Annotated in this window: 54 protein-coding genes and 1 tRNA gene (1 of these 55 only partly in view); 22 read left to right on the top strand and 33 right to left on the bottom strand. The window is 66.0% G+C overall.

The window, feature by feature from the left end; all coding sequences use genetic code 11:
• Nucleotides 1-858: the 3' portion of a hypothetical protein gene (locus NCW75_07010; GenBank protein ID UYV14033.1), read on the top strand. Its footprint begins 666 nt before the window's first position; the window shows 858 of its 1,524 coding nt (coding positions 667-1,524); its start codon lies beyond the left edge, outside the window; the stop codon is at nt 856-858.
• A gap of 40 nt (nt 859-898) precedes the next feature.
• On the opposite strand, the gene NCW75_07005 is transcribed toward NCW75_07010, so the two are convergent.
• Both NCW75_07005 and NCW75_07000 read right to left on the bottom strand, forming a co-directional pair.
• Nucleotides 899-1,159: a hypothetical protein gene (locus tag NCW75_07005; protein ID UYV14032.1), complete on the bottom strand. Its 261-nt coding sequence runs from the start codon at nt 1,157-1,159 to the stop codon at nt 899-901.
• Between the two features lie 66 nt (nt 1,160-1,225).
• Nucleotides 1,226-2,017, bottom strand: coding sequence for an SDR family oxidoreductase (locus NCW75_07000; GenBank protein ID UYV14031.1), 792 nt, complete (start codon nt 2,015-2,017; stop codon nt 1,226-1,228).
• A 90-nt stretch (nt 2,018-2,107) separates the two neighbouring features.
• Between NCW75_07000 and nadC the strand changes: the two genes are divergently transcribed.
• Genes nadC through NCW75_06985 form a run of 3 tightly spaced genes read left to right on the top strand, consistent with a single transcriptional unit; the run spans nt 2,108 to nt 6,051 of the window.
• Nucleotides 2,108-3,037, top strand: coding sequence for a carboxylating nicotinate-nucleotide diphosphorylase (gene nadC / locus NCW75_06995; GenBank protein ID UYV14030.1), 930 nt, complete (start codon nt 2,108-2,110; stop codon nt 3,035-3,037).
• Nucleotides 3,038-3,093: 56 nt separating this feature from the next.
• On the top strand, nt 3,094-3,804 hold the full coding sequence (locus NCW75_06990) for a biotin--[acetyl-CoA-carboxylase] ligase (GenBank protein UYV14029.1): 711 nt from the start codon (nt 3,094-3,096) through the stop codon (nt 3,802-3,804).
• Between the two features lie 9 nt (nt 3,805-3,813).
• Nucleotides 3,814-6,051: a cation-translocating P-type ATPase gene (locus tag NCW75_06985; GenBank protein ID UYV14028.1), complete on the top strand. Its 2,238-nt coding sequence runs from the start codon at nt 3,814-3,816 to the stop codon at nt 6,049-6,051.
• Here NCW75_06985 and rpoN read toward each other — a convergent pair.
• The 11 genes from rpoN to mqnB form a co-directional block, all read right to left on the bottom strand.
• Nucleotides 6,048-7,601, bottom strand: a complete 1,554-nt coding sequence (gene rpoN / locus NCW75_06980) for an RNA polymerase factor sigma-54 (GenBank protein UYV14027.1) — start codon at nt 7,599-7,601, stop codon at nt 6,048-6,050. The genes NCW75_06985 and rpoN overlap by 4 nt on opposite strands.
• A 40-nt stretch (nt 7,602-7,641) precedes the next feature.
• Nucleotides 7,642-8,526 (bottom strand): arsenite methyltransferase, encoded by an 885-nt coding sequence (gene arsM / locus NCW75_06975; GenBank protein UYV14026.1) that lies wholly within the window; start codon nt 8,524-8,526, stop codon nt 7,642-7,644.
• On the bottom strand, nt 8,523-9,608 hold the full coding sequence (gene arsB, locus NCW75_06970) for an ACR3 family arsenite efflux transporter (GenBank protein ID UYV14025.1): 1,086 nt from the start codon (nt 9,606-9,608) through the stop codon (nt 8,523-8,525). The genes arsM and arsB overlap by 4 nt, the downstream gene beginning before the upstream one ends.
• The gene (locus tag NCW75_06965; protein ID UYV14024.1) at nt 9,605-10,057 is read right to left on the bottom strand and encodes an arsenate reductase ArsC; all 453 of its coding nucleotides are present in this window, start codon (nt 10,055-10,057) and stop codon (nt 9,605-9,607) included. The genes arsB and NCW75_06965 overlap by 4 nt, the downstream gene beginning before the upstream one ends.
• A gap of 1 nt (nt 10,058) precedes the next feature.
• Nucleotides 10,059-10,448 (bottom strand): helix-turn-helix domain-containing protein, encoded by a 390-nt coding sequence (locus NCW75_06960; GenBank protein ID UYV14023.1) that lies wholly within the window; start codon nt 10,446-10,448, stop codon nt 10,059-10,061.
• Nucleotides 10,449-10,496: 48 nt separating this feature from the next.
• Nucleotides 10,497-12,506 (bottom strand): GspE/PulE family protein, encoded by a 2,010-nt coding sequence (locus NCW75_06955; GenBank protein UYV14022.1) that lies wholly within the window; start codon nt 12,504-12,506, stop codon nt 10,497-10,499.
• 27 nt (nt 12,507-12,533) lie between these two features.
• Nucleotides 12,534-13,139 (bottom strand): hypothetical protein, encoded by a 606-nt coding sequence (locus tag NCW75_06950; protein ID UYV14021.1) that lies wholly within the window; start codon nt 13,137-13,139, stop codon nt 12,534-12,536.
• Nucleotides 13,139-13,675 carry a type 4a pilus biogenesis protein PilO gene (gene pilO, locus NCW75_06945; GenBank protein ID UYV14020.1) on the bottom strand — a complete coding sequence of 179 codons (537 nt, stop codon included), beginning with the start codon at nt 13,673-13,675 and terminating at the stop codon, nt 13,139-13,141. The genes NCW75_06950 and pilO overlap by 1 nt, the downstream gene beginning before the upstream one ends.
• A gap of 1 nt (nt 13,676) precedes the next feature.
• Nucleotides 13,677-14,558, bottom strand: a complete 882-nt coding sequence (locus tag NCW75_06940) for a PilN domain-containing protein (GenBank protein UYV14019.1) — start codon at nt 14,556-14,558, stop codon at nt 13,677-13,679.
• Between the two features lie 27 nt (nt 14,559-14,585).
• Nucleotides 14,586-15,875, bottom strand: a complete 1,290-nt coding sequence (locus NCW75_06935) for a hypothetical protein (protein UYV14018.1) — start codon at nt 15,873-15,875, stop codon at nt 14,586-14,588.
• Between the two features lie 171 nt (nt 15,876-16,046).
• Nucleotides 16,047-16,766, bottom strand: a complete 720-nt coding sequence (gene mqnB, locus NCW75_06930) for a futalosine hydrolase (protein UYV14017.1) — start codon at nt 16,764-16,766, stop codon at nt 16,047-16,049.
• 200 nt (nt 16,767-16,966) lie between these two features.
• Here mqnB and NCW75_06925 point away from each other — a divergent pair, with 200 nt between their 5' ends.
• Nucleotides 16,967-18,706 carry an HlyD family efflux transporter periplasmic adaptor subunit gene (locus NCW75_06925; protein ID UYV14016.1) on the top strand — a complete coding sequence of 580 codons (1,740 nt, stop codon included), beginning with the start codon at nt 16,967-16,969 and terminating at the stop codon, nt 18,704-18,706.
• 9 nt (nt 18,707-18,715) lie between these two features.
• Here the strand turns inward: NCW75_06925 and NCW75_06920 are convergent, their stop codons facing one another.
• From NCW75_06920 to NCW75_06895, 6 genes are all read right to left on the bottom strand, one after another.
• On the bottom strand, nt 18,716-20,017 hold the full coding sequence (locus NCW75_06920; protein UYV14015.1) for an HD domain-containing protein: 1,302 nt from the start codon (nt 20,015-20,017) through the stop codon (nt 18,716-18,718).
• Between the two features lie 114 nt (nt 20,018-20,131).
• A complete protein-coding gene (locus tag NCW75_06915) occupies nt 20,132-21,112 on the bottom strand; it encodes a calcium/sodium antiporter (protein UYV14014.1) in 981 nt (326 codons plus the stop codon).
• A gap of 113 nt (nt 21,113-21,225) precedes the next feature.
• Nucleotides 21,226-22,305, bottom strand: coding sequence for a hypothetical protein (locus tag NCW75_06910; GenBank protein UYV14013.1), 1,080 nt, complete (start codon nt 22,303-22,305; stop codon nt 21,226-21,228).
• A gap of 6 nt (nt 22,306-22,311) precedes the next feature.
• The gene (locus tag NCW75_06905) at nt 22,312-23,391 is read right to left on the bottom strand and encodes an LOG family protein (GenBank protein ID UYV14012.1); all 1,080 of its coding nucleotides are present in this window, start codon (nt 23,389-23,391) and stop codon (nt 22,312-22,314) included.
• A gap of 43 nt (nt 23,392-23,434) precedes the next feature.
• Nucleotides 23,435-27,868 carry a hypothetical protein gene (locus NCW75_06900; protein UYV14011.1) on the bottom strand — a complete coding sequence of 1,478 codons (4,434 nt, stop codon included), beginning with the start codon at nt 27,866-27,868 and terminating at the stop codon, nt 23,435-23,437.
• A gap of 40 nt (nt 27,869-27,908) precedes the next feature.
• The gene (locus NCW75_06895) at nt 27,909-28,370 is read right to left on the bottom strand and encodes an acyl-CoA thioesterase (protein ID UYV14010.1); all 462 of its coding nucleotides are present in this window, start codon (nt 28,368-28,370) and stop codon (nt 27,909-27,911) included.
• A gap of 94 nt (nt 28,371-28,464) precedes the next feature.
• Between NCW75_06895 and NCW75_06890 the strand changes: the two genes are divergently transcribed.
• From NCW75_06890 to NCW75_06870, 5 genes are all read left to right on the top strand, one after another.
• Nucleotides 28,465-29,034: a GNAT family N-acetyltransferase gene (locus tag NCW75_06890; GenBank protein UYV14009.1), complete on the top strand. Its 570-nt coding sequence runs from the start codon at nt 28,465-28,467 to the stop codon at nt 29,032-29,034.
• Nucleotides 29,034-29,768 carry a hypothetical protein gene (locus tag NCW75_06885; protein UYV14008.1) on the top strand — a complete coding sequence of 245 codons (735 nt, stop codon included), beginning with the start codon at nt 29,034-29,036 and terminating at the stop codon, nt 29,766-29,768. The genes NCW75_06890 and NCW75_06885 overlap by 1 nt, the downstream gene beginning before the upstream one ends.
• Entirely contained in the window at nt 29,765-30,454 is a 690-nt protein-coding gene (gene queC / locus NCW75_06880; protein UYV14007.1) for a 7-cyano-7-deazaguanine synthase QueC, read from the top strand. The genes NCW75_06885 and queC overlap by 4 nt, the downstream gene beginning before the upstream one ends.
• Nucleotides 30,451-31,161, top strand: a complete 711-nt coding sequence (locus tag NCW75_06875; GenBank protein ID UYV14006.1) for a 7-carboxy-7-deazaguanine synthase QueE — start codon at nt 30,451-30,453, stop codon at nt 31,159-31,161. Before queC ends, NCW75_06875 begins: the two co-directional genes overlap by 4 nt.
• Nucleotides 31,162-31,275: 114 nt before the next feature.
• Complete coding sequence (locus NCW75_06870; GenBank protein ID UYV14005.1) at nt 31,276-32,820, top strand: trypsin-like peptidase domain-containing protein; 1,545 nt, start codon at nt 31,276-31,278, stop codon at nt 32,818-32,820.
• A gap of 1 nt (nt 32,821) precedes the next feature.
• Here NCW75_06870 and NCW75_06865 read toward each other — a convergent pair whose 3' ends face one another.
• Genes NCW75_06865 through NCW75_06855 form a run of 3 tightly spaced genes read right to left on the bottom strand, consistent with a single transcriptional unit; the run spans nt 32,822 to nt 38,260 of the window.
• A complete protein-coding gene (locus NCW75_06865) occupies nt 32,822-33,604 on the bottom strand; it encodes an alpha/beta hydrolase (protein ID UYV14004.1) in 783 nt (260 codons plus the stop codon).
• 16 nt (nt 33,605-33,620) lie between these two features.
• Nucleotides 33,621-36,938 carry an efflux RND transporter permease subunit gene (locus tag NCW75_06860; GenBank protein UYV14003.1) on the bottom strand — a complete coding sequence of 1,106 codons (3,318 nt, stop codon included), beginning with the start codon at nt 36,936-36,938 and terminating at the stop codon, nt 33,621-33,623.
• Nucleotides 36,935-38,260 carry an efflux RND transporter periplasmic adaptor subunit gene (locus tag NCW75_06855; protein ID UYV14002.1) on the bottom strand — a complete coding sequence of 442 codons (1,326 nt, stop codon included), beginning with the start codon at nt 38,258-38,260 and terminating at the stop codon, nt 36,935-36,937. The genes NCW75_06860 and NCW75_06855 overlap by 4 nt, the downstream gene beginning before the upstream one ends.
• 136 nt (nt 38,261-38,396) lie before the next feature.
• Here NCW75_06855 and NCW75_06850 point away from each other — a divergent pair.
• The 6 genes from NCW75_06850 to NCW75_06825 all read left to right on the top strand — a co-directional run bounded on the left by NCW75_06850 (nt 38,397) and on the right by NCW75_06825 (nt 40,870).
• Nucleotides 38,397-38,469: transfer RNA gene (locus NCW75_06850), tRNA-Ile, on the top strand.
• A 157-nt stretch (nt 38,470-38,626) separates the two neighbouring features.
• On the top strand, nt 38,627-39,517 hold the full coding sequence (locus NCW75_06845; protein UYV14001.1) for a DUF502 domain-containing protein: 891 nt from the start codon (nt 38,627-38,629) through the stop codon (nt 39,515-39,517).
• Nucleotides 39,518-39,575: 58 nt separating this feature from the next.
• Complete coding sequence (raiA, locus tag NCW75_06840; protein UYV14000.1) at nt 39,576-39,893, top strand: ribosome-associated translation inhibitor RaiA; 318 nt, start codon at nt 39,576-39,578, stop codon at nt 39,891-39,893.
• Nucleotides 39,894-39,895: 2 nt separating this feature from the next.
• A complete protein-coding gene (locus tag NCW75_06835) occupies nt 39,896-40,378 on the top strand; it encodes a PTS sugar transporter subunit IIA (GenBank protein UYV13999.1) in 483 nt (160 codons plus the stop codon).
• A gap of 29 nt (nt 40,379-40,407) precedes the next feature.
• Entirely contained in the window at nt 40,408-40,683 is a 276-nt protein-coding gene (locus NCW75_06830; GenBank protein UYV13998.1) for an HPr family phosphocarrier protein, read from the top strand.
• Nucleotides 40,673-40,870, top strand: coding sequence for a hypothetical protein (locus tag NCW75_06825; protein UYV13997.1), 198 nt, complete (start codon nt 40,673-40,675; stop codon nt 40,868-40,870). Before NCW75_06830 ends, NCW75_06825 begins: the two co-directional genes overlap by 11 nt.
• Here the strand turns inward: NCW75_06825 and murA are convergent.
• Nucleotides 40,867-42,222 (bottom strand): UDP-N-acetylglucosamine 1-carboxyvinyltransferase, encoded by a 1,356-nt coding sequence (gene murA, locus NCW75_06820; protein UYV13996.1) that lies wholly within the window; start codon nt 42,220-42,222, stop codon nt 40,867-40,869. The two genes, NCW75_06825 and murA, sit on opposite strands and share 4 nt — an antisense overlap.
• 297 nt (nt 42,223-42,519) lie before the next feature.
• Between murA and NCW75_06815 the strand changes: the two genes are divergently transcribed.
• Nucleotides 42,520-43,473: a fibro-slime domain-containing protein gene (locus NCW75_06815; protein UYV13995.1), complete on the top strand. Its 954-nt coding sequence runs from the start codon at nt 42,520-42,522 to the stop codon at nt 43,471-43,473.
• Nucleotides 43,474-43,513: 40 nt separating this feature from the next.
• On the opposite strand, the gene NCW75_06810 is transcribed toward NCW75_06815, so the two are convergent.
• Nucleotides 43,514-43,930, bottom strand: a complete 417-nt coding sequence (locus tag NCW75_06810; GenBank protein ID UYV13994.1) for a hypothetical protein — start codon at nt 43,928-43,930, stop codon at nt 43,514-43,516.
• A gap of 616 nt (nt 43,931-44,546) precedes the next feature.
• On the opposite strand from NCW75_06810, the gene ychF reads away from it, so the two are divergent.
• The gene (gene ychF, locus NCW75_06805) at nt 44,547-45,656 is read left to right on the top strand and encodes a redox-regulated ATPase YchF (protein ID UYV13993.1); all 1,110 of its coding nucleotides are present in this window, start codon (nt 44,547-44,549) and stop codon (nt 45,654-45,656) included.
• A 15-nt stretch (nt 45,657-45,671) separates the two neighbouring features.
• Here the strand turns inward: ychF and NCW75_06800 are convergent, their stop codons facing one another.
• The 3 genes from NCW75_06800 to queF are packed head-to-tail and all read right to left on the bottom strand — an operon-like array spanning nt 45,672 to nt 47,829.
• Complete coding sequence (locus tag NCW75_06800) at nt 45,672-46,385, bottom strand: LON peptidase substrate-binding domain-containing protein (GenBank protein ID UYV13992.1); 714 nt, start codon at nt 46,383-46,385, stop codon at nt 45,672-45,674.
• Nucleotides 46,386-46,414: 29 nt separating this feature from the next.
• On the bottom strand, nt 46,415-47,401 hold the full coding sequence (locus tag NCW75_06795) for an HD domain-containing protein (protein ID UYV13991.1): 987 nt from the start codon (nt 47,399-47,401) through the stop codon (nt 46,415-46,417).
• A 50-nt stretch (nt 47,402-47,451) separates the two neighbouring features.
• Nucleotides 47,452-47,829: a preQ(1) synthase gene (gene queF / locus NCW75_06790; GenBank protein UYV13990.1), complete on the bottom strand. Its 378-nt coding sequence runs from the start codon at nt 47,827-47,829 to the stop codon at nt 47,452-47,454.
• Nucleotides 47,830-47,963: 134 nt separating this feature from the next.
• Here queF and NCW75_06785 point away from each other — a divergent pair, with 134 nt between their 5' ends.
• Complete coding sequence (locus NCW75_06785; protein UYV13989.1) at nt 47,964-48,326, top strand: PilZ domain-containing protein; 363 nt, start codon at nt 47,964-47,966, stop codon at nt 48,324-48,326.
• Between the two features lie 16 nt (nt 48,327-48,342).
• On the opposite strand, the gene asnB is transcribed toward NCW75_06785, so the two are convergent.
• The 3 genes from asnB to NCW75_06770 form a co-directional block, all read right to left on the bottom strand.
• A complete protein-coding gene (gene asnB, locus NCW75_06780; GenBank protein UYV14183.1) occupies nt 48,343-50,130 on the bottom strand; it encodes an asparagine synthase (glutamine-hydrolyzing) in 1,788 nt (595 codons plus the stop codon).
• Between the two features lie 79 nt (nt 50,131-50,209).
• Nucleotides 50,210-50,533, bottom strand: a complete 324-nt coding sequence (locus tag NCW75_06775) for a hypothetical protein (GenBank protein ID UYV13988.1) — start codon at nt 50,531-50,533, stop codon at nt 50,210-50,212.
• A 155-nt stretch (nt 50,534-50,688) separates the two neighbouring features.
• A complete protein-coding gene (locus NCW75_06770) occupies nt 50,689-51,060 on the bottom strand; it encodes a hypothetical protein (protein ID UYV13987.1) in 372 nt (123 codons plus the stop codon).
• A 65-nt stretch (nt 51,061-51,125) separates the two neighbouring features.
• Between NCW75_06770 and NCW75_06765 the strand changes: the two genes are divergently transcribed.
• The 3 genes from NCW75_06765 (at nt 51,126) to ahcY (ending at nt 54,465) form a co-directional block, all read left to right on the top strand.
• Nucleotides 51,126-51,863 (top strand): hypothetical protein, encoded by a 738-nt coding sequence (locus NCW75_06765; GenBank protein UYV13986.1) that lies wholly within the window; start codon nt 51,126-51,128, stop codon nt 51,861-51,863.
• Between the two features lie 68 nt (nt 51,864-51,931).
• A complete protein-coding gene (locus NCW75_06760; GenBank protein UYV13985.1) occupies nt 51,932-52,885 on the top strand; it encodes a metalloregulator ArsR/SmtB family transcription factor in 954 nt (317 codons plus the stop codon).
• A gap of 89 nt (nt 52,886-52,974) precedes the next feature.
• Nucleotides 52,975-54,465, top strand: coding sequence for an adenosylhomocysteinase (ahcY, locus tag NCW75_06755; protein ID UYV13984.1), 1,491 nt, complete (start codon nt 52,975-52,977; stop codon nt 54,463-54,465).
• 76 nt (nt 54,466-54,541) lie between these two features.
• Here ahcY and tpiA read toward each other — a convergent pair whose 3' ends face one another.
• From tpiA to NCW75_06740, 3 genes are all read right to left on the bottom strand, one after another.
• Entirely contained in the window at nt 54,542-55,303 is a 762-nt protein-coding gene (gene tpiA, locus NCW75_06750; protein ID UYV13983.1) for a triose-phosphate isomerase, read from the bottom strand.
• Nucleotides 55,296-55,685, bottom strand: coding sequence for a DUF4112 domain-containing protein (locus NCW75_06745; protein UYV13982.1), 390 nt, complete (start codon nt 55,683-55,685; stop codon nt 55,296-55,298). The genes tpiA and NCW75_06745 overlap by 8 nt, the downstream gene beginning before the upstream one ends.
• A 528-nt stretch (nt 55,686-56,213) precedes the next feature.
• Complete coding sequence (locus tag NCW75_06740; GenBank protein ID UYV13981.1) at nt 56,214-56,738, bottom strand: hypothetical protein; 525 nt, start codon at nt 56,736-56,738, stop codon at nt 56,214-56,216.
• Nucleotides 56,739-56,803 lie beyond the last annotated feature (65 nt).

Here is a 56,803-nt window from a genome sequence, read left to right as displayed (position 1 = left end):
GCCCCCGATGCCCCGCTGACGATCCGCACCGCCGAGGCTCCCGAGTCGCCGGCGGCGTGGCACGACTGGTCGCTGGCGCTGCCACTCAGTTACTCGTCGTTGTTCCCGCTGCGGATCGATGCGGCCCAAATCACGCTCGAGTCGTTCGACTGGTCGGACGAGGGCGCTGTGGCGGTGTTGCGTTCCTTGTTGGAGACCGCCGCGCTGCTGAGCCGCTACCCGAGCCGCCTGGGGCTCGGCGACCGCCTGCGTGGCCGGCCCGCGCTGGGGCTCATGCTGGGTTCGCCAGTGGTGGCCGACCCGGCCTTGGACCGCGCGTTCTCGCACATGGTGGCCGTACTCAGCGATCGCCAGCAAGGCCGAGTCGCCGAGGTCGAGCGATCGGCGATGCGTGTGCTGGGCGTGTATCTCTCGTGGACGGGCTGCGGCATGATGCCCGAGGATCGCGTGGCCGCCGCGCGCACCATCGGCAGGCTTGGCCCGGGCGAGGGTGAGACCTACCTGCGGGCCTGCGTTGCCGCATTCTCCGGCGGGCACGAGGTTCTTGGATATGACCTCATGCTCACCGGCCACGAACGGCTGGCGCTGGAACGTCCCGAACCGCTGGTCGATCCTATGGAGTACCTGATCTCGGACATTTCCTTCAACCGTGGCGGGGCCGAGACGATGGGCAAGCTCGCGGCGGGGCTGGCGTACGCGACGGCCCTGATCGACTCCCCGCGCGTGGCGTACGTGCTCGACGACGTGCGTGATGAGGTGATGAGCGCGAACTGGCTCGAGGTGGACCCTGACACGCGCGAGCAGGTGCTGGCGATGATCGAGGCACTCTCGACCGTGCGTGTGAAGGCGGCGGCGTAGCAAGACGAGGCCCTGGCGTGAGCCTGGGACCCAGCCCGATCTATCCCTCAACGTCCAGTTGCGGTGGCGCTTCGTGCTCTTGTTGCTGAGCGCCGGGCTCGTCTTCGGAGCGATCGGTGGCGCCTTGCTTCTGCGGTACCGCGTTCACGCTGAGCACAACGCGATCGCCGGTCTGCTTGCCGTTCTTGGTGCGGCGGTTCTGGTCGCTCTCTTTCGCGGCCGTGGCGACCTTACTGGCCCGCTCGGTGGCGGCGGCCGTTGAAGCTATCGCGGCGGCGGCGCTGGTGGGTACAACGCTCATAATCAATTCATCGGACAAATCTGTGTGAGGGCTCGAAAATAATCCTCACGCGACCCGAACAACTGGTCAAACCCCGACAATATTGGCGCCACAATCGACGTAGATGTTCTCGCCGGTCACGCCCGCGCTCAGGTCGCTGGCCAGATAAACGGCCGTGTTACCCACGTCGCCGCCCTCCACGTTCCGCTTCAGGGGCGAGCGTTCGAGGTTCTGCTCGCTGATCTTGTCGGCCCCACCCACGGCGCTGGAGGCCAGCGTGCGGAGGTAGCCGCCCGAGATGGTGTTCACCCGGATGTTCTGGGCCCCGAGGTCGCCGGCGAGGTAGCGGGCCGTGGCTTCGAGCGTGGCCTTGGCCACGCCCATGATGTTGTAGCCCGGGACGACCTTCTCAGCGCCGTAATAGCTCATCGCCATGACCGAACCACCCTCTTTGGCAAGCACATCGCGGCAGCGGCGGCTCAGCCCCAGCAGGGTGTAGGCCGAGATATCGATCGCGCTCAGGAACGCATCGCGTGGCGTCTCGACGAACTTGCCGTGGGCGAGGTATTCGCGGTCGGCGTAGGCGATGGAGTGGACGAGCACGTGCATCGCCTTGTGGCGAGACTCGAAGGCCGAGATCGCCGAATCGATGTCGGAGTCGCTCGCGGCGTCCATAGGGATGATGAGCGGTTCGGTCCCGCCCTCCCCGGGCAGCGCTTTCACCGCCCGCTGGGTACGCCGCTCGTTCTTCTCACCCGGCAGGCAGGTATACGCGCAGGTCGCGCCGTGGTCGATCAGGGCCTTGGCGATGTGCCAGGCGTACGACCGCTCGTTCGCGATCCCGACGATCAGAGCGACCTTCCCATCCAACACACCCATGCTGCCTCCCGGGCTTAGCCGGCCAATGGTCATCCAGAAGAAGACCCAGTGTACGGCCTCGGGTCGGCCAGCGGTGACATACGATGGGGCGTGGAAGAGAACACGACGACAACTTCGGCCGAGGACTGGTACAAAGAACTGGTCTCCTCGGGCATCACCCGGCGTCTGCTGGAGATCTGCCGGGATGAGGACCTGGGACCCGACCATCAGGACCCCACGGCCATGCTGATGGTCGATGCTGCCGAGCGGTCCGAGGCCTGGGTGGTGGCCCGCGAGCCGGGGATCATCTGTGGCCTGCAGGCGATCGGCGACGTGCTGGACGTGCTGGCCCCGACGACGCTCTTCCGTGATCTGGCCCAGGACGGCGAGAACATCGACCAGGGCAAGCGGCTCGGGGCGCTGCTCGGGCCGCGGCGGGAGATCCTGGCAGCCGAACGCACGCTGCTCAACCTGCTCGGCCGTCTGAGTGGCGTGGCGACCCAGACCTCGCGGTACGTCAACGCGGTGGGTGAGTCGCTCACCCAAGTGGTCGATACGCGCAAGACCACGCCCGGCTTGCGACAACTCGAGAAGTACGCCGTACGCTGCGGCGGTGGCCAGAACCACCGCATGGGGCTGCATGATGCCGTACTGATCAAGGACAATCACCTTGTGGGCATGACGCCAAGCGAAGCGGCCGAAAGGGTCGCCAGTGTGGCCGTCGATGCGAGGGATCGCTTCGAGTTGGCGTTCGTCGAGGTCGAGGTCGACACGCTCGATCAACTCGAAGCCATGCTCGCGCTCGACGAGGGAGCCATCGACATCATCCTGCTGGACAACATGGGCGTAGAGCAACTGGCCCAGGCCGTGGAGATGCGCAACGCCAAGGGCAGGCTGCCGCTGCTCGAGGCCTCCGGTGGCATCGAACTCGCTGGCATGGGCGACGTGGCGCGCACCGGAGTCGACAGGATCTCCGTGGGTGCGTTGACGCACCACGCGGTGTGGTTGGACATTGGCTTGGATGCGGGTGTACCAACGTGACTGCCGAGGATTGGTCAACTCTTCGGGCTCCCATTGGTCGCTTCGACAGTGTGATCGTGCTCGACCAGACGCCATCGACGCAGGGCGATGCGAGGCTGCTGTGCAACGGGCGAGCCGGGCTCGCCGTGGTTGGCAAGCGTCAGGTCGCGGGCCGGGGGAGGCAGGGCCGCTCGTGGGACGACGGGGGCGGGGCCTCGCTCTCGATGAGCATGGTTGTTCACGCGAGCCTGCCCGCGGCCGGCTTGTCGCTGGCGGTGGGGCTCGGTGTCATCGAGGCCTGCGAGTCCTTAGGCGATCCAGATCTCGGGCTGAAGTGGCCCAACGACGTGGTGGCGCGAGCCAGCGGCGTGCGCGGGCGGAAGCTCGCGGGCGTGCTCATCGAGGCGGATCGGTCGGTTGCGATCGTTGGAGTCGGTCTGAACGTATCGACCCCAGACGACCAGTGGCCGGCGGAGTTTGATCAATCGGCCGTAAGCCTGGCACAACTGGGCGTGGAGGTCGATCGACCAGCAGCCGCGGCGGCGGTGCTCGATGGCGTCTCACGATGGTTGGACGCACCTCCGACGGCCATCGGCGAGCGTTGGCTTGAGGTTGGCACGCTGCGAGGCGAGCGGTGCCGATTCCGTGTCGAGGGGCAACCGGTCGTGGGTGTCGTCGTGGACATGGATAAGCAGTGGCGCCTGGTGCTGGAAACCGATCATGGCTCGCGGGTTCGCATCGACGCGGCTCATGCCCACCTCGAAGAATCGCGGCCGGTGGGGAGTTAGCCTATTCCTATGGCCGATGGTGCTGTCGCAGATGAAACCCAGAACACGATCGTTCGGCTGAAAGTCGACGGCATGACATGTGCCGGCTGCGTATCAAGCGTTGAGAAGGCCCTGAACAAGACGAACGGCGTGCGCAGCGCGATGGTGAGTCTGGCGGGCGGGTCGGCGCTGGTCAAGGGCGAGTCGCTCGACGCCGAGGCATTGGCGTCGAGCGTGCGTGGCGCGGGGTTCGAGGCTTCGCCGGCCGCTTCAGGGGATGCCGCGGCCGACCTGGCCAAGCGCCTCGGCGAGGACGACTCGAAGCAGGCCGACGCGTGGCGATGGCGGGTGGTGCTTGGCGTGGTTCTCTGGCTGCCGATGGAGCTTTCGCACTGGTTCGGGCATTCGCTCGGGCTGCACATGCAGAGCGGAGCGGGCCTGGCCGTCGCGTTGGCGGTGGGCACGGTGGCCCAGGTGTTTATCGGGTCGGCGTTCTATCGCTCGGCGATCTCCGCTGCCCGGCGCAAGACCACAAATATGGACACGCTGGTGTCTCTGGGCAGCGCATCGGCGTACACGCTCTCGCTCGTGCATGCGGTCGTTACGTTCTCGGGCGGGGGTGAACGGCCGACCTACTTCATCGAGGCAACAGGCCTGCTCACGCTGATCTCGCTTGGCCATTGGCTCGAACGCCGGGCAAGGCGGGGAACGACCAAGGCCCTTCGCGAGCTGGCGGCGATGCAGCCCACCGAGGCGGTGGTGCTGGCCGACGAGAACGACAGCTCCGGCTCGACCGTCCCCGCGCGTGACGTCTTGCCGGGTGACCTTGTGCTCGTGCGTGCCGGGGAACGTTGTCCGGTAGACGGTGAACTGATCGGGCCGGCGTCGCTCGACGAGTCGGCGGTCACGGGCGAATCGGTGCCGGCCGACAAGCAGGCGGGCGAGTCGGTCATGGCCGGCTCGGTGGCGGTGGGCACGCCGGCCATCGTCCGCGCCACGACGGATGGAGCGAGCGGTACGCTGGGTCGCATGGTGGCGCTCGTGGCCGATGCGTTGGCGAGCAAAGCCGATGTGCAGAGGTTGGCCGACAAGGTCTCCTCGATCTTCGTGCCGCTCTCGATCTCCATCGCGCTGGTGAGCTTCGTTGCGTGGCTGCTGGTGCCCGGCGGTGGCATCTCGAAAGCGGTCGTGACGGCGGCAACGGTGCTGGTGATCTCGTGCCCTTGCGCGCTCGGGCTCGCGACCCCGCTGGCGGTCATGGTCGGGACCGGGGCGGCCGGGCGGCGGGGCATCCTCGTCCGATCGGCCAGCGCACTCGAGCGGGCGGCGGTTGCGAAGGTGGCGCTGCTCGACAAGACCGGCACGATTACCAGCGGCGAGCCAGTCGTGCGGGACGAGACCGAGGACGAGTTACTCGCGACCGCCGCGACGCTGGCGTGCCGATCCGGGCACCCGTTGTCGAAGGCGATCGTGCGTGCGACCGAAGCCCGTGGGATCGACTACGAGTCGGCTCAGAACGCCGAGGAACAAGCCGGCATGGGCATGGTGGGTCTGGTTGATGGCCACGGTGCCATGCTGGTCTCGGTCGATGCCGCCCGGCGAGAAGGCCACCCGCTCGACGACGTGTCGCTCGACGACGGCCCGGCGTCGGTCGTGCTGCTCGATGGTGAACTCGTCGGTGTTGTCCGTTTCCGCGAAGAACTGCGCTCTGGCGCGGGCGACTTCGTACGCGAGCTTGGCGAACTGGGCATCGAGCCGCGTGTGCTGACCGGAGATCGCGAGGGCCCCGCCCATCGCCTGGCCGATCGCATCAAGCTCGATCGCAAGCACGTCCACGCCGGCCTTTCACCACAGGACAAGGTCGACCGCGTCCGCGAGGCCGCCGAGCGTGACACGGTGATGATGGTCGGCGACGGCATCAACGACGCACCCGCCATGGCCGCGGCGTCGGCGGCGGGCGGAATCGGTGTCGCTATCGACGCGGGGAGCAACATCGCGCTCGAGGCCGCCGACGCGATCATCCCCGGTGATCGCCCTCTTGCTGTAGTCGACCTCGTTCGAATCGGTCGCGCGACGCACCGGGGCATCCGTCAGAACCTGTTCCTGGCGTTCGTGTACAACGCTGCGGCCATCCCCGCTGCAGCGTTCGGCCTGCTGGGCGAGCACGGCCCGGTCGTCGCGGCGGGTGCCATGGCGGTGAGCGACTTCCTGGTGATCGGCAACGCGATCCGCATCCGGCTGGTCATCGACAAGCAGACGCGACGCTAGAACGTCTTGCGGATCCGCGCCGCGGGGATCTCGAGCTGGTCGCGGTACTTCGCGACGGTGCGGCGGGCGATCTCGATGCCGCGCTTCTTGAGTTCCCGCACGATGGCCTCGTCGCTCAGCGGCTTGGCCTTGTTCTCGTTGTCGACCACGTCCTGCATGGCGGCCTTGATGGCGGCCCAGCTCACGTCGTCGCCCGCGTCGTTCTGGGTGCCGCCGGTGAAGAAGCGACGCAGCGGAACGACACCCCGCGGGGTTTGCAGGTACTTGTCGGACACCGCGCGCGAGACCGTGGCGACGTGGATGCCAAGTTGCTCAGCTACCTGTGTCATCGGCAGGGGCTTGAGGCTCTCGGGCCCATAGTCGAAGAAATCCCGTTGGGCGTCGAGCACGGCGTGGATGACCCGCAGCAACGTGTCACGCCGCTGGCCGATAGCGTCGACTAGCCACTGGGCGTTGCTCAGGTTCTTGCGGACAAAGTCGCGGCCCTGCTTGTCGAGCTCGCGCGTGCGCACCATCTCCGAGTACTCTCGGTTGATGCGCAGGTTCATCAAGTTTCGGTCGTTGAGGTACGCGACGTATCTGTCGTTGTCCTCTTCGTACTCCACGATGGCGTCGGGGATGATCGGCTCGCTGCGATCGGGGGCCAGCCGCTTCCCAGGCGCGAGGCTCAGGCGGCGGAGCAGTTGCACGCCGGTCTTGATCTCCTCCATCGTCAGCGTGGTTGCCTCGGCGATCTTGGGCAGCCGGTTGTTCATCAGGTCGTCGAGGTGATCGGCTACGAGCCAGCGGGCGGATTCGATCGCGTCGTCGGTGGCCTCGTCCTCGTTAAAGTCCGGGTCGATCTGGACGGCATCGAGCTGGAGCAGCAGGCACTCACGGGCATCTCGTGCACCTACGCCCGTCGGTTCGAGCGCGAGCTGGGCCTCTTCGAGCACCCAGGGGAGCTGCTCGAGCAGCTTGTCGCGTCCGCCGACCGACTCGGCCAGGGGCTCGGGGGCCTGGCGGGCGATGTCCTCGAGCGGGGTGCGGAGGTAGCCGTCCTCGTCGATGAACGAGATGAGGTAGCCGCCCACCGATCGCAGCTCGGCGTCCATCTCGGTCAGGGCCCACTGGTCGCGGAGCTGCTCGCTGACCGAAGCCTGTCGGGCGGGGGCGGCGGCCATGGCGTCCATCTTGCCGTCGCGCTCGCCAGAGTTGATACGGCTGGGTGCGCCGGGCTCCAGGTTCGCCCGGCTGGGGCCGTCGAAGGAGTTGTCGGCGGCGTCGGGCTGGTCGGTCTGGTAGCTGTCCAGGCGTGCGAAGTCGTCCTGGGCGTTGCCCTGGTCGGTGATGGTCAGCTCGCGGTCTGGGCGGTCGGTCTCGTCCTTCTTGGCCGTCTTGTCGGCGACGTGCTCGACGATCTCAAGGGCCATGTTGCCCTCGAGCTCTTCCTCGATGCGTTGCTCGAGGTCGGCCAGGGGCATCTGCAGGATCTCCATCGACTGGATGACCCTGGGCGACAGCTTCATCTGCTGCCCGAGACGCATGTGCTGGCTGGTGTCGAACCTCACGGGGCGAGTCTAGCGCGATCGGCACTCGTCTGAGAACGCCTCACAGCTTGCGAGCGGCGATGTCGAGGCTGGTCACGTACTCGCTCATCTTCGAGCCCTTGGGAAGGGCGGCGATGATCTTCTGGTAGAGCGGATCCTGCCAGGTGGTCATGGCCTCGACGTACTCGGGCTTGCTGGCGAGTTGGATGTCGGCGAGGCCCGCCGCCTCCATGTCTGCACGGATTGTGTCGACGAGCTTCGCCCCGGCCACGCAACCGACAAGGGCCTCAACGTCGGCTACAACCGACTCGGGCAGTGGCTTGAGGAGCGCCAGATCGCTGATCGCCACACGACCCCCGGGCTTGAGCACGCGGGCGACCTCACGCCACACCTGGGCCTGATCGGGTGAGAGGTTGATCACGCAGTTGCTCAGCACCACGTCGATGCTGGCGTCGGCCAGCGGGAGGTGCTCGATCTCGCCCAGCCGGAACTCGACGTTGTCAAGGCCGCTCTGGCTCTTGTAGCTCTCGATGTTCTTGCGGGCCTTGCTCAGCATGTCGGGGGTCATGTCGACCCCGATGACGCGGCCGGTGGCACCGACGCGCGGGCCCGCCAGGAAGCAGTCCATGCCGCCGCCGCTGCCCAGGTCGAGCACGACCTCGCCCTGCTGGAGCGCAGCGATGGCGGTCGGGTTGCCGCACGAGAGGCCCATGTTCGCGCCCTCGGGTAAGGCGGAGAGGTCGTCGTTGGCGTAGCCCACAGCGGAGGCGACCTGATCGGCGGTGAGCGTGGTGGGGCCGCAGCAACCACCGCCACCGCCGCCTGCGCCGCAGCACGATCCGCCGGCGGTCGGGGTGCTCTGGACGCTGGACCATTGGCCATCGCGCGCGATCTTGGCGTAGCCCTCGCGGACCGTATCACGGACAGTGTCGGGGTTGGTTGTCATGACGGTTCTCCTTCCGGCGAAGCCGGTGGGTGTGTTGTATTGGCATACAAACGGCGGCCCAGCCAGAGCGAAACGCTCACCAGGCCAATCAGGACGGGCACCTCGACCAGCGGGCCCACGACCGTGGCGAACGCCACGCCCGAGCCCAGGCCGAAAACGGCGATGGCGACGGCGATGGCCAGCTCGAAGTTGTTGCCGCTGGCGGTGAAGGCCAGCGTGGCGGCTCTCGGGTAGTCGGCGCCCACCTTCTGGGCCATGAAGAAGCTGATCAGGAACATCACGACGAAGTAGATCGTCAGCGGGATGGCGATGCGGAGGATGTCCAGCGGCAACTCGACGATGCGCTGGCCCTGGAGCGAGAACATCAGCACGATGGTCGCCAGCAGCGCGATGAGCGTGAGCGGCGCGATCCTGGGGATGAACGCGCCGTTGTACCAATCGTCACCCTTGATTGGCCGCAGCACGAACCGCGTGAGCATGCCGGCGAAGAATGGGATGCCCAGATAGATCAGCACGCTCTGGAAGACCTCGGCGATGGACACGTTGACGACGGCACCCTCCAGCCCGAGCAACGGCGGCAGATAGGTGATGAACACCCAGGCGTACACGCCGAAGAAGAGCACCTGGAAGATGCTGTTGAACGCGACGAGCCCGGCGGCGTAGTCGCTGCTGCCTTTGGCCAGGTCGTTCCAGACCAGCACCATCGCGATGCACCGAGCAAGCCCCACGAGGATGAGCCCGGTCATGTATTCCGGTTGATCGCGCAGGAAGATGACCGCCAGCACAAACATGAGCACGGGGCCGACGATCCAGTTCTGCACCAGCGAGAGCACGAGGATCTTCCAATCCTTAAAGACCTCGGGCAGCTTCTCGTAGCGCACCTTGGCCAGCGGCGGGTACATCATGAGTATCAGGCCGATGGCGATGGGGATGTTGGTCGTGCCCACGCTCAGGCCATCAAGGGCCTCGGGCACGCCAGCGGCGAACTTGCCGATAAGCACGCCGGTGGCCATTGCCAGGAAGATCCAGAGCGTGAGGAAGCGGTCGAGAACGCTCAGACGCTTGGGACGATCAGGGGTCATCGGCGATCTCGCTGCGGAAACAAGCTCGGCATGGTCTCGACGAACGCGCGGATCTCGTCTCGCACTCGGCGGTAGTGGGGCAGTGCCTCCTCGTCGCTGTGGGCATCGGCGGCTAGGCGTGGCGGATCCTCGAACCCGCGATGCACCACGCGGGTATGGCCGGTGAACAGCGGGCAGTGCTCATGGGCGTGATCGCACACGGTGACCACGAGGTCTAGCGTGTCGGGCTCGCACTGCGCGATCGACTTGCTCGAATGGCCGGAGATGTCGACACCGGCTTCGGCCATCGCACGCACCGCGAGGGGGTTTAAGCCCTGAGGATCGGTGCCCGCGCTGCACGCCTCGATCTGATCGCCGAGCAGGTGCCTGGCCCAGCCCTCGGCCATCTGGCTGCGGCAGGAGTTGCCCGTGCATAGGAACATCACTCGGGGCGGGACGAAGCGGGCCACGCTACTCGCCCTCGCAGCAACCGTTGTCGCAGCAGGTCGAGGGTGAGCAGTCGTCGATCGCGTCGGCGAGGTCTCGGAATGTGGCGGCAAGTTCGGCGCACCTGGGCGTGTACGTCACGGTCCGGCCTTCCTTCTTCGAATCCAGCACGCCAGCGCGGGCCAGCAGCGACAGGTGGCGGGCGACGACCGAGAAGTCCACGTCGCAGCACTCGGCCACCTCGCTCACCGAGCAGCCCCGGCGGCACTTGAGGATGCAGCGCAAGAGCAGAACCCGTGTGGGATCACCCAGGGCCTTGAAGAGTTCGGGGTCGAGCAGCCCGTCGACCGGGCCCTTCCGGCGGGCGGCCTGGCGGGGGGAGGCGGGCTGCTTAGATTTGGATAGTGACGCCATAATGCAAATATATTGCATCCTGGCAACAGGTCAAGCTCATCGAGAAAATTAGTGGTTGCCGTCGGTGACGCGGAGCACTTCTTGGACGGTCGACAGCCCGTCTTTGACCTTGTTCATGCCGTCCATCCGCAGCGAGACCATGCCGCGCTCCATGCACATGCGGCGAAACTCGCTGACGTTGGGGTTGCCCGCGACGACGTCCCGCAGCCGGTCGTCGACCGCCAGAAGCTCGTAAATACCGACACGACCCGAGTAGCCGGTGCCGCGGCAGCGGTCGCAGCCCTTTGCAGTCCAGATTTTGTCGGTGCTCATGCCCTGCATCTCGAGGTACTCGGCCATCTCCTCGCTGGGCCGTTCCTCGGCCTTGCAATGTTTGCAGAGGCGGCGGAGCAGCCGCTGGGCGAGCACGCCATTGACGGCGGCACCCACCAGGAACGGCTCCAGACCGATGTTGACCAATCGAGTAATGCTCGAAGGCGCGTCGTTGGTGTGCAACGTGCTGAGCACCAAGTGGCCAGTCAACGCGGCTTGCACCGCCGTCATGGCGGTTTCCATGTCGCGGATCTCACCGAGCATGATCACGTCGGGGTCCTGACGCAGCAGGGCCTTGAGGGCCTTACCGAAGGACATGCCGATCTTCTCGTGCGTCTGTGTCTGGGTGACGCCGTCGAGGTGGTACTCCACCGGGTCTTCCACGGTGGAGATGTTCATCTTGTTCTTGTCGAGCGTCCGCAGCGAGGCGTACAGCGTGGTCGTCTTACCCGAACCGGTCGGGCCGGTCACCAGCGTGATGCCGTGCGGAGCCGTCACGAGGCTCCGCCACACCTGGAGCGTGTCGTCGGAGAAGCCCAGGTCCTCGAGCTGCACGTTGATGCTCTTGGTGTCGAGGATACGCATGACGGTCTTCTCGCCATACGTGTTGGGCAGGGTCGACATACGCAAGTCGAGCTTGCGGCCGGCCACCGAGCAGCGGATGCGTCCGTCCTGGGGGATGCGTCGCTCGGAGATGTCGAGGTTGGCCATGATCTTCAGGCGGCTGGTGATGGCCGCCGACATCGAACCGGGCGGGTTCATGGCCTCGAAGAGCACGCCGTCGATGCGGAACCGCACCTTGAGCTTCTTGTCGGCCGGCTCGATGTGGATGTCGCTGGCCCCGTCCTTAATGGCCTGCTGGATGATGTAGTTGACGTAGCGGATGACCGGGCTCTCGCCGGCCTTCTGCTCCAGGTCGACTTCCTGCGAATCCTTCTTCTCGACTTGGACGTCGTCCTCGTCGACCTGATCGAGGATCTCGTTGAGGTCGACGTCCTCGGGCTCCTCCTCGTGCTCGCCCATGCCGGCAACTTCGAGGGCCCCGCGAATGTCGAACCCCGTGACCACCACGATCTTGACGCCGACCACTCCAAGTGTCTCGCGCAATTCATCGAAGAGGAACACGTCGTCGGGCCGCACGACACCCACGACCGCGCGCTGTCCTTCGGTGCGCAGGGGTAGAACGAGGTGATCGCGGCAGTAGTCCCCAGTCAACCGTTGGAGCATCGCCCCATCGAATCCGCCGTCGAGGCCAGAGTCCAGATCGATGCGCTCGAAGGGGAGGTTCGCGTTCTCGGCCACGCACCGCTGCACGGCTTCCTCGTCGGCACCGCGCTCGATGAGCACCTCGATCAGCCGCCGCCCGGGCGTCTGCTTCACGATGGCCTGCGCCTGCGACATGTCCTCGCCCGAAACGGCGTGGGCCACGACCAGGCGCTGGGCGAGTTCCGTGGTGTCGTACTCGTCGCCCGCCGCGGCCTCATCGGGGGCGTAGACGTCGCTGATGGCCTTGCCCACCCGGGCGTCGGGTGCGTCCTTCGGCCGTTGCTTGACGGCCGGGTCGCTCTCGACCGCCCCGCGTCCCGCGTCGCCCTGGTTGGCGGGCATCGAGGGCAGCGGGCTGAACGCCTGCTCGGATTCGTCGATCCGGTGGCGAGCGCCCTTGCCCTTGCCCTTGTCCTGGCCTTCGGGCTTGCCCGAATCGGTCAGTTCGCTGAGGATGTCGTCGATGTTGTACTTGCTCATCTGTCGAGCATCCCCCGAAAAGAGTGCTTAGCGCTGGCTTTCCATCTCGAGCGTGCGCATCAGCGTCTTCGCGCGGAATGTCACCGCACGGCCCGAGATCGAGACGACCTCGAGCACGCCGTCAATCTTGTCACCGATGCGGTACACCTTGCCATTGATCTTGGCAAGCGGGTTCGTCTCGCTGTTGAGCACCATCTCGATCTTCATCGAGCCCAGCATCTGCTCGGCCTTTACCAGCACCTGGTCTCGGGCCTGAACGGGCCCGGCGGAGATGATGGGCGCGTCTTCCTGGGGAGCGCGGTCGAGGCGGAACGGGTTCTCGTGGATCTCTTCCAACGGGATCTGGGGCGGAGGGCCGGCGAGCGACAGACTCTTGAGAATGCGATCCTCGCCCTCGTAGTGGCGGGCCTGGGTCTGCTCGATCGTGTACCGCATCTCGACGGGCTTGAGCAATTTGCCGGGCGCAATGCCGCGGACGTGCATCCAGTAGATCACGCCGCCAGTGACCAGCAGCACGCCGGCGACGATGCCGATCTGGATCGGCAGCCGCTTGCTGCCGTCGGTCCCATAGCTCTCGACGATCTTGACCTCTTCGCCGGCACTCTCGGGTAGTTGTGTGGGATCGGTGCTCATCAGGCCTCCTCATCCTGGAAGTAGATACTCAGGGTGAACTCGGCCACCATGTGCCCATCGACCTTGTCCGACCGCCTCACGGTCATCTCGGGCAGGCGGGTGATGCGATCGAGCCGTTCGAGTTCCAACAGGAACTTGTAGAATCCACGGAAGTCGCCCACCATCTCGATCTTGAGCGGCTGCTCCATGTAGAGCGACGCCTTCACGGGCTTCTCGGCGATGATCGAGGGCTGCTGCAGCCCCGCCTTGCCGGCTAATTCCGAGATCTGACGAACGACGTTGCCCAGTTCCTTGTTGGTGGGCAGGCGGCTCTCGATGGTCTCGATGCGCTCGGCGATCTGGGTTGTCGCGGCTTCCAGCGTGCCGCGTCGGGCGCTCTCTTGCTGGAGCTTCTCGAGCTTCTCGCGCCGCAGCGCGATCTCCTCGCGGGCACGCTCGATCTGGGTGTTTTGCGGCCTGAACACGAACCAGTAGCTGGCCAGCGGGACGGCAAAGAGCACCAGGAGAAGGACGAGTTCACGAACACCAAACTTCATGTTACAGACCCTCCCCATCGTCGGGTTCGATCACGATCGCTTCTTCGCCCTCTGGCTCGCCTTCGGGCAGGTCGGAGGGTTCTTCGGTAGGAAGTGTGGTGCCGTTGGCCAGCGCGTCGGCCGACGACGGCGGCTCGATGCCTCGCGCATCGGCCCGCGGGTCGATCTCGGCGCTGATCTGGAACTTGCGCAGCTCCAGGTCTTTCATCTTCTGCCGCTCGGTGTAGTGCATCTCCACACGCCGCAGCAGCGGGGACATCTTGAGCGCTTCCAAATAGTCGGCCACCTCTTCGTTGGTCGACGTGACGCCGGTGAGCGTGAGCGTGTACTCGTAGCGTGGCGGCAGGATCGAGGCCTTCTCGTCCGTTTCGGCGCTGGCGCCGGTCCTGGTGCCGCCGAGCGAACCGGCCTGGCGGCCTCGCACGCTGGTGCGCTGCTGCTGGGCGGTCTGGCCCTTGATCGGGGCAGCCTCAGCCACCCGGCGGCCCTTGAGTTCCACCGTCAGCAGGGTCATCTCGTCGGGCATCCGCGTGACCAGCTCGGCCATCAGGATGCTGCGCGGGACCGGCTCGATGAGCGCGGTCACGATCTCGGCCTTCTGGAGCATCTGCTCCTTCTGCTCTTCCAGCTTGATGAGCAGCTCGATCTCGGGCTCGGCGGCCGTGTACTGCACGGCGATGGCCTCACGCTCGTCATGCACCGACTTCCAGTTGCGGTTGGTGACGAAGAAGGCCGCCACCACCGTGCCCATCACGGCGCAGAAGAGCGTCAGGCCAATAATGTTGGCCCGCCCCTCGGCCTTGCGCTGGACATAGTCCTCGGGGAGGAAGCCTCCGCCAAGGGCGCCGCCCTGCTGGTTGTTGTCGCCTGAGGGTCCGAGCATGACGATCCTCCGTAGATCCGCGTCTGATCAAAGATCGGTTGGGCGAAGGCACAAGCCAAGCGCCACGGCCCATCCGGGTTGGCTTCCGCTGAGGTCCGTGCCGATGCAGGGCTCATTTCCGGTCCGGGTAACACGAGCGAGCGGGTCGGCCATCTGCGCCGGCAGTTTCAGCCGCTTGGCGATATGCGTGCATAACGCGATCTGCCGGGATTCCCCGCCTAAGAACACCACCCGCTCGATCTTGCGCTGCGGGCATAATCCGTTGTAATACCGGACGCACATCTGGACCTCGTCGGTGAGGATCTCCAGCGGCTCGGTCAGGTCGGTGCCCGTGCGCGACATCGTTTCGTCCAGCGTTTCCATGCCCGCGGCGCTCTCGTCCAGGGCGGCCATCACGGCGCTGTCGCCGTTGGTCTCGCTGCTGGGCGTGGCGCGGGAGCGCTTCAGGGCGGCCTCAAGCATCGCCAGGCCCGAACCACCAACCGCCTGGTCGACGCTCTCGTCCTTGGACGCCGCGGGGGCCGCAACGGCCTCGGGCACAAGCGTCTGGAGGTTCAGGCGGATCGAGCGGGCACGCTCGAGGTCGATGTTCTGCTCGCGGGCGATGGCCTCGTCCAGGTGCTTGCCGCCGATCTCGACGAACTTGGCAAAGGCCAGCCGCTCGCCGTCGCCGACCAGAACGCGGGAGCCACCGGCACCCAATTCCAGGTAGAGCGTGGGCTTGTCCTCGTGGCCCTCCAAGTGGCGGGTGCACGCGTGCATGGCCGTGATGATCGCCTGGAAGTCGCTGTGCATCGCGACCGGCTCGAGCTTGGCAGCCTTGAGGGCACGCATCAGCCGCTGGATCACGTCGCGGCCCGCACCCATGCAGATGACCTCGCCGCGGCTGCCGGTGCCGGTACTCTCGACGGGAACCCACCGGTACACCAACGCGTTGGGGTCGCAGCCCAGGGCGGACTGGATCTTGGCCCTCACCAGCGTGTCGAGCCCCACGCCATCGGCCTTGACGATCTTGAGGTGCTTGCAGAACGACATGGCGCTGGGCATGGAGCACACCGCCCGCTTCCCCTTGAATCCACCGGCCTTGACTAACTTGGGCAGCGCCTCGATCTGGTAGGCCATGCGGGCCTGGGCGTCACGACGAAGCCGCGAAGGCATCTCGAGCGCTGCGGCGGCCACGAGGTGAGGATTCGCCCCGGTCGTGATCTGGAGCACCTTCAGCTCGGCGGTCCCGAACTCGAAGGCGATGGGCGACACCGACCCGCTCATGAGGCGGGTCGAGCCGATCGCGGAGAGTGTTTTCAGCGAGATGCCCACAACGGCCCCCTGACCCGCACTTTGGCCCACGCGCAGCATCGCCACGCAAATCCACGGTCAGCCCATGGAATCGGTCCTTGCAGGGGGCAAATCCAGCCTCGCTTGTCAGTTCGGTAGCCTGTTCAGATCCGCCCCGCCCGCACAATCGTGCGCTCGGACCCATTCGGTGAGTTATCGGGCAAGGGCGGCGGCACCGACATCCCTGGCCAACTCGCCGAGCACATCCAGAGCCTCGCCGATCGACCAGACCTGGCATTCACGGTTTCCGGTCGTGTTGCTGATAACCCGGAGCTCGATGAATGGCACGCCGAGCTTTGCGGCCACTTGGCCAACCGCAGCCCCTTCCATCGCCTCGGCGACCGCGAGCGTGCGTTCGGCCACAGTGCTGGCCAGGGCGTCGGTCCCAGAACATGTCGACACGGTCGCCACGGGGGCCGTCGTCGACACGAGCGGACCCAGGCAATCCAACAGCCCGGGGGACGCCGGCACGCCCCGATCGTCGAAGGGGCCAAGCGGAAAACCCATCTGCGAACACCCTACAAACGACCCGTCGGGCAGAGCGAGCCCCTCGTCGGCATAGATCGATCGTGTGGCCGCGACAGTACTCCCGATGGCCAGCGGCTTGCCATTAGGAAGTGCCCCGGCGATGCCGAGATTCACCACAGCTCCATACGTCCGAGAATGTAACGCAATACCGACCCCAGCGGCCGCGTTGGCCTTACCGACACCTGTTGTTAGTACGGCAAGGCCATCATCTGTCTCGCGTGGCTCCCACTCGGCAGCCGCATCGGCATCGAGCCCAATGCCGGCAAGCACCGCCCGTGCTTCTGCGGGGGCGGCGACAACGAGGAGCCAGGGGGCATCACGAGATGGTTTAGGAGGCGTGATCATGGTCTGTGAATCGATCCGGGAGGCCCCAGATATTTGCGGGTTTTCGGTGACAGGCTGGAACCTATCGGGGCTCTGAGTGGTTCAACGCTAGTGTGCAAGAATACCGACTGCCGATGGATCGGCCAATCTGGTGCGATTCGGCATCCGATTCGGAATTTTCGAGAACATCTCAGGGGTACGAGCCCTCGGGAAGGTGGCCCATGGGACAGGTACGAGCAAGGCGAGGCGGCATCTTGGTGAAGGCTGCGGGGGCAGTCGTGGTGCTGGCCGTGGTTGGTGGCGGGCTTTGGTACGGCTCGACACAATTAGCTGACATGGACACGGTCCGCTCGAGCGACTTGGTCGAGGCTTCAGTTCGTGACTTTGACATCCAGACGATCGCCACGGGGGAGCTCGAGGCCCGCCAGCAGGTCGAGATTCGCAACAAGCTCGACAGCCGGGCGACGCTGACGACCATCGCCAAGGAGGGCACACGCGTCAAGAAGGGCGACGTGCTTTTCACGCTCAACAGCGAGTCGATCGAGGAACAGATCACCGAAGAAGAGAGCCGCGTCGAGACGGCCCGTGCCGATCTGGAAGCCGCTGAGAACGCTTATCTCATCCGGGTCAGCGACAACGAATCGAATCTGCGTGCGGCCAACCTGGAGAAGGAACTCGCTGAGCTCGCGCTCCAGCAGTGGCGTGATGGCGACGACCTCAAGGAGACCGAGCGGCTCCAGGCCGACTTGGATAGCGCCAAGCGAAATTCCACCCGGCTCAGTGAGAAGCACGAGCAGAGCAAGACATTGTTCGAGAAGGACTTCAAGAGCAAGAACGATTTTGATCAAGAAGTGATCCAACTACTCGAAGCCGAATCTCGCGTAAAGCAGGCCCAGCTCGCGTTCGACACCTACCGAGATTACCAACGCCCTCGCGACGAGAAGCAGCGCACGAGTGACGTTGCCGAAGCCGAGGCCAAGGTCGAGCGCGTGCGAAAGCAGAATGCCATCGAGTTGGCCAGCCGGGAGGCGAACCGTAAGAACGCGCGCCGCCAGCTCGAGCTACGCGAGGAGCGTTTAGCCAAGCTTCGTGAGCAACTCAGCTTCTGTGTGATCCACGCACCAAACGACGGGCTGGTTGTGTACAACTCGAACACACGCCAGGGCCGCTGGAACAACGACCCCCCCGAGCCCGGCACCGAGATTTCGCCGAACCAGGTCGTGCTCGTGCTACCCGATACGACCGAGATGGTCGCGTCCGTACGGGTTCATGAGTCCCTGGCAGGGCGGTTACGTCCGGGCCAGCCCGCCATGGTGCAGATCGAAGCGCTCGGCTCTCGCGTCTTGCCGGGCACGGTTGATTCCATCGGTGTGCTCGCCGAGAGTGGGAGCTGGCGCGATCCGAACCTGCGCGAATACACGGTGCGCATCTTGCTCCAGCCCGGCGAATCGGCGAAGGATCTGAAGCCCTCGATGCGAGCAGAAGCCACCATCGTGCTGGATCAGGTCGACGATGCGTTGACGATCCCAGTGCAGTCGGTGTTCAGCGAAGGCCGCCTCCGGTACGTCTACTTGCCCAATGGTGCCCGCTACGAACGAGTGCCCATCCGCCTGGGGCGTCGCAGCGAGACCGAGGCCGAAGTCCTTGCAGGGATTTCCGCGGGAGACCGTGTCCTGGTTCGGGATCCCGACCAGGGCGAGGTGCTCAGCCAGGAATGGGATGAGTCCAGGCTGGAAACGGTCGGCTTCACACTCGACGAGAACGGCCAACCCGCGCCAGCCCAACGCGAGGGCCGTCCGGGACGCTCCGCGCAGGCGAAGCCTGCCGAGGCCGAGACGAAGGAAGCCACGACCGTCGAAGCAAGTACGGAAGACGCTGGCGAGGCTGTCGAGAAGACCGAGCAGGTCGCGACGACGGCGGAAGCCGAGCAGCCCGCAGAGCAGGTCCAGCCGGCTGGCTAATTCCGCTTCTTAGGAGGCATCAAGGGTTTCGGCCCGGTTGATCCGCTCGCGGTCGGCCCTGCGCAGGTCGAACTCGCTGGTGCTGGGCAGCAGGAAGTTCTCGTCCGAAACATCGAACCCCTCGGCGTGCGAGATGTACAGGTCTGGCGTGCAGGACAGATCGATCAGGCCCTTGGGTTCCTCGCCGGCGTCGAGCAGGTCCGAGTCATCGGGGCTGGCGTCGACCGCGGCTTCCAGCCCTTCGATGGGTAGCACCCGCGGCCGACAGGGATCATCCGGGCGCCAGTTGCAAACGACGGCCCTTGAGTCGTTGCTCAGGGTGACGATCGAGCCGGGCGCGTAAGCCGGCACCGACGCAACCAATGCCCGGATGACCATCGGGTCGTACCGTTTTGAGGTCTCGCCCAGTGCCATCTCGCGAAGGGCAGATACCGTCGCGCGGCGGGCCTGCGGGACCGAATCGGCGCCTGGCGCATCGCCGCTGTCACGCAAGCGATCGAATTCGTCGGCCACGGCAACAATGCGCGCGAACACGTGGATCTCCTGGCCTACCAGCGGGATGGCACCGCCGCCCAACAGCTTACGCCGCGGGAATCCCGAGCCGTCATGGGCCTGGTGGTGGTGGAGTACGACCGCGGCGGCGGACGGGTCGACGCCCTCGCGCACCATATCGAAACCGAGCTTCACGTGCCGTTGCCAGTGTGGGTCGGTCTCGTCGTGCTCGCGGTTCCACTTTCGCAGGGTCTGCGTGGGCAGCCGCAGCATGCCCACGTCGTGCAGCATCGCGCCCACGCCCAGGGATGTCACATCCTTGGCGTGCGCGGGGTGGAGCCTCGAGCGTTCGGCGATGAGATAGTCGCCCAGCTTCAGGCCCATCAGCAAGCTCAAGAAGCACACCGAGTTGGCGTGCCGGCCGTGTGGCGTGTCGGCGGTGGAGAGTTCTTCGACGTAGTACGCGGCGGTCGGCGCGCGCAGCAATTGCTCGATGAGCCCAACAATGGCGCGCTTGTAGGCAGCATATTCGAGCTTTGCCTTGGCATTGCCGGCCACGGTATCAAGGGCGCTGAGCACCTGATGGCTCAGCCCGGCACGCGCTTGCAGGATGGCAGGACTCACAAACCCGCCCAGGAACCCCATGCCCGGATAGTGGATCCAGATCTCGCGCAGCTCGATTTCCCGCAGGCGCGCGATGAGGCGGCCATCCAGCGTGACACCCGACTTGAGCAGCACCGGACCGCCGCGCCTGGGGTGGTAGACGGGCATGGCCAGACGCATGCCGTCGGCGGCTTCGTGGATCGATACGCGCAGCATGGGCCCCTCCGGGTACTCAGACGTTCATTGGACACCATCGGCATCCGGAACGCCTGAATTGGCCTCAGTTGCGGCGAAACCGCGCGAATCGTCAAAGATTGGCATCGGACCGTGTTATGCGGACTGCATCAAGACAACCAGGGTGATGTAAGCCGCATAGGCGGTCATCAGCACGGCACCCTCGGCCCGGCTCACGCTGAATCGCGTGATCATGATCGGTAGCAGGATGAGTGTCAGCCCCAGCATGACCCACGCGTCGCGTTGCATGGCGATCGCGGGTACTTCGAGTTCACCGACCAGACCGCTGACGCCCACGACGCACAGGACGTTGAAGATATTGGACCCGAGCACGTTGCCTACGGCCAGGTCCGAGTGGCCCTTGAACGCGGCCAGCACCGTTGTGACAACTTCGGGCAGCGACGTGCCCATGGCGACCAGCGTGAGCCCGATGATGAACGCCGGCACGCCTAGAGCGGTCGCCAAGTCGGTCGCGCCCAGCACCGCGCGTTCCGATCCGATGACCATCGCGCCCAAGCCCAACACGACCAAGAGCAGGTTCAGCACCACGTTTGGCTGCTTTGCGTCCTCGTCGGGCGTCTCACCCTGGGCCTCGATGACCAACGCGGAGTCTTCGGGGTCGAGGTGCTTCGAGGCGTAGAGCGTCCATGCGATGAATGCGACGAATCCGACGATCAGCAACATGGCTTCGGTGCGCGAGATGCTGCCGCCGAAGAGGGTGAACACCATGCTGATCGTGACCACGATCAGCATGGGTACTTCTCGCCGGACCACGCCGCCGCGCACCCGGGCCGGCTTGATCACGGCGGCCAGCCCGAGCACGAGCCCGATGTTGGCGATGTTTGATCCGATGACCGTTCCCACGATCAGGTTGCTCTCGCCCTTCAGGACGGCCCCGACGCCGGTGGCCAACTCGGGCATGCTGGTACCGAAGGCGACCACGGTGAGCCCGATGATGAAGTTCGAGACGCCCAGCCGCTTGGCGAGGGACGTGGCGCCGCGGAGCATGATCTCGGCCCCACCAACGAGCAGCGTCAGTCCGAGCAGCAGCCACAGCAGCGAGGCAAGGTGTTGCAAGGTCCTGGGTCTCCGGTCCGGACGGGGCGATAGGGATCACCCGACCAGCAGGACGGGCCCGGCATGGTAGCTTGGGATGTTGCTCGGCTCGGACCCTGTACGCCTCGTAGGGGTCAGCCCCCGCCGAGTGAGAACCACTGGGGCAGCACGGGCACCACCACTAACGCCACCGGCCTAGGAGCGCCATCGGGCCCGACCGAGGACAGGAGGGCTTCGGCCAAGGTCGACGTGGGCACGTCCGGACCGAAGCGGCCGAGGATCTCCCCGCGCACGGTCGGGGCGATGATCAGCGCGTACCCACGCGGGATTGACCCACGCAAAATGAGCCGCTCGAACACCGGGCCCTCGTCGAGGGCGCTGGGCGGCGTGTTGTCCGAAGTGAGCCGGGCCGACAGGCGTGCTTCGAGGCGCGAGGCCGACGTGCGCACGGGCAGGAACTGTGGGCAGAGTTCCAGCCGAAGCACCGGCTCGCTCACGCCAGGCGCGGGCCATGCACGGCCGACGATGGCGAGCCGGCCCGGCCCGAGCACGAGTGGTCCCATATCGGTTTCGATGTGGCGGTTGCCGGCGGGTATGCCCTTGGCCAGGTGCGACCATGCGGTGGTCGAGCCCCACCAGGTGCGCTCGAGGGGGCCGGGCACACCCATCAAGGATCGGAGGCTGGCCAACTCGCCGATGGGCACGAGCGCGAACTCGAGCCCGTTGCTCTCCCAAACGTTGATCGCTCGTTGATCGAGCGCGCCGCGCGTTTCGCTGTACCTGGCGAGCGCCTCAAGCCCAGGCCGCTCGGGCGAGTCGACGCGCTGCGCCATCACGAATTCCTCGAAGGTCCGGGGGCCATCGTCTGGATTGTCGATGGGCGGGCCCGCGGGCTGCGGCTCGTCGGCAGGTTGCCTGGCGTCCTGGGCTTCCTGCTCGTCGGCGGTTCGTTGCGCCTCGATTGCCAGCCAGGCTTGGTACAGTTTCTCGAGTTCGGCGTTGTTCTGCGAGCGTCTCCACGATGTCGCATCCAGGGCCCACAGCCGCAATTCCATGCCGTACCCGGCCATGGATGTCACAGGCTCAAGATCAATCGGGGGTGGGGCATCGGGGATGCGTAAGTGGCTGGTGCATCCGCAAGAGCACGACAGCACGAGGCCGGCCACCAGGGCCAGGCTTTTCTGAACGGCGATGCGGCGGTTCGGTCGCGGCATGGTGGTCTACGAGGCGTCGAGCTCGTTGATCCGGTCGATCAGCTTGCGAACCAGCCCGAAGTCGCGTCGGGTGTGGGTGAACGTGATCCTGGGCAGTTCCAGGAATTCGTCCTCGTATTCGTGCGGGCCGCCCTGGCGGATCTGCCCGGACTTGACCAATCGGGCGAATTCCTCGTTGAGTGTCGCCATGTGCTCGTTTTCGAGGCGACGGCGGACGCGGATGATCAGTTCGTCGCCCGCGTATCTGGAGCTGTGGTAATTCCGATAGAAGTCCAGCACGTGCCGCACGCCGTCGTGGGGGTCCTTGGCGTGGTAGTACAGGGCGGTGTCGTCCTCGCCGATCATCTGGCGGCTGAGCAGGGCGTTGCGAGCGAACGCGTGGAACTCATCCCAGTAACCGCCGCCCTCGCCCTCGAGCATCACGATGGGGATCATGCCGCTCTTGCCGGTCTGGATGAGGGTAAGGGTCTCGTAGGCCTCGTCCATCGTGCCAAAGCCGCCGGGGAACAGGGCGACCGCCTTGGCCTGGGACAGGAACATGAGCTTGCGGGTGAAGAAGTAGCGGAAGTGGATGAGCTTCTCGTCGCCGTGGATGACCGTGTTGGCGGTGGTCTCGAAGGGCAGGCGGATCGCGACGCCAAAGCTGGCGGCCTTGCCCGGGCCCACGTGACCGGCCTTCATGATGCCGTCGCCCGCGCCAGTGATGACCATCCAGCCCGCCTCGGCCATGTCCTTGGAGAACTCGACGCAGGCGGTGTAGTCGGGGTGGTCCTCGGGCGTGCGGGCCGAGCCGAAGATGGTGATGTTCTGGGCGTGCTCGTAGCGACCGAAAACTCGGTAGGCGTACCGCAGTTCCTTCATGGCCGCGGTCATGAGTTTCAATTCGCCGCGGTTGCGCCCGTCGGGCAGCAGCTTGAGCCCGGCGGCTACGAGTTCGGCTACGAGTTTTCGGTCGAATGGCTCGGTGGCCTCCGGCGCGACGAGATCAACCAACTGGTCGATACGCTTGCCAACGTCCTGCCAATCGGTGCGCGGCTGGGGTGTGCTGGCGGATGTAGTTTTAGGTTGTGTCGTGCCGTCCTGCATGGGCACATAGGGTAGCAACCCGGTCGGTGGCTGACCGCCAAGCTCACCATCCGCTGGTGGGCTCGCCTTGTTCACGGTCAAAGCGGCGCAGGCGTTCCTTGGTCCACTCTTCGTAGGTCAGGCCGCCCTGCAGCATGCGGCGGAACCGGTCGAGCGGGCCGACGAGTGCCTGGGGCTTCGGCGCCGGCGCGGGGTCGTCCAGCGTGCCGCGCAGCTCGATAGCCACGATGACCTCGCGGATCATCCGCACGAACGACCGGAACATCGTGTCGTTGGTGGGGCGGCTGGTGATGCTCATGTCAAGCTCGCGGCCGCGGAGGCCAACGGTGCCCAGGCCATTGAGGATCACCGAGTCAGAGCTCACCGCTAGGCGAGTGAAGGTCATGGTCTGGCCCTGGAGATAGAACTCGCCGTTTACGGCGTCGTAGCGGTCGGCACCGAAGTTGACATTCATCGCCTCAACGGCCGCGCGGATGGGAAGCGGCAGTTCGACGGGCGAGCCGCCGCGGATGCGCATCGAGCCCCGGCCGCGGAGGCTGTCGATATCACCAAACTCTCCCGCGAGGCCCAGAGACAGGTCAAGGTCGCCCGCGCCGCGGGTCTGTTCGGTCTCGCGTTCCTGGACGGCCGCCAGGAGCCGTTCGGTGTGCAGCCCCGCACCACCCAAGTCGAGTTCGAATCGAGCAGGATCACCTTCGATCGGCGGCAGGATGACACGGCCCCGGCCGGCGACGCGTCCACCACCCGCATCGGCGCGGACGTTGGAAAGGTCGATCGTGCCATCGAGATTCACGTCGGCGTGCAACTCTACATCACCTACGCCAAGACCCCATATCTGCCCTTGATCCGCAGAGATATCCATCGTTGCGCGACGCTGGGCGTGGGCGGTGTCGCTCTGGACGTCGAGGACGCCCCGATCGAACATCGCGATGGGGCGTGTGGTACCGTCTTCCTCGGAGCTCTCGGCGGTTGGCCGTAAACCGATCTCGACTCGTTCCATAGCTACGGCCGCATCGATCTCGATGCGCGTGTCCGTTCGCCGATGGGACTTGACGCGCAAGCGGCCGTCTTCGACCGTCACTTCTCCCGTGCTTTCGACGTTCATGGTGTCGAGTGTGGCACCGACACCCGGGGGCAATATGCCGATCAGTGGCGCCGGCAAACCGTGCGCGTGCGTGACGCCATCTTCCGATTCGCGGATCTGGCCATCGAGCGAGACTTCGAACTCGCTCTCGCTGCCGCCGTCGGCACGCCAATAGCCGTCGAGCGAGACCCACCAGTCGTCGCCGCCGAGGGTCAGGTAGTCGACTTCGCCCGCGTATCGGGCGGTTCCACCCGGGCCATCGTCGCTGGGTGCCAGTTCCTGGCCGGCAACCACGCCGCTGACCCAGGGCACGTCGATGCGCGTGCCGTTGCGGATCATGGAGGCGTCGTAGGGCGAGAGTTCGAAGGCCCGAAGAGGTTTGGCACCCGGCCCATCACCGGAATACGCCGGTGTTTCGAGGGCCACCAAGGCGTCGTACTCGCCGCGAATATCCCAGAGACCCAGGAGCGACTCGGCCCCCGACGCGCTGCGGTTGCCGGCGAGCGTGCGGAGGAGTTTCGATTCGAGGCGTCCGCCCTGGACTTCGAGATCCAGCGTGGTAGGTCGGGTAAACCGGCTGCCGGCATCGCGTAGGGCATCGATCGGCATCTCGCCTCGCAAGCGGACGCGGCCGATGGGTTCGTTCTCGAAGCTGCCTTCGGCCAGCACGCGATCGAAGCTGACCAGCGGCCCCTCGTCGGTGGTCGAGACTATGATCGTGCCACGGCCGTTGTCCAGGCCCATGCGGCCATCGAGCCAGTCGAAGCGCAGCCGGTCTACTCGGGACACGCGGACCTCGGCCGAGACGTCTTCGCCGGCCTTGCGCACACTGGTCGAGACGTCGGCTATGCCGCGCACATCGAAGGTATCGCGTGCTGCGAGCAGTGAACGTGCGAGCTCGGGAGCGAAGACGGCAACGGCGTCTTCCACGGGGCATTCGAGATTCAGGTCTTCTGAGGTCAGCACGACGATCGCGCTGTCCCGCCCGAAGTTGGCTCGAAAGTTTGCGCGAACGGCGCCGCCTCGTCTGGTCATGCCGGCAACTTCTCCACGGAGGCCGTCGCCATCCACGCGGATGGTACCCATCAGGCCTTCGATGGCTAACGGCTGCCGGGCATCGAGCGGGGCGGGCACGAGCGAGGCATCTTGCGGTACGATCTCGGCCCACCAGTCAATCTCGCCCGATTCGTCGCGCAAGATCCGCACCAGGGCGTTGATTTCGCCCTTCGGCCCCAGAGCGCGGAGCAAGCCGCGGGGTCCGTCCGGCTGCTCGCCCTCGCTACTACCACCCGGCACGGCGGCAAGCAGCGGTTCGTGGACGGGCACGTTCTGGGCATCGACAGTCACGTCAACGGTCGTGGCTCGGTCCTGATCCGACGGAACATCGATCGGGACGCTCACGACGACGGACAGCTTGGCCTCGCCGCCAGCGACCGTTGTCGCCCGTGCGTCCTGGGCCTCGATGCGGACCGCTTGGGGGCGTCCCATGGCCAACGTCTCCAGCTCCGACGGTAAGTCAATGGTCAACAGCGCGTCATCGATAATGACGGGAACCGGAAAGGCCTCTGGCACAAGACCAAAACCGCTCGTGCGGACCTCGACGTTGACGGTCGTGCTGCCATTGACGCCCGGCCGACGGATCACACGCACGTGCGCGTCGGCCTCACCGCCCAAGGCAAAGGCGGGCGCTCGACCGATCGCTCCGGGCTCGCGAACGAGCCCATCGCTGTACGCCGAGGCCAGCGCGTCCTCGTTCAAGATGATCTCACGGATCTCCGGGGCGACCTCGTCGAGCGTCTGCCGGAGCGTCTCGTCGTAGGGCACGCCAAAGGCTTGCACGTCGACGTCGACGCCTGTGGCGACCTGGTCGAGCGTGATGGTCGTGGACGCGAGCACTTCCGAACCCGAAGGTGTCGAGCCGCGCAGCCCGACAAGGCGGATCTGGCCATCATCGAGTTCGATGGTGCCGGACACCCCGCCTATCGGATACGGAAAGTGCTCGAACCGCATGCTCGCGTCACGGATGGTGCCGCGGCCCTCGACGCTCTGCCGCACGCCATCACCTTCGGCTACCTGCGACACTCGTGCGATGAGCGAGACGGTGCCCGCGGGTTCAAGCATGTCGAGAACCTTGGAAACCGTCTGCAGCACGGGCGTCTCTCGGTGCAGCCAGGGCGTAGCTAGGCTGAACTCGTACGGCTCGGCCGTGGCGACCTCGAACTCATAGAGCGGCGTGGCACCACCGATCCACAGCCGCATGTCGATCTGGGCGTTCGCGTCCTCGATCGTGCTGTTGAGCCGGCCCTCGATCATGAACGTGCGTTGGCCCAACCCGATCTCGCCCGGTTCCTCGGGTGCCTGCACGCTGCGCCACGAGACGCCCGTGCCATTGACCGGGGCGGGTCGCTGCACGAGGCGGAGCTGCCCGCTGCCGCTGGCCGGAATGAGCGGCTGGAGCGTGCCCTGCTCGTCGGTAGGCACGGGTAACCGAAGGTCGAGACGCGCGCTGATATCCGAATCCTCGGTGAACGGTGCCGGAAAGGGTGACGCCTCCTGGAAATCGAGCACCAATTCGAGAACGTCGAGCGCCCGGTTGTATCGCACGGTCGCGCCGCGTGTACGCCCGGCCACGGCTAACTCGGTATACGTATCACGGAGTTGGACAGGTATGGTCTCGGGCGGAAAATCCGCCATATCGATGCCGCCGAGTTTGCCAGAAAAACCATTCGGCCCCAGGCTGCCCTCGAACCGCAGGGGTTTCGCGCTCGTGCTGAGTTTCGGATCCTCGAAAGCCGTGACGTCATAGGCTCCTGGTTCATCGCGAGAGTTTCTCAGCGATGCGACCATGGGAAGCGTGCGCAGCTCGGTTATGTCGCCGCTGGTATTGTGCTCACCGAGCAGGATTTGGGCCCTGTGAACGATGATGCTCGGCAGCGGCCCGCTCGGGCCCGCCTTCTGTGGCGGCTCGATCGCCAGGATGTTGAGATCGAAGTCGTCGAAGGGCTTGCTGAGCCTGACATCAGCGTCGAACACCTCGACGCGGCGCACCAGCGACTGGCCGCGCAGCTTGCCGCGCCACCACAGCAGGATGCGACCATGCTTGATGACGAGGAACCGGGACGCCTCGCCGACCGGTCCACCGGCAACGTCGGGTGTGCGGAAGGTCACATCACGGATAATGATGTCGCCGCCGAGGTCCATCCGCAAAGAGCCACCCTCGGTCCGGACACCAAGTTCCTGCTCGAGCTTGGGGCGCAGGATCACGCCCGCCGCAGGCGTAAAGAGCAGGCCGATGGCGGTTGCCCCCAGGAGGCTTACGATCAAAGCCAGCCACGACACGCGCCACAACCACCGCCGACGCCGCGAGCGGCGTTTCGGTGTGGTCTGTGGCATGTCGTTGGTGTCGCCCAATCGGATCTCCGCGCGGTGCAGGTCAGCCTCGGACCACGTCCACCAGCCACTGAGGCATCGGGCAGGGCCGCCCCGTGGCATCAACACACGCCAGTTCCGTGGTGGCGGTCGCCAGTGGTTGGTCGTTGGTCCGACCGTGTTGTGCGTCGCCGGCTTCGATGAGTTCGATCCGATACTCGTGCCGCAGTCGGGCCCGCCCTGCGATGCTTGCGGCACACGAGATGCGCAGCACGTCGTCGTACCGCGCAGGGCGGCGATAGGCCAGTTCGAGTCTGGTCACGACCAGGAACACCCCCGAGGCTTCCATCTGGGCGTACGTCTTCCCGCTCACGCGGAGGGCCTCGGTGCGGGCCATCTCGAGCCAGGGCGCATAACTGGCGTGGTGGGCTACGCCCATGGGATCGCATTCGCAATATCGAATACGCACCTCGATGGATGTCGCCTGTGCGTCGATAGATGCTGGGTTGTGATTCGTTGCGGGCACCTGGCGAGTCTAGCGTTACCGTTTCTCGCACGACTCAGCCTCGGAGGCTCCCAGACGCCGGATGGCCCGCCCTGACACCAACCAACCCCGGGCCATGCCTGGCCGGCAAGGCGCTACCCCAGTGGAGGTCCGCGCGTTGCTGGCCACCGACCCGATCGCCCCGATCACGGACCTGTTGCACCGGGCGTACGCGGGCCAGCGGGAGCGGGGGATGGACCCCCTGGCCGGCCGCCAATCGGTCGAGATCACCCGGCAGCGCTGCTATCGGGGCCAGGCGTTCGTCGCGCTCAAGCCCTCGGATGGCCCGCCATCGGCCGGTTTTGCAACGCGATTGCTCGGGGCGATCCTCTTTCAGGAACGCGAGGACGCCGCGTTTCCGCCATGGTTCCTTCGCAAGGACGTGACGCACTTCTCGCAGTTCGCGGTCGATCCAGGGCTGCAGCGTGCCGGTGTGGGAGTGGCATTGCTCGGGCGTGTCGAGCAGGAAACTCTCGCACTGGGGGCGTCCGAGTTGGCGCTCAGCATGGCCGAGCCTGACGTGCCGCTGCGTGGGTATTACGAGCGGCGGGGCTACCGCGTGGTCCAGTCGTGGCACTGGCCGTACACCAACTACCAGAGCCTCATCATGAGCAAGACTCTCACATCGCAAACGGGGGCCAACTGATGGGCACCGACTTGGGCCGTGGCAAGACCCTCGACGCCGCGCCGGGTGTGGTGGGTGTCTCGAAGGAAGAGTTGGGCACGCTGCCCGATGACCTGCTCGAACGGCCGGAGTCTGCCCGGCACGATCCATCGCGATGGTTCGAGCATTCCGATCACCCATTGGAGATCGAGGTCGGCCCCGGCAAGGGCGGGTATCTGGTCGAGGCCGCACAAGCGAGGCCGCAGAGCAACTTCCTGGCCATCGAGCAGGATCCCGACGTGTACTTCTACACGGCGGACCGCGTGCGCCGGCATCGGGAAGCCGGGGCGATCGTGAACGCCCGGGTGCTGCGGGACGACGCGGTGGCGTTCCTGAAGTGGCGGGTGGCCGACGGGTGCGTCCACACGCTCCACCTGTACTACTCCGATCCCTGGCCCAAGCGCAAGCACCACAAGAACCGGGTGCTGCAGGATGGCTTCCTGGCCGACTGCTGGCGTGTGCTGCGCCCGAACGGGGAGCTTCGGGTCGCGACCGACCACGACGAGTTGTGGGCGTTCTACGAGCGGCAATTCGCCCGGTGGTGCGAGGGCGTGCCCGATGGGTTTGCGTCGCCGCCCTTCACGCGAGAGGACCTGCCCAAGCTGCCTTCGGCGCCCGAGGGGGGGCTGATTGGCAGCAACTTCGAGCGCAAGTTCACCGAGCTCGGCGCGACCGCTCGCGGGGCAATCTTGCGCAAGAACGCGAGCGCGAGATGACCGCGGCGGTGGTCCTGCTCAGTGGTGGGCTCGATAGCGCGACCTGCCTGGCCTTGGCAAGGCGTGAGGGATTCGAGTGCCACGCGCTGACATTCGACTACGGCCAGCGGCACAAGGCGGAGATCCGCTGCGCCCGCCTCGTCGCCGGCCAGCTCGCGGCCGCGTCGCACACCGTGTATTCGTTGGATGTTGGGCCCTTCGCCGGATCTTCGCTCACGACTGGAGGCGATGTTCCCAAGGGCGGTGCCGAGCCGGGCGAGGGCGACATCCCCTCCACGTACGTGCCGGCCCGCAATCTCGTGTTCCTCTCGATCGCGACGGCCCTTGCCGAGACGCTGGGCGCGAGCGACGTGTTCATCGGTGTCAATGCCGTGGACTACTCGGGCTACCCCGACTGCCGGCCCGAGTTCGTTGATGCCTTCGCGAAGGCGGCAACGCTGGCGACGCGCCGTGGGACGCAGGAAGACCACCCCCTGGGCGTACGCACGCCGTTGTTGGAGATGAGCAAGGCCGAGATCGTGCGCGCCGGGCTGGACGCGGGCGTGGACTTTGCGCTCACGACCTCGTGCTATGACCCCACCAAGGTTGAGCACGGGCCGATCGCGTGCGGGCGCTGCGACGCGTGCATCCTGCGGCGGCGGGGGTTCGAGGCCGCCGGCGTGCAAGACCCGACGAGGTACGCATGAGCGGGCCCGCGCTGCCGATCGCCGAGACGTTCGTCTCTATCCAGGGCGAGGGCAAGCTGACCGGCGTGCCCTCGTGGTTCGTGCGCGTGGCGGGGTGCAACCTGCGGTGCTCGTGGTGCGACACGCCCTACGCGAGCTGGGAGCCCAAGGGCGAGCAGCGCCGGGTCAGGGACTTGCTGGGCGAGGCCAGGACGTCGGGCCTCTCTCACGCCGTGCTGACCGGAGGCGAGCCGATGATCTTCGAGGCCATCGCCGACCTCTCGCGCGGCCTGGCGGAGATGGGCATCCACGTGACCATCGAGACCGCCGGCACCGTCCACCGGCCGGTGCACTGCGACCTGCTGAGCCTGAGCCCGAAGCTGGCCAACAGCACGCCCGTCGACGACCCGCGTGATCCGAGCGGGGCGTTGGCCATCCGGCACGAGAAGAAGAGATTGGACTTCGACGCATTGAACGCCTTGCTGGTCGATCACCGCGAGCGGCAGCTCAAGTTTGTGGTTGCCTCGCCGGCCGACCTGCCCGAGATTGAGGCCGTGCTGTCGCGGCTGCCCCATGTCGCTGCCCGGGACGTGTTGCTGATGCCCGAGGGCGTGGCTAGCCCCGACCCTGCCGGGCTTGGCTGGCTTGTGGAAACCTGCCTGGCTCGAGGCTGGCGGTACTGCCACAGGCTCCATATCGAGCTTTTCGGTAATCGGCGCGGAACTTAGCCCAATAACATCCGAACAAATTGCTATCGACAGCAAGAACCCGCTCGCGCGTCCCATCAAGGGTGAACATGGCGGGGGCTTGGCCAATACAGTCCCTGAGTACAGGAGGTGCGCATGTCGATCAGGATGACCGTGCTGTGCGCTGCCGTGATGGTGGCCGTCACCGGGATTGCCGTTTCTTTGCTCCCCAAGGACGCGGGAGCGGGGCAGCGGGGCGACGAGGCCGATACGGGTCTGGTCTTCGCCACGCCGAAGGATCAGGCTGGTGCCAACGTGCCGGCAGACGTCCAGGCTGATGTTGCCTTCGCGGGCAGCCTCAGCCGCGTGTTCCGCCACGCCTCGCAGAACATCGAGCCATCGGTGATCCACATCCAGACCGCCCGGCGGGTGTATCGCACGGTGCGTGACCAGTTCGGCCGCATCGTGCGAGAGGAAGAAACCTTGCCCGCTGGTGTTGGTTCCGGTGTGATCGTCACCGCCGACGGGTTCGCTCTGACGAATCACCACGTGGTGCAGGGTGCCGATGAAATCCTGGTCACGCTGTCCGATGGGCGGACAGTGCCGGCCCAGCGTGTCGGCTCGGACCCCGGTACCGACCTCGCGGTTTTGCAACTCGAGGCCAAAGACCTGATCCCAGCCCGCATTGCCGATAGTGATGGGTTGCAAGTGGGCGACTGGGTCGTAGCCGTGGGCAGCCCGTTCGGGCTCGACCACACCGTGACGGCGGGCATCGTGAGCGCCAAGGGCCGCAGTGGCCTGGCACCACGCCAGGCAACACGGCAGCGTGTCGATCGTTTCGAGGAGTTCATCCAGACCGACGCGGCCATCAACCCCGGCAACAGTGGTGGGCCACTGGTGAACCTGCACGGCGAGCTCGTGGGCATCAACTCGATGATCGCCTCGTCCGATGGCGGGGGTTCGGTGGGCATCGGCTTTGCCATCCCCAGCGCGATCGCCACCAGCGTGTTTGAGAACGTCCGAGAAACCGGCCAGCTCGAGCAGGGCTTCCTGGGCGTGAGCGACCTGGTCAATACCTCGGATGTTGCGGCCGATACCGGACAAGACCTGCCGATTGGCGTGTACGTGCAAACGGTGATTGACAACGGTCCGGCCGATCTCGCTGGCATCCGGCCCGGCGACATCATCATCGCGATCAACGGCCGCCAAACCGAGAACTTCAACCGCTTGCGAAACCTCGTAGGCCTGACGCGTCCCGGGACGCCGATCACGTTGCAGATTGTCCGTGATGGCCAGACCCTCGAACTCGAGGCTGAGGTTACCGGGAGCGATCAGCTGCGAGCCCTCGCGTATCGCGAGCAGCACCAGGCAGAGCGACGCGCACTCGAACAAGCGATGGAGCGGGCCCAGGCGGTCAGCGTACTCGGGGTCCAGGGGTCGACGATCGATCAGAGCGTGCCGTTGCTCTTCCCCGGCATGCCGAGCGAGGGCGTGCTGGTGATCGAGGTTGATCCAGAGACGCCAGCGAGCGCTCTGAATATTACCAAGGGCGACGTGATCCTGGGCGTCAACGGCCGGGAAGTCCGAACGGTCGAGCAACTCATCGGCGTGATGGAGAAGGCAGACCTGAGCACCGGTGTGCGTGTCGAGTTCGTCAGCGGCGGTCGCCGCCAGAGCGCGGTGGTTCGGTTGCGGGGCTAGCTCAAGGCTCCGTAGAACGGGCGATCAGGTCGTCGATGGCCCTCCAGTAGGCCTCTGGGTCCGACGGCCCATCGTTGTGGCCGCCGTCTGTTTCCAGGTACACCGAATCGGACGCGATCTCATGCAGGCGCTGGCTATGGATGGGCGGCACGATGGTGTCCTGCTTGCCATGAATCAGCAGCACGGGGCGATCGAAGTTCGCGAGAACCAGGTCGGTGCGGAACGGATCGCGGCACAGAAACCCCGGGACGCGCATCGATCGGTACATCGCCGTCAGGCTCGAGAACGTTGACTCGAGGATCAGCCCCGCAAGCGGGCGGCGCCGGGCGAGCTGCGCTGCGACACCCCCGCCAAGTGAGAAGCCGTGGGTAAAGACGAGATCGGCGTCGATGCCATCGCGTGCCTTGATCGTGTCGTATGCGGCGACTGCGGCTGTGGTGGCCGAGGCTTGGGTTGGCTTGCCGGGTGTGCCGCCGTAACCGGGGTACTCGACGAGCGCAACCGCCAGCCCTCGCGACTGGTACACCTTGGCGGTCGAGAGCGTGCTGGCGATATTCTCGCCGTTGCCGTGGAAGAGCATGATGGCCGGGGCGGGTTCGGTGGTTGTGGCCGGCAGGAACCACACCACCCCCGCGTCGGTCTGCATGGCCTGGACGCCATTGGGCGGTGGTGGCAACGGCCCGGCGATGGAAGCCGGAAAGATCATGGCCCGGTCGGGTGAGAAGATCAGGCCGATGGCCAAGAGCAGCACTCCCATGACCGCGATGATCACGCCGATGCGCATGATGCCGCGGGCGAGTTTAAGGGCCCGTGGCGGCGGGTTGTTCGGGCTCTCCGTTGCCATTGGTTTCCTTGGTCATCGAACCCGTCCAGGCCATGCGCGTCAGGGCCTTGATGTCACTCAGGATCGCCAGCATCGATGGCAGCACCAGCAAGATGATGGCCGTAGCCGACATGAGCCCGCACGCGATCGTGATGGCCATCGGGATCAGGAACCGGGCCTGGAACGATTGCTCGAGCATGAGCGGCGTGAGGCCCAGCACGGTGGTGATGGTCGTGAGCAGGATGGGTCGCAAGCGGGCGCGGCCGGCACGAACGAGCGCGAGTGGCAAGCCCGCGGCACCGCGCCGGCGTTCATTGAAGAACTCCATGAAGATGAGCGAGTCGTTCACCACGATGCCCGAGAGCGCGACGAAGCCGATGAGCGAGAGGAACGTCATCGCGAAGCCCAGGGCGATGTGGCCCCAGATCATGCCAACCGTCGCGAATGGGATCGCCGCCATCACGATGAGCGGCTGGAGGTAGCTGGAAAACAGCCACGCGAGCGTGACGAAGATGAGCCCTGCTGCGACCGCCATGCCCAGCGGCAGCGTCGCGAAGCTCTCGGCCACATCCTTCTGCCGCCCACGTTCGACGATCTGCACGCTGGGGAACTCGCGTTCCAGCTCGACCAATTTCGACCGTAGCGACGCGACGATCTCCTCGGGGTTGCCAAGCTGTCGGTTGACGTCGGCGCTGACGGTGATGATGCGCTCGCGGTCGAGCCGGCGCACGGTGGCGTAGCCGCGGCCTTCCTCGATCGTGGCGACCTCGATCAGCGGCACGGCCTGGCCGGATGGCGCGAACACATAGGTGTCCTCGATGGCGACCGGGCTCGATCGGGTGGCCTTGGGCAGCGTGACGCGGACCTTGACGTCCTCGCGATTGCCGGCGAAGGTGTGGGGCTCGAGCCCGAAGACCGCGCCGCGGATCTGCTCACCCAGGAGCGCCCGCGTGAAGCCGAGTTCTGTTGCTCCGTCTTTGAGATCGAATCGCAGCTCGCGCTGGCCGGCGTCGGCGTCGTCCTCGATGTCGAAGACCGCCTCGATCTCGTCGAGCATGTCCTTGAGGCGATCGGCGACCACCGTTGCCTGCTCGGTGTTGTCACCCACGATGCCCAGGCTGATGGCCACGCCGCCCGGTCCGCCGCCGATGGGCTCGAAGCGCAGGCTTTTGACGCCGGGCAGCTCGCCAAGCTGGTCGCGAATGGCCAGGATCACGTCGTTGCTCGTGCGGTCGCGCTGCTCGACGGGATTGAGCTCGAGGAAGATCTGGCCCAGGTGGGGCTGGGCGATGTCGCCGCCCTCGCCGTTCACGTCGCCGATGGCACCCACCGACGAGTACGCGCTGGCCACCTCGGGTTGGGCGAGCGAGGATTGCTCGATGCGACGTACGATGGCGTCGGTCTCGCCCACGGGCGTGCCGATGGGCATGCGCAGCGTAACGTTGATCGACTCGGCGTCTTCGACTTCGAAGAAAATAAACTCCAATTTCCCACCCACGACCATGGCCGCCGAAACAACGATGGCAGAGATCGCCACCGTCAGCGTGAGATAGCGATACCTCAGGCACTTGACCAGCAGCCTGGTGTAGTGCGGGATGAGCACATGGGTGAACAGGCCATCGCGGGCGCGGTCGTAGCGAGCCTCGAAGCGGGAGAGGCGGGAGACCTTGCCGGTGCGTTCGGCTTTGTCGGACTTACGCAGCGTGTGCGCCATGTGGCTTGGCAATATGAACAGCGACTCGATCAGCGAGACAAGCAGCGAGACGGCCACCACGATGGGTAACGCCGCTAGGAAATCGCCAATCTGGCCCTCGATCAGCGCGAGCGGCAGGAACGCGAACACGGTGGTCAGCACGGTGGTTACGACTGGCCAGGACACCTGCCCCGCGCCCTCGATGGCCGCCTGTGTGGGTGACATGCCCTCTTCGTGGCGCGCGACGATGTTCTCGGCCACCACGATGGCGTCGTCGACCAGAATGCCGATGACGATGATCAGCCCGAACATCGTGAGCAGGTTGAGGGTGATGCCGGTGAGGCGCATCATGGCGATGGTGCCCGCCAGCGAGATGACCAGGCCAATGGCCACCCAGAACGACACCCGCCAGTTGAGCAGCAGCACGAGCACCAGGAACACCAGCGCGCCGCCCTGTAGCGCGTTGCGCGTGAGGAGATTGAGCCGGCCTGTTACGAACCGTGCCAAGTCGGTGGTGATTCGGGCCTCGCCGGGCAGGCGGCCGATCCACTTCTGGCCTTCCTCATAGGCGAGAAGGCGGTCGGACACCGGGCTGAGGTCGAGGGGTTTGCCCTGCCTCTCGAGTTGCTGGTTTTGCATCGCCCGCATGGCTTTGGAGATGCGCTCCCCGATTGTTAACTCGATCGGGTCGCCCCGCATGCCGGCGGTGTAGGCCTTGGCGATCTCGGCGATCGTGACCACGTCCGAGTCGCCCACCTGGAAGCAGGTCAGCGAGACGGCGGGCTTGCCCTCGAAGCGCGTGATGAGGTCGGTGTCGCGGAAGCCGTACGTCACTTCGGCGATGTCGCCAAGCCGCAGCACCCGGCCACCCCCGCTCTTGACCACGATGTTGGCGATGAGCTGTGAATCTTCCTCGACTCGTACGGTGCGTACCGAGAGCGTCTGTGTGCCGGTGCGGACGGTGCCGCCGGGGAGTTCTTGCATGGAAGCGCGCACACGATCGGCGATCGCGGGGAGGCTCAGTTGGTGCTCGACCATCGCCTGTGGCCTGACCTCGACGCGGATCTCGTCGGTGCGGATGCCGTCGATGGTGACGTCGGCCATGCCGGGCAGGGCGCGCAGATCCTCGCGGATAGCCAGGGCGGCTTCTTTGAGGGCCCGTTCGCTTGTGTCGCCGAAGATCGAGACGATGATGGCCGGCAGATTGGGTTCGAGCTTGTCAACGATGATGCGTTCGGACTGCTCGGGCAGATCCTGGAGGGCGTCGACCTCTCGCTTCACGTCGCTGACGGCCTCATCGATGTCGATCGAATCCTGAAACTCGATGATGAGCTGGGCGCTGCCTTCGGTGACGGTTGTGTTGATCTCCACCACATCGCGAAGGTCCGAGACGCGGTCCTCGATCTTGATCGCCAGCGAACGCTCGATCTCGTCGGGCGAAGCGCCGGGGTACGGTGCGGAAACGACCACGCGGTTCGCGCTCACCTCGGGGAAGAACTCGCGCCGCAACCCCATGCCCAGCAGCACACCCGCGCCGATGATGGCGAACATGACCAAGTTGGCCACGACCGGCTTGCGGACGCCAAAGGCTGGCAGGCTCATGGCGTGTCCCCGGCCTCGCCCAGACGGATGGGCGAGCCATCGCGGAGATCGTCGAGGTTGCTGACCAGCACACGCTGGCCTTCCTGGATCTCGGCTTGCACCGCATACCACTGCGTCTCGCCCTCGGGAGCGCCGTCGAAGCTGCCCTCCAAGGCAAAGAGCGTCTCGACTTCAACGCGCTCAGCGCGCGCGGGCGAGTTCATCTCGGCCACGAGCACGCCCCCTTGCACGACTGCCCGGCGTGGTACGAGCAGGTGGGCCAGAGGCTGGCTGGGCCGCACACGCCCGACGACGAACATGCCAGGTCGGAGCATCTGGCCCGTGGCGGGTGCCAGCATGCCGCTCTGGTCGGTTTCCAGTTCTTGCGTGACCTCAACAAAGACGCGGATCGAGCGGGTCTGGGCATCCGCCTCGGGTGCGAGGCGGCTGATGCGGCCCTTCCAGCGTGCGGCAGATCCCGACTCCAGCGAGACCTCGACCTCGTCGCCGATGGCGATGTCATCAGCGGCCGACGCGGGCAATGAGAGGGGCAGCTCGAGCCGCGCTAGGTCGACGATCCGGGCGACTTCAGTACCAACTTGGGCATAATCGCCCGTGTCGAGGAACACGTCCTGGAGCACGCCATCGATCGGAGCGATGACTGTGGCACGCTCAAGATTCTCGCGTGCGACGCCGAGTTCTGCCTCTTGCGAAGCGAGGTTGGCCTGGACCGCCGCCCGCCTGGAGGGGATCGACCGCGATCGCTGGTCAAGGGCGGAAGCTTCACGCTCGGCCCGGCGCAGGGCGGACAGCTTCTGGTCGACTTCGGCCTGGCTGCCCGCGCCCCGATCTTCGAAGACGCCCCTGGCACGCTGGTACTCACGCCTCGCGATGTCCTCCTCTTCGAGTACGAGCGTGAGCTGGTCGTCCAGCGACTCGGCTTCGATGTCGAGTTGATCCAACTCCGCCTCCAGGGCGGCCATGAGCCCTTCCAGCGCGGCCACCCGCCGCTGGAAGTCCGTCGGATCGATACGGAGCAGCAGGTCGCCCTCCGATACGGCCAGCCCGGCCTCGATCGTGTCCGGTCGCTCGACCACCCGCCCGGCGACTTGCACCGCGACCCGGGCCGACGACATCGCCCGGACGGTTCCGTAGCCCGTCCAAGGCCGAGCCGTCACGACGCGCTGTACTTGGACGGTCCGCACGAGCGGCGGCAACCCGGCGTTCTCGCTGAGAGCGGGTTCGGCCTTGGTGGCCTTAAGAACCTGGAGAAGGCCAATGGCCCCGCCCAGGAGCAGAACCCCGACCAGGACGCGGGTGGCAAGCGGGAGGGCCTTCCGCAATCGACTGAGAGATATGTTTGGCATGTATTTGGGCGACCGAACGCCCCTCCTTGGGTGCAACATTACGCCGCAACAGGCCTTTAGGGGCGGCTGAACTCGTTGACTCGCGCCAACGAGCCGATACACTCGGCGGTCCGGGCTTGTAGCTCAGTCGGTAGAGCGCACCGCTGATAACGGTGAGGTCACAGGTTCAAGTCCTGTCAGGCCCATTCCTCCGGACCAGGAGCCGGCTCGGAGCGTCGGCGTTCCCGCCCTCGCGGATGTTCCGGTCCTCGCGGTCGTTCTTGGGTGCGATCAGCCCACTCATCCAAAGCCGACCCCTGGCGTCTGGCCGGACCCGTCTTCACGCTGAAGGGAATCGGTCGCGTGGCACGCCAGGAAAGCTTCATGGACGACTTCAAGCGGTTCTTCGGCCGCGGGCTCGCCGTCCTCCTGCCTTCCATCCTGACGTTGTGGCTGCTCTGGCAGGCGTTCGTGTTCCTGTACAACAACGTGGCCGAGCCGATCAACCGCGGCATCCGGGTGGTGGTGGTCGAGATCGCGCCCCGTGTCACGCCCGAGGACAGCCGGCCCCAGTTCATGGTGGTCGAGCCGGGACAGATCGACGAATTCCTGGCTTCGCCCGAGGGCCGGCCATTCCGCGGCCGCTCGACGACTGTCGTGCGCGAGCACCTCGTGCGCAAGCAACTCGGTGACTTCTGGAACCAGCACTGGTATCTCCGGGGCGCCGGCTTGCTCGTGGCCATCATGCTCATCTACCTCGCCGGCCTCTTGCTGGGTAACTACCTGGGCCGCCGCTTCTACGCCCGCGTGGAGCGCCTGATTTCTCAGATCCCGGGGTTCAAGCAGGTCTATCCCCACGTGAAGCAGGTCGTCGACCTGATCATGGGCGACCGCAAGGTGGCCTTTCGCCGTGTCGTGATGGTGCAGTACCCCCGCCGCGGCTTGTGGACCCTGGGCCTGGTAACCAGCGACTCGATCTCCATGATCCACGAGGCGACAGGGGTGCCGTGCATCGCGGTGTTCATCCCCTCGACGCCCACCCCGTTTACCGGGTTTGCCATCACGGTGCCTCGTGACGAGGCCATCGACGTGCCGATGTCCATCGATGAGGCGATCCGGTTCTTCATCACCGGCGGCACGCTCGTGCCCGACCGGTTTGCCCCCCCGGGCACGAAAAAGCCCGAGCCAGCGGACGAGACCCCTCACCCCTCGGAAGCCGATGAGGCGGCCAGGACCGCCAAACCGCAACGCTGACGCTCGGGTGAGTATGCTTGAGCGGGCCGGAAGGACGCCGGCCAGAAGGGATTTGACCATGCGCATCGAAGTCGTCGGCAGGCACATGACGATCACCGACCCCATCCGTCAGCACGCCGAGGAGAAATCCGAGAAGCTCACCCGCTTTTTCGACCGCATCCAGTCGGTGACCTGGACCATCGAGCACCACAACAGCTCATCGGGCGATTCGTTCGAGGTCGAACTGATTGTGGACGTTGAGCACCACGAGGATCTGGTAAGCAAGGACAATGGGGGCGACCTGTACGGCGTCATCGACTCGGTGCAGCACAAGGGCATCCGCCAGCTCACCGACCTGCACGACAAGGTCAAGGTCCAGAAGCGGCAGGCGCACTAGACATGGCCTTGAAGCTGACCGAGATCGTGGCACCCGATGCCGTGGTGGCAGAACTGAATGCCACCGAACGCGACGACGTGATCGCCGAGATGATCGACGCGCTGGTCCAAGCCGGTGCTGCCGACGCCGAGCATCGCGACGCGCTCGTGGCCGCCGTGCTCGAGCGTGAGCGCAAAGGCTCCACGGGCTTCGGCCGGGGTGTGGCGGTGCCGCACGTGAAGCATCCCGGCGTGACCAAGATGGCCGCCGCGGTCGGACGCAGCAGCAAGGGCGTCGACTTCAGCGCCCTCGACCGCCAGCCGGTGTACTCGGTGGTGCTGCTGCTGAGCCCCGGCAGTAGCCCCGAAGACCACCTCAAGGCGATGGAGGTCATCTTCAAGAGCTTGGGCAACGAGACGTTCCGGCGGTTCCTGCGGCAGGCGACCACGCGCGAGGACATCATCGAATTACTGCACGAGGCCGATCACCAGAAGCTGCCCGGCTGAATACCGTCGCTTCGCTCGGGAGAATTGGATTGGCCAAGGAGTGCGCCGCCAAGGTGACCGTCACGAACCGGCTGGGGCTGCACGCGCGCCCGGCGACGGCGGTGGCCGACGTGGCCCAGCAGTTCAAGAGCGCCATACTGCTGCGCCGCGACGATCAGGAGATCGACGGCAAGTCGATCATGCAGATCATGCTGCTGGCGGCCACCCAGGGCGTCGAGATCGAGGTCGTCGCCAACGGCGACGACGCCGAGGAGGCGTGCAAGGCCCTGGCCGACCTCTTCGATCGGGGCTTCGATGAAGAGTGAGCGGAGCGCCCAACCCGCTCCCCCCCCGGTTCGCCTGCCAGAGCAGTTGCGGTGCCCGATCACGGGCAAACCACTGGAATTGGAAGAGGGCGGCCATTGGGTGCGTGTCGTCGGAGAGCCGTTGCGATATCCGGTGCGGGGCGGCATCCCGGTGCTGGTCGCGCCCGCCGCCGAGAAGCCGGGCTAAGCGGGGACGGCCACCTCTTCCAGGGCCTTCTCGCTGATGCGCTGGATGTCGGCACCGAGCCCCGTCAGGTACTCGTCCATGCGCTGGTAGCCGCGATCGAGGTGGTACACCCGGCGGACCACCGTGCGGCCGCGCGCCGCCAGCCCGGCGAGCACGAGACCGGCCGAGGCCCGCAGATCGCTGGCCATCACGGGCGCGCCAACCAGCTTGGGTACCCCGCTGACGACAGCGGTGGGGCCGTGGCGGATGACGTGCGCGCCCATGCGCAACAATTCGGCGACGTGCAGGAAACGCTCGGGGAAGATTTTTTCGGTAATAATCGAGTTGCCGTCGGCCAGCGTGAGCAGCGCCAGGGCTTGGGCCTGCAAGTCCGTCGGGAAGCCCGGGAACGGCTGCGTGGTCAACTCGACCGGGCGAAGCGATCCCGTGCGGCGCACGAACGCGGTGGCGCGGATCGAATCTCCACCGGTGGTGTCGAGCGGTTCGTGTTCGCTCAGTTCGATTTCGACGCCCGCGTCGCGCAGCATCTCGAACGGGCCGACTAGGGCATCCACCGGCCAGTTGGCGATGGTGAGTTCGCCCTTGGTCATCGCGGCGGCCATGGCGTAGGTGCCCGCCTCGATACGATCGGGCATCACGCGGCGGGTCGCCCCCCCCAACTGCTCGACGCCGTCGATGACGATGCGGGGCGTGCCCAGGCCCGAGATTTTCGCGCCCATCATCTGGAGCAACCGGCCCAGGTCGACCACCTCGGGCTCGCAGGCGGCCGACTCGATGACCGTCCGGCCGCGCGCCAGCGTGGCGGCGCTCATGATGTTGGCCGTACCCAGCACGGTCGAGCCGAAGGGGCCGCCCAGGAACACGGTGGCCCCCCGCAGTCCGCCGGCAGGGGCCTTGGCGACCACGTCGCCGTTGGCCAAGCTAATGGATGCCCCCAGGGCCGCAAGCCCCTTCAGGTGCAGGTCGATCGGGCGAGGGCCGATCGCGCAGCCCCCGGGCATCGAGATCCGTGCCTCGCCACGGCGGGCCAGCATGGGGCCGAGAACGCACACGCCCGCCCGCATGGTCCGCACGATGTCGTACCGGGCGTGGCTCAGGCTGGTGTCGGTGACGTGGGTATGCACGGCCCGGCCGCCACTGTCCTTGCCCGGCTGCTCGGTGACCTCAACACCAAGCTCGCCCAACAGGCGGAGCATGTTGGTGATGTCTTCGAGGTGCGGCACGTCCGAGAGTTCGACCGGCCCATCGGTGAGCAGGGCGGCCGCCAGCATGGGCAGCGCGGCGTTCTTGGACCCGTGGACCTCGAACCTGCCGGAAATGGGCTTGCCGCCCTCGATCACAAACGCGTCCATGCGTGCGTCTCCGATTCGTACGAACTCTTGGATTGAGAAGGCGGCAGCCTACGCCACCAGGGCGTCCGAAAATCGAGCGACCCTGTCGGTTACATCGACGCCCAAGGGCGTCGAGCGTTGGAAACCGTCCCGCATGGCCCGCGGGGATTTCCCAGCCCGCACATCCCGCACGCCAGACGGCCTCTTTTCATGGCAGCGGATGGCCGCGGTCGGGCGCGCAATCGAGGCTGTAGGTGGATTGTGACGCCCCATGGTGGGGTGAGTTTTTTGGCCGGGTGACCCGGCATGGAGGCAACGATGCGAAATGGTCAATCTTCTCGCCGGATCGTGCGGGCCGCTGGCGCGGTCGGCGTGGCCGGCATCGTGGCTCTGGCGTGCGGCACAACCGTGGCGAACGCCCAGGTGGGACAGTCGGACGATCCGTACGCCGATCTGCCCAGCGAACTGGTGCTGACCGGTACGGTCCGTGACTTCCGCCCCCATACCGAGGGTGGGCACCCCGACTTCCAGCGGTACAACACCGGACTGCGTGTGGGCTTCGTGGGCTTCGAGCTGGATGACGATGGCAAGCCCACGCTGCGCGACGGCAGCAATGGCTTCAAGATCGACGGCAGCTTCAAGGACCCCCAGGGCCGGCGGATGTTCCCCTTCGCCTCGGAAGTGGACTACATGGACGTCATGGAAGGTGACACCACGGGCACGCTGAACGCCCAGAGTGGGAGCGTCTTCACGAGTGAAGAGAGCTTTAACCAGTGGTTCCGCACGGTCCCCGGTGTGAATCTGGCCAAGCCGGCCGGCATCACGTTGACCCGCGAGGCGGGCACCGATCGTTACGTCTTCCACGCCCATGACGATAGCAGCCAGGATGGCATCCAGGGCTTCTTCCCCATCGACGAGGAACTGTACGGCAACCCGGCGGGCGATCGCTGGGGACACAACTACCACTTCACGTATGAGCTGGCCACCAAGTTTGTCTACGACGAGGACGCGAACAACGTGTTCACGTTCTTCGGCGACGACGACGTGTGGGTGTTCATCGACGGCAAGATGGTGATCGACATCGGCGGCGTCCACGGCGCTGTCAGCCAGACGGTCGATCTGAGCCGCCTGAACTTCCTGGAGGACGGCGGCGAGTACGAGCTGAAGGTGTTCTTCGCCGAGAGGCACTACACGCGCTCGAACTTCCGCATCGAGACCACGCTGAAGCTGCGCTCGGTCGAGCTGCCCAGCAACAGCAACTCGTTCGACTAAGGCCGGCCGGCCCGAATGTGGGGCCGATCCGATAGTTCAGCTACCACGCCGTGCGCCACGGATGGGCCCTCCTGGGGACCCGAGGCGCACGGCGTTCATGCTGCGCCGGCGCGGTGAAAAACAGGAACGTGTGCGGGGACCGCGACAGCGGTATGAACTGGTATCGCGTGAGCGAGGGTCGCTCGTTGGCCCGCCAGGAGCCGGCCACACTGGTGTAGCCCGGTGACGGCATGCCCAGCGCGGTGTCGCGGCGTGCGTAGGCCACCCGGTCTTGCTCGATGCCGGGCAAGGGCAGCACCGTGGCCCACGACTCGGTGGTGATCGTGGGCGCGGCTTGGGCGAAGCTTGGCGGCTGGTGGCGGTGATGTGCGGCGGGTGTCGAGCAGCCCTGGACGCCGAGCGTCAGGGCCAGCATCGCGCCGGTGCACGCGGTAACAACAAATCTGGGAGTGGCCATGCTCGCCTCCGCGAGGCTGTGGCTCCGTCCGGGTCTCGTGCCGGCAATCCGTTCGCCGGCTCTCATTCTCTCAACGCGCCCGGGAGGACTCGAACCTCCGACCTACGGTTTCGGCACACCCGCGGCTTTCACCACGGACCGGACCATCTCTTCACCCGCCAGACATGCGCGTCTGGGTAGGGTGCCGGGCGCTTCCTCCGGTGGCGTCAACCACCTTCGGTGCGGGGGTATTGCCGGGGCGGCTCACCCGCTGGTCTCTACACCTTCCGCCGGCTCTGGATTTGGCTCCAGACCCCGCCGACGGCTCGGCTCGGGATTGCCCATCGCCCAACGGGAGCGACTAGGGTTTCCCCGAGTTCACCCGGTTCGCCTCGGCCCGTTTCCGGGCCGGGCCCCTCTTTGACGAAGGAAACCGTTGCTCTGTCCTGCTGAGCTACGAGCGCTCGCGTTCAGGCGACAGTGTACCCCGGGCCTCGTTGACAAGTAGACCACCAAACTCGGGCTATGGCCAGCAATCGGGCATGTGGGGCGGGTAGATAACCGCGAGCCGGACGCGGGCGTGCATACCTTTGCCCCTTTCCCGCATCGCAGGCCCCAAGCAATCGGAATCGAACCCATGGACGCAGGCATCGTCGGGCTGCCCAATGTTGGCAAGTCCACACTCTTCAACGCCCTAACCAACGCCGGCGCGTTGGCGGCCAACTACCCCTTTGCCACCATCGAGCCCAACGTGGGCATCGTGCCGATCCCCGATCCGAACCTCGAGCGCATCCACAAGCACATCGAGACGCAGAAGGTCATCCCCGCGGCCATGCGGCTGGTGGATATCGCCGGCCTGGTCCGTGGTGCCAGCGAGGGCGCGGGCAAGGGCAACGCCTTCCTGAGCAACATCCGCGAGGTCGACGCCATCGCCCAGGTGGTCCGCTGCTTCGAGGAGGCGCCGGGCGGCGAGGAGATTCTGCACGTCGACGGCTCGGTCGACCCGATGCGCGACATTTCGACGATCAACAACGAGCTGCTGCTGGCCGATCTGCAGGCCGTCGAGAGCGCCCTGCCCAAGGCAGAGCGCGCCGCCAAGAGCCGCGAGCCCGAGGCTATCGCCCGGTACGCCGTACTCCAAAAGATCAAGCCCGTGCTCGACGAGGGCAAGCCCGCTCGCGTGATCGCCGACTCCATCATCGATGCCGAGCAGCGCAAGGCGTGGCGCGGTCTTGGGCTCATCACGGCCAAGCCGATTCTGTACATCGCCAACGTCGACGAGAGCGACGCCGCCGGCAAGGGCGAGCTGGCCCAGAAAGTGAAAGCCCACGCCGAGGGCGAGGGCAACGCCTTCGTGCCGGTGTGCGCAAAGATCGAAAGTGAGCTGGCCGAGCTCGAGCCCGAGGACAAGGCCGAGATGCTGGCCGACTATGGCATGGACGAGCCCGCGCTGGGCAAGCTGGCGCGCGAGGCCTACCGGCTATTGGGCCTCCAGAGCTTCTATACCGCGGGCGAGAAGGAGATCCGGGCCTGGACCGTCCGCCAGGGCGCGACCGCGCCGCAGGCGGCCGGCGTGATCCACACCGACTTCGAGCGCGGGTTCATCCGGGCCAACATCTACGGCGTTGATGTGCTCGATCAGTACGGCAGCGAGAAGGCCATCAAGGAAGCCGGCAAGATGCGCGTGGAGGGCAAGGACTACGCGATGCAGGATGGGGATGTGTGCCACTTCCTGTTCAACGTGTAGGCCTGTTTCTGCAGCTCAGTTCCAGCTCACGCCCTTGGGCCAGCGTTCGGGGTGCTGCGAAGCGGCGTTGCGGATGATGCGGGCCATGTCGCTGAGGGCAAGCTCGACCAAGCGCACGCGGCGCTTGGCGTCGGGCTCGGCCAGCAACTGGTAGCGCAACTCGGGATCAGTGAACAGCGAGAAGCACACGAGTTCGAAGGCGGCCGAATCGGGGATCTGCTCGTTTTCGAGGCGTTCGACGACCCATGCCGCGGTGCGGAGCTGTTGGAGCGGCCAGGCGGTCAGGTGCTCGGTGAGCTTCTGGCGTGCGGTGTCCAGGCCCAGCTGAGGATGCCCGGGCAGGTCGAGCGGTTCGAGGTACGCCGTGCGATACGCCCGTTCGTCGTCGGGGGCCATCTCGTCGACGATCTTGGCGCGGCAGATGCCCTGGAGCAGGATGTTGTAGTGCCCGTCGGGCAGCTTCTCGTGCTGGAAGACCTGGCCGATGCACACGGCCGGCCGCAGGGGTAGCGAATCGCCGCTGTGGTCGAACACCTCGAGATCGCTCGTGTCGTAGGTGGCCATGGCGATCTGGCCCGAGCCGTCCAGGGCGTCGCCGATCATCTGCCGGTAGCGGGTTTCGAAGATGTGGAAGGGTGCTACTTGCTGGGGCATCAGCGCGACAACGCCCAGCGGGAACACCGGCATGGGCTTGCCAAAATTGACCTGGATGGCGACTTCCTCGCTCATGCCCAAGTGTATGCCCGGGCGGGCGATTTCTATTCGCGCAGAGGGTCGGGCCGGTACACGCGGGTGTTGAGGGCCCAGTGCTTCTCGGTGAACTTGCCGCGGAGGTCGGTTTTGTCCACGCGATCCCGCTTGGCGGCCACCAGGGCCATCTCGGTCTTGGCGTCCAGGTCGTCGAGATTCGAGACGAAGATCGCCTCGGGCGTGGCGGGGACCTTGGCCGCACCGTACTCGGGCACGCCGTGGTGCGAGAGGATGATGTGCTCGAGCACCATGATGGCCTCGGGCGGTAGGTCGACACCGTCCTGGTAGGCCTTCTCGCGCAACAGGATGACGCCGTCGACGATGTGGCCGACGAGCAGGCCGCGATCGGAGTAATCGAACGCGCGGTCGTACTTCAGCTCCCGCGTCTTGGCCATGTCGTGTAGCAGCAGTCCGAGCAGGATGAGGTCGCGGTTGAGGTCGGGATAGAGCGGCAGCATGCGGTCGGCCAGGCTGCAGAGCTGGAGCGTGTGCTCGAGCAGACCACCCAAGTACGCGTGGTGCAGCACCTTGGCGGCCGGGGCGGTGCGGAAGGCCGACATCAGCGGCTCGTCGTCGAAGAACGCCTGCGCGAGGCGTTTGGCGGCGGGGTGCTCTAACGTGTCGAAGATCGCGCGAAGGTCGGCGAACATTTCCTCGGGGTTGCGCTTCGAGGCGGGTAGCAGCTCGCGGATCATCTCCTCGTTCGGGTCGAATGGGTCGACCGATTGGATGATGATCTGCATCTCGCCCTGGTAGGCCTGGGCGTCACCTTCCACCCACACGAAGCCCTCGGCCGGCAGCCGGTTGTACGTCGACTCGTCGATCGACCACATGCGGCCCGGCGCGGTGCCCGAACGATCCGAAAGCAAACAGCGCAGGTAGAGCTTGTCGGTCCGGGTCTTGCCGAGCTGGGCGTTGATGATGGCGTACGGGCCGCTGACGTGCTCGCCCTCGCCGACATCTGACAGGAGGGTGCGGTTGGGTTTATCGGCCAAGGTCGGGCTCGCTTTCGGCTGCTGGGTGAGGGGAGAACCTAGGCGTGGAGTCAGGCCAGATTCGGCGGCACGGTGCCGTGGTCGGCACGGATGACCGAACGGATGCCGCCCCGGCCACGCCAGTTGGTGGTCACGCGCATCCAGTTGGGGTGCATCAGGGCGGCCAGATCGTCGCGGATGCGGTTGGTGACGGCCTCGTAGAAGATGCCCTCGTTGCGGAACGATTGCAGGTAGAGCTTGAGGCTCTTGAGCTCGACGCACAGGCCGCCCGAGCTGCCAGGCGCGGGCTCGAAGACGACCACGACCTCCCCGAAGTCGGGGTGCCCGGTCTTGGGGCACAGCGAGGTGAATTCCTCGGCCACGTGCTCGATGACGAATGGCGTGTCGACGGGGGTGGGGAAGGCTTCGAGCAGGCTTGGGTCGGGCATCGCCTGTCATAGACCGCAGGGCGGGGCCGATCAAGCCGGTGCAGCCGTCATGACCGGCCCACGCCGACCCAAAGGCTGGCGCTTGGGGCAAGGCCCATCTGGCTCGAGCCCTGCTTTGACGATCTGCTGGTGCCATGAACGACGTCTTGCGAACACACGCCCACTGGCTCAAGGAATCCAACCGTCGCACCGTCGGTCGGATCGAGATCCGCCATCTCCGGACCAAGCTGGGGCGGGTCGTGGATATCGGGCCCGGCGGCATGCGGCTGCGGGGCAAGCCCTGGCCGCCCCTGGAGACCTACGGAGAGTTCGACGTGCAACTCCACGGCATGACCGAGGTGCTGCCGCTCAAGGTCACCGTGGCGTGGTCGTCGCGTCCCACCATGTTCACGCGTGAGCTGGGCTTGAAGTTCGTCGACCTCAGCGACCATTCCAAGCACGCGCTCGCCGGCCTGTTCGCGGCTTGCGAAGACGTTGCCCGCTCGCGGGCGGGCTGATCAACCGGACCTGTACTCACCCAAACCATCGCTTGGCCCACAGCCCGATGTTGACCATGGGCCAGGCCTGCGCCCAGTTGGCCTCGGGGTCTTGTGCGACCAGGTCCCAGGCGTCTCGGTTGAAGAACTCGTCGATGATCGGCTCGTCGCGAAGGTCGTCGAACAGCGGCCCGAGCCAGCCCTGGAACGGCAGCGGGAAGCTGGCCTTGGGGCGGTTCAGGATCTCCGCTGGCACGACGCCATCGAACGCCCGGCGGAGCGCTATCTTCGTGCCCTCATGCGGTGGCAGCGTGGGATCGAACTTCTGACTCAACGGCAACCCATCGGCGAACGCGGCAACCACGCGATCGGCCAGGGGCGTGCGGCCCTCGACTCCCGATTGCGAGAGGGCGCTATCCACGCGTTGGAGCAAGCCGGTGAGGTTCGTACGTCGCATCAGACGCATGCTCGTGCGCATGGCCTCGTCGCGCGGTGCGAGCGTGGGCCCCGGTCTGGCCGCTTCGAGCTGGTACGCGTCGCGGTACGCCTGCACGAGCCACCCCGCGAACTCTGCGATGCGCGCGAGCTTCGGGCTCAGCACGCGGGGCATCATCTGCGGCGGCACCCAGGCGTTGCCAAGAAGGAACGCGATGGCCGGGTCGTCGCCGCCGTTGTCGAGGTATTCGGCGGCTTGTTGCAGCGGCCCGTGGTAACCACCAAAGAGCTCATCGGCTCCCTCCCCGGTCAGCGCGACCTTGCACCCACCCGCGCGGATCGCGCAACCAAGGGCGTGGATGGCGGTCTCGTTGGGCGTGCTGACCGGCTGGCCGGTGCGCTCGACGAGCATGCGCACGCCGGCGACGAATCGGTCCTGGGTCATGCGGATCGAGCGGTGGGGCAGGTTCCATTGCCCGGCCAGCCGTCGCGCGTACGCGGCATCGGCCTCGGGATCATCGCTGCCGTCGCCCGCGCCGAACGTTGGCAGTCGCAGCCGGTGGAGGCGGGTGGTGGCGGCGATGATCGTGCTATCGAGCCCACCGCTGAGCAGGACGCACACGGGAACGTCGGAACGTAGGTGCTGGGAGACCGATTCTTCGACGAGTGCGCGAAGATTGTCTGGGTCGCCACCCTCGATGGGCAACTCCCACTCTTGCGGTGTGAGGGTGGCGTCGCGAAGGTCGATTTCTTGAACCTGTCCCGGACGGAGCATCGACACGCCGGCGAACAGCGTCCGGCCTTCGGTGCTCAGGCGGATGGTGGTCAGGTACGCGGTGAGCCCGAGTGGGTCGACGCTGGGAGAGAGGTGGGGGTGCTCGAAGAGCGCGGTGGCCTCGCTGGCGACGACCAACTCGGGACCGCCACCGTCGGGCGGCTGGGTGATGGCGTAGCAGAGCGGCTTGATGCCCAGCGGATCTCTCGCCAGAACCAGACGATTTTCGACCGTGTCGTACGCCACAATCGCGAACATGCCCCGGCACTTGCGTAGCCCCTGTGGCCCCCAGGCGCTGAGCACCTGGCACATTGTGGCGGTGTCGCTGGGTGAATCCGGCTCTTGGCCGAGTGTGGCGAGTTCTTTGCGGAGTTGCGGATCGTTGTACAACTCGCCGTTGTAGACGATCACCCACCGGCCATCGCGCGAGGCCATCGGCTGACGGCCCGCTTCACCCGGCGCGATGACTTCCAGGCGGCGCTGGCCCAGGAAGACCCCCGGCATCGACCACACCCCGGCACCGTCGGGCCCCCTGTGCGCGAGCGTGTCGCGCATGCGTACTGCTTGCCGTTCCGAAACGGATAACGCTGCGCCCGCGCCGCGAGCTATGGCCACAATGCCGCACACGCCGCTGATATCGGCGTGCGGGGTCGAACACGGTCAGTGGAAGCGGGTAGTTGCATCCAGGCCGGATCTAGACCCAGACTTGGACGATGATGTGGCACGCCTTGCCGAGGTTGTCGCTCCATTCGCCCACCTCGGTGGTTACGAGCTTGACCTCGCAATCCTCATGGCTCTCGATCCAGGCGTTGATTTGTTGGTCGAGGTGGGCCAGAGCGTCGCCTTGGAGCTTGCAATGGAAGCTCTTCACGTGCGTGGCACCCTGACCGGTCAGCTGCGCATGCCGCTTCCAGCCGGTCTCGTCTTCGGGCGTTGCGCCGAGCTTGGCCAGCGTGCGGATCTTGGGCTTGCTCTCGCCCTTGAACTCGCGATTGGTCGTTTGATTCTGATCGAGCATGAGCCGTGCCCCATCGGGGTCGTCGCCCGCTCATCGGCGGCCCCGTCCACTGACCCGGCAACCCCACGCGGCCGGGCGACGCGAAGCCGACCGTGGCTTCCCATCAGCGGTCTGCGTGCATTATACGCGAAAAGGACCAAAATCTTGCATCAAATTTACCGTGAACCAAACAAAAAACGCCCATTTTTCTGGCGGATTCCACCCAAATTCTCATGCCGAACACCCAAATGCAGCGAGAGTTCGATCGAATGATCGGTGCGTGCGTGGATGTCGCAATGCCCCGAGGCGACGCGAACCACCGTCCCTCGGTTGCCCGAAACCTCGCCCTCGTACTCGAGATAAGCCCGACGGTGACCGGCCAGTTGCTCGGCCTCGAATGGCTCGGCATCGAGGCTGATGTCTCGATCGAGTCGGAACGTCAGCAACGAGCCGTGGTCGTCAAGGGCGAGCATCCAGTCGAAGTGGTGCGAGCCGCCGGGCAGGTCGTGGCGGAGCAGGACGGTTGGAAAACGTTTGGGATCTGGCATGCTCTGAAGAATCGTTGGCGCTCTGGGGTAGCCGCGGGCCATGTGGAGCGCCGATAATCGACCCTATGCCGATCAAGCTATTCAACACCGTTGCCGTCATCCTTGTCGCCGGACTCATGTGCCTGAACCTCGCCGGATGCGCTGCTCAGGAGCGTTCGGCCGGGGAGATTCGTGAGTCGGCTAACAACGCCTACGCGGCCGGCGATTACGCCAAGGCGCTGGCCGAGTGGGAGGCGTATGCCGAGATCCATCCGGTGCCGCTGGCTTCCGACCTTGGAAGGGGCAAGGCCCTTCTGGCTTTAGAACGCCCCGGTGAGGCGATCGTTCCGCTGCAGCGTGTCTATCGCGACGACCCGATGGACGAGCAGAAGCTCGAACTGTTGATCCAGGCCCTGCACAGCGCGGGCGAGCACGAGCGGCTGATTTCTTTGCTGCGCGACCGCACCCGCCAGCCGGGCACCGTCGAGGAATACCTACGCCTCGGGCGGTATGCCGAGGAAATCGGCGATCCGGACGAGGCCGAGCGGGCCCTGCTGGCGGGTGCCCGGGTCGATCGTGGGCTTCATATTGAGCCGCAGCTCAAGCTCGCCGAGTTCTACCACGGAATCGGCGACACCGAGAAGGCCCTGGAACGCTACGCGATGGCCCTGTGGTTCGATTACACGAACGCCCAGGTGGCCGAACGAATCCGGGCCTTGGGAGAGACTCCCGGGCGGACCTTCGTGCGGGTGCCGTACGAGGCGGTCGAGGAGGGCATCCTGGCCCCTGATGCACCCCCGCCTGAGCCCTCTCCGGGAGGGTAACTACTTATTTTTAGGGCACCCTCTTTGCCTTTCGGCCGGTGCTTTCTACACTTCATCCGGATACACGGATGAAGACTACCGACGCACTCAACGACATCGCCGCCGCGCTCTCGGCCATCGCCGATGGGGTGCGTTTGCGCATGCTCCGGGTGCTCGAGGCCGAGGAGTTGGCCGTCGGCGAGATCGCCCAGGTGGTGCAACTTCCGCAATCGACGGTGAGCCGCCGGCTGAAGCTGCTGGCCGACCACGGCTGGGTGCAGCGACGGGCGGCCGGAACGGCCACGCTTTATCGCTGCGTGAGCGACGACCTGCCGCCCGAGCTTCGCGGCGTGTGGACGCAGGTGCGCGAGACGGCGGGGCGTGGCGACGAGGCCGACGCCGACATACGGCGGCTGCGTGCGGTGATCGCCGATCGTCGGCCAGGGTCGGCGGCGTTCTTCGGTCGTGTGGGCGCGCAGTGGGACGATGTCAGCCGCGAACTCTTCGGCGAGCGTTACGCCGGTGGGGCGTTGGCCTCGTTGCTCGCACCGGGAATGGTCGTTGCCGACGTGGGCTGCGGCACGGGCGTGTTTGCCGGCATGCTCGCGCCCGTGGCCGAGCGGGTCATCGGGATCGATCGCGAGCCGACGATGCTCGAAGCGGCGCGTTCGCGACTAGGCGAGCCGGGCAACATCGAACTGGAACTCGGCGAAGCCGAGAACCTGCCACTGGAAGACGGCAGCATTGATCTGGTCGTGCTGGGGCTCGTGCTCCACCACTTGGAGAGCCCGCAAGCCGCGTTACAAGAAGCCGCGCGTGTACTCAAGCCGGGCGGCCGGGTGCTAATCGTCGACATGCAGCCGCACGGCCGCGAGGAGTTCCGGCTGGAGATGGGGCATTGCTGGCTGGGTATTTCGGAATCCCAACTCGGTCTTTGGTGCGACGCGGCTGGCTTGACACTCGTCGGCCATCGCCCGCTCCCGAGCTCGCCCGATGCGCGGGGCCCGGAGGTCTTTGCTGCCACGGCTATTTGCCAGACGTAACAAGTATGAAAGCTCGCGCCCCGGCCAGCCGGCGGCGTGTGAACGAACGCATTACACCGATTCACAGTCAAGGAAGAGGAACACGAAACATGACGACGCTGACCACCGACGTGGCCAAAACGAGCCAGGGACAACTGGAGTACAAGGTCAAGGACCTGACCCTCGCCGAGAGCGGCCGCAAGGAGATCCGCCTGGCCGAGGACGAGATGCCCGGGCTGATGGCCCTGCGCGAGAAGTACGGCAGCAAGAAGCCGCTCAAGGGCGTCAAGGTCGCTGGCAGCCTGCACATGACCGTGCAGACCGCCGTGCTGATCGAGACGCTCGTCGAGCTCGGCGCCGACGTGCGGTGGTGCTCGTGCAACATCTTCAGCACGGCCGACAACGCGGCGGCGGCGGTCGTGGTCGGTCGCACAGAGAACGGCGGCACTCCCGAGAACCCCAAGGGAACGCCCGTCTTCGCCTGGAAGGGTGAGACGCTGGCCGAGTACTGGTGGTGCACTAAGCAGATGCTGACCTGGCCCGACGGCAGCGGCCCGGACCAGATCGTCGATGATGGCGGAGACGCAACGCTCCTGCTCATCAAGGGCATGGAGTTCGAGAAGGCCGGCAGTGTGCCCGCGTTCGACGAGGACAAGGACGCCGAGGAGTACAAGCACATCCTCAACACCATCCGGGACACGATCGACACCAACCCCGGCTGGTTCACCAAGGTCACCCCTGCCGTCAAGGGCATCAGCGAGGAGACCACCACGGGCGTGCACCGCCTGTACCAGTTCGCCGAGAAGGGCACGCTGCCCTTCCCCGCGATCAACGTGAACGACAGCGTCACCAAGAGCAAGTTCGACAACGTCTACGGCTGCCGCCACAGCCTCATCGACGGGCTCAACCGCGCCACCGACGTCATGCTCAGCGGCAAGGTCGCGGTTGTCTGCGGCTACGGCGACGTGGGCAAGGGCTGTGTGCAGAGCCTCAAGGGCCAGGGCTGCCGCGTGATCGTGACCGAGATCGACCCCATCTGCGCGCTGCAGGCCGCGATGGAGGGCCTGGAGGTCAAGCCGCTCGAGGACTTCATCGGCACGGCCGACATCTTCATCACCACCACGGGCAACAAGGACATCATCACGCTCGAGAGCATGAAGAAGATGAAGGACAAGGCCGTGGTGGGCAACATCGGCCACTTCGACAACGAGATCCAGATGGAGAAGCTCCAGCGCGATGCCGACGTCGAGCGTCGCAACATCAAGCCGCAGTACGACGAGTTCTACTTCAAGAGCATGGACAAGAGCATCCTGGTGCTGGCCGAGGGCCGCCTGTTGAACCTTGGCTGCGCGACCGGCCACCCCAGCTTCGTGATGAGCGCGAGCTTTACCAACCAGGTGATCGCCCAGATCGAGCTGCACGAGAACAACGACAACTACGAGAACAAGGTCTACGTGCTGCCCAAGCACCTCGACGAGATGGTCGCCCGCCTGCACCTGGACAAGCTTGGCGTGAAGCTCACCAAGATGAGCGCCGACCAGGCCGAGTACCTTGGCGTGCCGGTCGAGGGGCCGTACAAGCCCGATCACTACCGGTATTGATGCCGGAGGCATCAGGCATTAGGCATTAGGCAATAGTGCAGATAATACCAGCCGCGTGCGTTTGCACGCGGTTTTCTTATGCCCTTGCTGCGTCGACGATCGCGAGAAAATCCTCGGCCTTCAGCGACGCCCCGCCGATGAGGCCGCCGTCGATGTCGGGGCTTGCCATCAACTCAGCGGCGTTGTCGGGTTTCATCGAGCCGCCGTAGATGATGCGGATGGCCGCCGCGGCGTCCGAACCCAGAATCTCAGAGAGCACCGCTCGGATGCGTTCGTGGGCGGCCTGGGCGTCGCTTGCGCTCGCGGTCTTGCCGGTGCCGATGGCCCAGACGGGCTCGTAGGCGACGACCAGGTGGTCGTTGCGCACGACGTGCATGTCGCCCAGGGCGCTGCGGAGCTGGGCTTCGTTCACCGGGTCAGTCCTTCCCGCCTCGCGTTCTTCTAGGGTCTCGCCGATGCACAGCACGGCGGTCATGCCGGCGTCGAGCACGGAGCGGAGCTTGGCGGCGATCAGTTCCTCGGGTTCTTGGAGGCCGTGCCGCCGCTCACTGTGGCCGATGAGCACGGTCGAGACGCCGCACTCCTTGAGCATGGCCAGCGAGACGTCGCCGGTGCGGGCGCCGTTGTCGTGGGCCGAGCAGTCCTGGGCCCCCAGCATCACGCCCGAGCCGCCGACGCTCGAGCGGATCGTCTCGAGCCAGACGAAGGGCGGGTAGATCGCGACCTGCGGGCCGTCGGACCCGGCCGCCCGGGCGACGTCGGCGGCCAGTTCGAGCGCCTCGCCGCGCGAGGTGTTCATCTTCCAGTTGCCGCCGATAAAGGGGGTGCGCTTAGCCATTGGCAACCGTATGCGCGATGTCGCCCGCCACATCGCCGAGTTCCTTCTCCATCAGCTCCAGGTTCCGCGTGTTGGCCTTGTACCACGCGTCGGGCACGACGCCGACGAGCGGGACTAAACCGACCAGGAAGTCGAGGCCCAGGTTGGCGGCCATCTTCAGCAGCGTCCTACGCCGCACGCCCGCGCGCCGGGCTTCCATGAGCGGGTACACGCTGATGCCCACCGACACCGCGTCGCCGGCGAAGGGCAGCAGGCTGATGATGGGGTCCAGGCCGAAGCGGTAGCCCGTGCCCGGGACGCGGAAGCGGGTGTCCATCCACCTCGAGACCGCGCGGACGCGGCGCAGGGCGAGGGCGGCGCGTTCGGGGGTGGGGCTGGGCATGGGTGGAGCGTACGGGCGCGGGTCGGCGGTTTGTGCGGGGGTGAAGCGGGTTTCACTCTGGGGTCTCGGGCTCTTGGGTTGTGTTGGTGGGTGGTTTTTTGGTTCTTCGCCGCTCGGCGGAGCCGAAGACGGCTGCGCCAGCGCTCGCCCAACGGGGTTGTTCTTGGGCGCTCGCGTTGCTCGCTTGCGGCCTGACGGCCGGGCCACAGAAGCGGCCGCGCCTCCCGCATGCGCTGTCGCTCGGAAGACCTCGCTCGGCGGATGCTTCGGCGTCAAGAGTCAAATGTGAAGCCGAACGCGTGTTGGTACTTCGGCGACGGGGCATCCGCACCAGCCCGTCTTCGGGCGCAGGGCGCATGTCCCGGCGCGGCCCGCAAGGGCCCGGCCGTCAGGCCGCCAAGGGAGCGAAGCGACCGCTCAAAACAACCCAACAGAACGCAGCTCTGGCGCAGCGGTCTTCCGCTCCGCCAGAGCGTCGAGCGTACGAGAAAGCCCAAAAGCACAACCCGAACACCCAAGACCGCCCGATCACGCCTCCGCTTCGAGCGCCGCCCCGCACTCGGGGCACACCTTGAACCCCGTCGCGTCGTAGCCACAGGCGGGGCAGGGCGTGCGGCCGACGCGCCGGGCCCGTTGCGCGCGGCGTCGACCGATGGTAAATTGCGCGCCGCGGTACCCGCCGAGGACCAGCAGCGTGGGGGCCAGCAGCACCGCCCACGGTGGGAACTCAACGAACCACGGCTGGTTCCGCCCAGACGAGCCGCTGGTAGGCCCTCGAAACAGCGAGAAGTTCGCCCCCTGGCGCACGCCCGGGTCCCATCGCAGGATGGACTTGCCCAGATCGCCTCCGGATTGCCCGAGCGTCGAGCGGTGGTTGCTCGTGGTGAGCCTCGACAGCGAGCCCCACTGCGCGCCCCACATGGCGTGACCGCTGGGCTCCCACACGACCGTGGAGAAGAGGAACGGCCACGCCGACGCGATGGTCGCAAGGCCCAGCCACGCGTACAGCGCGACGCGGGCGATCATCGATCGGTGTTGGCGGGATTGGGGCATGGGCGGGCCTCCAAGGGATCATTGGCACGGGGTGTCGGCCCGCGCCGGGCAAGCCGTACGAGTTC

The sequence above is a fragment of the Phycisphaera sp. genome, from assembly GCA_025916675.1.
Classification (GTDB): Bacteria; Planctomycetota; Phycisphaerae; order Phycisphaerales; family UBA1924; genus JAHCJI01.
Note: the sequence above shows the minus strand (reverse complement) of the source record. Positions and strands in the feature narration are given on the sequence as shown.

Coding starts and splice junctions, on each gene's coding strand:
- NCW75_07005 (UYV14032.1), bottom strand. CDS start 1,159: ATGAGCGTTGTACCCACCAGCGCCGCCGCCGCGATAGCTTCAACGGCC.
- NCW75_07000 (UYV14031.1), bottom strand. CDS start 2,017: ATGGGTGTGTTGGATGGGAAGGTCGCTCTGATCGTCGGGATCGCGAAC.
- NCW75_06985 (UYV14028.1), top strand. CDS start 3,814: ATGGCCGATGGTGCTGTCGCAGATGAAACCCAGAACACGATCGTTCGG.
- arsM (UYV14026.1), bottom strand. CDS start 8,526: ATGACAACCAACCCCGACACTGTCCGTGATACGGTCCGCGAGGGCTAC.
- arsB (UYV14025.1), bottom strand. CDS start 9,608: ATGACCCCTGATCGTCCCAAGCGTCTGAGCGTTCTCGACCGCTTCCTC.
- NCW75_06960 (UYV14023.1), bottom strand. CDS start 10,448: ATGGCGTCACTATCCAAATCTAAGCAGCCCGCCTCCCCCCGCCAGGCC.
- NCW75_06955 (UYV14022.1), bottom strand. CDS start 12,506: ATGAGCAAGTACAACATCGACGACATCCTCAGCGAACTGACCGATTCG.
- NCW75_06950 (UYV14021.1), bottom strand. CDS start 13,139: ATGAGCACCGATCCCACACAACTACCCGAGAGTGCCGGCGAAGAGGTC.
- pilO (UYV14020.1), bottom strand. CDS start 13,675: ATGAAGTTTGGTGTTCGTGAACTCGTCCTTCTCCTGGTGCTCTTTGCC.
- NCW75_06940 (UYV14019.1), bottom strand. CDS start 14,558: ATGCTCGGACCCTCAGGCGACAACAACCAGCAGGGCGGCGCCCTTGGC.
- mqnB (UYV14017.1), bottom strand. CDS start 16,766: ATGATCACGCCTCCTAAACCATCTCGTGATGCCCCCTGGCTCCTCGTT.
- NCW75_06925 (UYV14016.1), top strand. CDS start 16,967: ATGGGACAGGTACGAGCAAGGCGAGGCGGCATCTTGGTGAAGGCTGCG.
- NCW75_06920 (UYV14015.1), bottom strand. CDS start 20,017: ATGCTGCGCGTATCGATCCACGAAGCCGCCGACGGCATGCGTCTGGCC.
- NCW75_06910 (UYV14013.1), bottom strand. CDS start 22,305: ATGCCGCGACCGAACCGCCGCATCGCCGTTCAGAAAAGCCTGGCCCTG.
- NCW75_06905 (UYV14012.1), bottom strand. CDS start 23,391: ATGCAGGACGGCACGACACAACCTAAAACTACATCCGCCAGCACACCC.
- NCW75_06900 (UYV14011.1), bottom strand. CDS start 27,868: ATGCCACAGACCACACCGAAACGCCGCTCGCGGCGTCGGCGGTGGTTG.
- NCW75_06890 (UYV14009.1), top strand. CDS start 28,465: ATGCCTGGCCGGCAAGGCGCTACCCCAGTGGAGGTCCGCGCGTTGCTG.
- NCW75_06885 (UYV14008.1), top strand. CDS start 29,034: ATGGGCACCGACTTGGGCCGTGGCAAGACCCTCGACGCCGCGCCGGGT.
- queC (UYV14007.1), top strand. CDS start 29,765: ATGACCGCGGCGGTGGTCCTGCTCAGTGGTGGGCTCGATAGCGCGACC.
- NCW75_06875 (UYV14006.1), top strand. CDS start 30,451: ATGAGCGGGCCCGCGCTGCCGATCGCCGAGACGTTCGTCTCTATCCAG.
- NCW75_06870 (UYV14005.1), top strand. CDS start 31,276: ATGTCGATCAGGATGACCGTGCTGTGCGCTGCCGTGATGGTGGCCGTC.
- NCW75_06865 (UYV14004.1), bottom strand. CDS start 33,604: ATGCGCATCGGCGTGATCATCGCGGTCATGGGAGTGCTGCTCTTGGCC.
- NCW75_06860 (UYV14003.1), bottom strand. CDS start 36,938: ATGAGCCTGCCAGCCTTTGGCGTCCGCAAGCCGGTCGTGGCCAACTTG.
- raiA (UYV14000.1), top strand. CDS start 39,576: ATGCGCATCGAAGTCGTCGGCAGGCACATGACGATCACCGACCCCATC.
- NCW75_06835 (UYV13999.1), top strand. CDS start 39,896: ATGGCCTTGAAGCTGACCGAGATCGTGGCACCCGATGCCGTGGTGGCA.
- NCW75_06825 (UYV13997.1), top strand. CDS start 40,673: ATGAAGAGTGAGCGGAGCGCCCAACCCGCTCCCCCCCCGGTTCGCCTG.
- murA (UYV13996.1), bottom strand. CDS start 42,222: ATGGACGCGTTTGTGATCGAGGGCGGCAAGCCCATTTCCGGCAGGTTC.
- NCW75_06815 (UYV13995.1), top strand. CDS start 42,520: ATGCGAAATGGTCAATCTTCTCGCCGGATCGTGCGGGCCGCTGGCGCG.
- NCW75_06810 (UYV13994.1), bottom strand. CDS start 43,930: ATGGCCACTCCCAGATTTGTTGTTACCGCGTGCACCGGCGCGATGCTG.
- ychF (UYV13993.1), top strand. CDS start 44,547: ATGGACGCAGGCATCGTCGGGCTGCCCAATGTTGGCAAGTCCACACTC.
- NCW75_06800 (UYV13992.1), bottom strand. CDS start 46,385: ATGAGCGAGGAAGTCGCCATCCAGGTCAATTTTGGCAAGCCCATGCCG.
- queF (UYV13990.1), bottom strand. CDS start 47,829: ATGCCCGACCCAAGCCTGCTCGAAGCCTTCCCCACCCCCGTCGACACG.
- NCW75_06785 (UYV13989.1), top strand. CDS start 47,964: ATGAACGACGTCTTGCGAACACACGCCCACTGGCTCAAGGAATCCAAC.
- NCW75_06775 (UYV13988.1), bottom strand. CDS start 50,533: ATGCTCGATCAGAATCAAACGACCAATCGCGAGTTCAAGGGCGAGAGC.
- NCW75_06770 (UYV13987.1), bottom strand. CDS start 51,060: ATGCCAGATCCCAAACGTTTTCCAACCGTCCTGCTCCGCCACGACCTG.
- NCW75_06765 (UYV13986.1), top strand. CDS start 51,126: ATGCCGATCAAGCTATTCAACACCGTTGCCGTCATCCTTGTCGCCGGA.
- NCW75_06760 (UYV13985.1), top strand. CDS start 51,932: ATGAAGACTACCGACGCACTCAACGACATCGCCGCCGCGCTCTCGGCC.
- ahcY (UYV13984.1), top strand. CDS start 52,975: ATGACGACGCTGACCACCGACGTGGCCAAAACGAGCCAGGGACAACTG.
- tpiA (UYV13983.1), bottom strand. CDS start 55,303: ATGGCTAAGCGCACCCCCTTTATCGGCGGCAACTGGAAGATGAACACC.
- NCW75_06745 (UYV13982.1), bottom strand. CDS start 55,685: ATGCCCAGCCCCACCCCCGAACGCGCCGCCCTCGCCCTGCGCCGCGTC.
- NCW75_06740 (UYV13981.1), bottom strand. CDS start 56,738: ATGCCCCAATCCCGCCAACACCGATCGATGATCGCCCGCGTCGCGCTG.